At 67.4% G+C, this 56973-nt stretch carries 53 protein-coding genes (1 of these 53 only partly in view); 19 read left to right on the top strand and 34 right to left on the bottom strand.

The genetic code is table 11. The features are described 5' to 3' along the window. The 3 genes from GOPIP_RS01990 to GOPIP_RS01980 form a co-directional block, all read left to right on the top strand. Nucleotides 1-296, top strand: partial view of an aldehyde dehydrogenase family protein gene (locus GOPIP_RS01990; RefSeq protein WP_006367837.1) — the final stretch only. The gene continues 1201 nt to the left of window position 1, outside the view; 296 of the gene's 1497 nt are visible here — the last part of the coding sequence; the start codon falls outside the window, past its left edge; its stop codon occupies nucleotides 294-296. An 81-nt stretch (nucleotides 297-377) separates the two neighbouring features. Beyond that, a complete protein-coding gene (locus GOPIP_RS01985) occupies nucleotides 378-1496 on the top strand; it encodes an NDMA-dependent alcohol dehydrogenase (RefSeq protein WP_006367836.1) in 1119 nt (372 codons plus the stop codon). Between the two features lie 103 nt (nucleotides 1497-1599). Continuing rightward, the gene (locus tag GOPIP_RS01980) at nucleotides 1600-2391 is read left to right on the top strand and encodes a hypothetical protein (protein WP_006367835.1); all 792 of its coding nucleotides are present in this window, start codon (nucleotides 1600-1602) and stop codon (nucleotides 2389-2391) included. Between the two features lie 96 nt (nucleotides 2392-2487). Here the strand turns inward: GOPIP_RS01980 and GOPIP_RS01975 are convergent, their stop codons facing one another. Genes GOPIP_RS01975 through GOPIP_RS28970 form a run of 9 tightly spaced genes read right to left on the bottom strand, consistent with a single transcriptional unit; the run spans nucleotide 2488 to nucleotide 12779 of the window. Next, entirely contained in the window at nucleotides 2488-3138 is a 651-nt protein-coding gene (locus GOPIP_RS01975; protein ID WP_210739185.1) for a TetR/AcrR family transcriptional regulator, read from the bottom strand. Then, the gene (locus GOPIP_RS01970) at nucleotides 3108-3920 is read right to left on the bottom strand and encodes an enoyl-CoA hydratase family protein (protein WP_006367833.1); all 813 of its coding nucleotides are present in this window, start codon (nucleotides 3918-3920) and stop codon (nucleotides 3108-3110) included. Before GOPIP_RS01970 ends, GOPIP_RS01975 begins: the two co-directional genes overlap by 31 nt. Before the next feature lie 50 nt (nucleotides 3921-3970). Beyond that, nucleotides 3971-5128, bottom strand: coding sequence for an acyl-CoA dehydrogenase family protein (locus tag GOPIP_RS01965; protein ID WP_006367832.1), 1158 nt, complete (start codon nucleotides 5126-5128; stop codon nucleotides 3971-3973). Beyond that, complete coding sequence (locus tag GOPIP_RS01960; protein ID WP_006367831.1) at nucleotides 5125-7233, bottom strand: acetyl/propionyl/methylcrotonyl-CoA carboxylase subunit alpha; 2109 nt, start codon at nucleotides 7231-7233, stop codon at nucleotides 5125-5127. Before GOPIP_RS01960 ends, GOPIP_RS01965 begins: the two co-directional genes overlap by 4 nt. An 8-nt stretch (nucleotides 7234-7241) precedes the next feature. Beyond that, nucleotides 7242-8840: an acyl-CoA carboxylase subunit beta gene (locus tag GOPIP_RS01955; RefSeq protein ID WP_006367830.1), complete on the bottom strand. Its 1599-nt coding sequence runs from the start codon at nucleotides 8838-8840 to the stop codon at nucleotides 7242-7244. Between the two features lie 13 nt (nucleotides 8841-8853). Continuing rightward, the gene (locus GOPIP_RS01950; RefSeq protein WP_006367829.1) at nucleotides 8854-10014 is read right to left on the bottom strand and encodes an acyl-CoA dehydrogenase family protein; all 1161 of its coding nucleotides are present in this window, start codon (nucleotides 10012-10014) and stop codon (nucleotides 8854-8856) included. A 4-nt stretch (nucleotides 10015-10018) separates the two neighbouring features. Then, a complete protein-coding gene (locus GOPIP_RS01945; protein WP_006367828.1) occupies nucleotides 10019-11776 on the bottom strand; it encodes an acyclic terpene utilization AtuA family protein in 1758 nt (585 codons plus the stop codon). Next, nucleotides 11777-12589: a TIGR03084 family metal-binding protein gene (locus GOPIP_RS01940; RefSeq protein ID WP_006367827.1), complete on the bottom strand. Its 813-nt coding sequence runs from the start codon at nucleotides 12587-12589 to the stop codon at nucleotides 11777-11779. It lies immediately after the preceding gene. A gap of 31 nt (nucleotides 12590-12620) precedes the next feature. Beyond that, nucleotides 12621-12779 (bottom strand): hypothetical protein, encoded by a 159-nt coding sequence (locus GOPIP_RS28970; protein WP_168436267.1) that lies wholly within the window; start codon nucleotides 12777-12779, stop codon nucleotides 12621-12623. 52 nt (nucleotides 12780-12831) lie between these two features. Between GOPIP_RS28970 and GOPIP_RS01935 the strand changes: the two genes are divergently transcribed. The 6 genes from GOPIP_RS01935 to GOPIP_RS01910 all read left to right on the top strand — a co-directional run bounded on the left by GOPIP_RS01935 (nucleotide 12832) and on the right by GOPIP_RS01910 (nucleotide 19299). Beyond that, nucleotides 12832-13749, top strand: a complete 918-nt coding sequence (locus GOPIP_RS01935) for a PaaI family thioesterase (RefSeq protein WP_006367825.1) — start codon at nucleotides 12832-12834, stop codon at nucleotides 13747-13749. A 95-nt stretch (nucleotides 13750-13844) separates the two neighbouring features. After that, on the top strand, nucleotides 13845-14336 hold the full coding sequence (locus GOPIP_RS01930) for a hypothetical protein (protein ID WP_231386612.1): 492 nt from the start codon (nucleotides 13845-13847) through the stop codon (nucleotides 14334-14336). Nucleotides 14337-14469: 133 nt separating this feature from the next. Next, on the top strand, nucleotides 14470-16065 hold the full coding sequence (gene fadD1, locus GOPIP_RS01925; RefSeq protein WP_006367822.1) for a fatty-acid--CoA ligase FadD1: 1596 nt from the start codon (nucleotides 14470-14472) through the stop codon (nucleotides 16063-16065). Then, complete coding sequence (locus GOPIP_RS01920; RefSeq protein ID WP_006367820.1) at nucleotides 16062-17219, top strand: TIGR03857 family LLM class F420-dependent oxidoreductase; 1158 nt, start codon at nucleotides 16062-16064, stop codon at nucleotides 17217-17219. Before fadD1 ends, GOPIP_RS01920 begins: the two co-directional genes overlap by 4 nt. Beyond that, complete coding sequence (locus GOPIP_RS01915) at nucleotides 17216-18262, top strand: phosphotransferase (protein WP_006367818.1); 1047 nt, start codon at nucleotides 17216-17218, stop codon at nucleotides 18260-18262. The genes GOPIP_RS01920 and GOPIP_RS01915 overlap by 4 nt, the downstream gene beginning before the upstream one ends. Further along, complete coding sequence (locus GOPIP_RS01910; protein ID WP_006367817.1) at nucleotides 18259-19299, top strand: NAD-dependent epimerase/dehydratase family protein; 1041 nt, start codon at nucleotides 18259-18261, stop codon at nucleotides 19297-19299. Before GOPIP_RS01915 ends, GOPIP_RS01910 begins: the two co-directional genes overlap by 4 nt. Nucleotides 19300-19314: 15 nt before the next feature. Here GOPIP_RS01910 and GOPIP_RS01905 read toward each other — a convergent pair whose 3' ends face one another. Genes GOPIP_RS01905 through GOPIP_RS01865 form a run of 9 tightly spaced genes read right to left on the bottom strand, consistent with a single transcriptional unit; the run spans nucleotide 19315 to nucleotide 27531 of the window. Beyond that, nucleotides 19315-20538, bottom strand: coding sequence for an oxygenase MpaB family protein (locus GOPIP_RS01905; protein ID WP_006367815.1), 1224 nt, complete (start codon nucleotides 20536-20538; stop codon nucleotides 19315-19317). A 45-nt stretch (nucleotides 20539-20583) separates the two neighbouring features. Then, complete coding sequence (locus GOPIP_RS01900) at nucleotides 20584-21453, bottom strand: SDR family NAD(P)-dependent oxidoreductase (RefSeq protein ID WP_006367814.1); 870 nt, start codon at nucleotides 21451-21453, stop codon at nucleotides 20584-20586. Next, nucleotides 21453-22766 carry a hypothetical protein gene (locus GOPIP_RS01895; protein WP_006367811.1) on the bottom strand — a complete coding sequence of 438 codons (1314 nt, stop codon included), beginning with the start codon at nucleotides 22764-22766 and terminating at the stop codon, nucleotides 21453-21455. Before GOPIP_RS01895 ends, GOPIP_RS01900 begins: the two co-directional genes overlap by 1 nt. Before the next feature lie 9 nt (nucleotides 22767-22775). Then, entirely contained in the window at nucleotides 22776-23318 is a 543-nt protein-coding gene (locus GOPIP_RS01890; protein ID WP_006367808.1) for a nuclear transport factor 2 family protein, read from the bottom strand. Nucleotides 23319-23330: 12 nt separating this feature from the next. Next, nucleotides 23331-23531 carry a ferredoxin gene (locus GOPIP_RS01885; RefSeq protein WP_006367806.1) on the bottom strand — a complete coding sequence of 67 codons (201 nt, stop codon included), beginning with the start codon at nucleotides 23529-23531 and terminating at the stop codon, nucleotides 23331-23333. Further along, on the bottom strand, nucleotides 23531-24892 hold the full coding sequence (locus GOPIP_RS01880; protein WP_006367805.1) for a cytochrome P450: 1362 nt from the start codon (nucleotides 24890-24892) through the stop codon (nucleotides 23531-23533). The genes GOPIP_RS01885 and GOPIP_RS01880 overlap by 1 nt, the downstream gene beginning before the upstream one ends. Continuing rightward, a complete protein-coding gene (locus GOPIP_RS01875; RefSeq protein ID WP_006367804.1) occupies nucleotides 24889-25692 on the bottom strand; it encodes an SDR family oxidoreductase in 804 nt (267 codons plus the stop codon). Before GOPIP_RS01875 ends, GOPIP_RS01880 begins: the two co-directional genes overlap by 4 nt. Beyond that, nucleotides 25692-26927 (bottom strand): cytochrome P450, encoded by a 1236-nt coding sequence (locus tag GOPIP_RS01870; RefSeq protein ID WP_006367803.1) that lies wholly within the window; start codon nucleotides 26925-26927, stop codon nucleotides 25692-25694. Before GOPIP_RS01870 ends, GOPIP_RS01875 begins: the two co-directional genes overlap by 1 nt. A 16-nt stretch (nucleotides 26928-26943) precedes the next feature. After that, nucleotides 26944-27531 carry a TetR/AcrR family transcriptional regulator gene (locus GOPIP_RS01865; protein ID WP_006367802.1) on the bottom strand — a complete coding sequence of 196 codons (588 nt, stop codon included), beginning with the start codon at nucleotides 27529-27531 and terminating at the stop codon, nucleotides 26944-26946. Nucleotides 27532-27595: 64 nt separating this feature from the next. Between GOPIP_RS01865 and GOPIP_RS01860 the strand changes: the two genes are divergently transcribed. Genes GOPIP_RS01860 through GOPIP_RS01845 form a run of 4 tightly spaced genes read left to right on the top strand, consistent with a single transcriptional unit; the run spans nucleotide 27596 to nucleotide 31086 of the window. After that, nucleotides 27596-29062 (top strand): aldehyde dehydrogenase, encoded by a 1467-nt coding sequence (locus tag GOPIP_RS01860; RefSeq protein ID WP_006367801.1) that lies wholly within the window; start codon nucleotides 27596-27598, stop codon nucleotides 29060-29062. 31 nt (nucleotides 29063-29093) lie between these two features. Continuing rightward, a complete protein-coding gene (locus GOPIP_RS01855) occupies nucleotides 29094-29831 on the top strand; it encodes an SDR family oxidoreductase (protein WP_006367800.1) in 738 nt (245 codons plus the stop codon). After that, complete coding sequence (locus GOPIP_RS01850; RefSeq protein WP_006367799.1) at nucleotides 29828-30721, top strand: NAD(P)-dependent oxidoreductase; 894 nt, start codon at nucleotides 29828-29830, stop codon at nucleotides 30719-30721. Before GOPIP_RS01855 ends, GOPIP_RS01850 begins: the two co-directional genes overlap by 4 nt. Next, on the top strand, nucleotides 30718-31086 hold the full coding sequence (locus GOPIP_RS01845) for a carboxymuconolactone decarboxylase family protein (RefSeq protein WP_006367798.1): 369 nt from the start codon (nucleotides 30718-30720) through the stop codon (nucleotides 31084-31086). Before GOPIP_RS01850 ends, GOPIP_RS01845 begins: the two co-directional genes overlap by 4 nt. Nucleotides 31087-31514: 428 nt before the next feature. Here the strand turns inward: GOPIP_RS01845 and GOPIP_RS01840 are convergent, their stop codons facing one another. Then, nucleotides 31515-32789, bottom strand: coding sequence for an HNH endonuclease (locus GOPIP_RS01840; protein WP_006367797.1), 1275 nt, complete (start codon nucleotides 32787-32789; stop codon nucleotides 31515-31517). A 536-nt stretch (nucleotides 32790-33325) separates the two neighbouring features. Here GOPIP_RS01840 and GOPIP_RS01835 point away from each other — a divergent pair. The 3 genes from GOPIP_RS01835 to GOPIP_RS01825 all read left to right on the top strand — a co-directional run bounded on the left by GOPIP_RS01835 (nucleotide 33326) and on the right by GOPIP_RS01825 (nucleotide 36444). Further along, complete coding sequence (locus GOPIP_RS01835; protein ID WP_006367796.1) at nucleotides 33326-34696, top strand: alpha/beta hydrolase domain-containing protein; 1371 nt, start codon at nucleotides 33326-33328, stop codon at nucleotides 34694-34696. Between the two features lie 69 nt (nucleotides 34697-34765). Then, nucleotides 34766-35431: a PaaI family thioesterase gene (locus GOPIP_RS01830; RefSeq protein WP_006367795.1), complete on the top strand. Its 666-nt coding sequence runs from the start codon at nucleotides 34766-34768 to the stop codon at nucleotides 35429-35431. A gap of 86 nt (nucleotides 35432-35517) precedes the next feature. Next, nucleotides 35518-36444, top strand: coding sequence for an amidohydrolase family protein (locus tag GOPIP_RS01825; RefSeq protein ID WP_006367794.1), 927 nt, complete (start codon nucleotides 35518-35520; stop codon nucleotides 36442-36444). Nucleotides 36445-36512: 68 nt separating this feature from the next. On the opposite strand, the gene GOPIP_RS01820 is transcribed toward GOPIP_RS01825, so the two are convergent. Together GOPIP_RS01820 and GOPIP_RS01815 are read right to left on the bottom strand one after the other, a co-directional pair. After that, complete coding sequence (locus tag GOPIP_RS01820) at nucleotides 36513-36782, bottom strand: DUF2277 family protein (RefSeq protein ID WP_006367793.1); 270 nt, start codon at nucleotides 36780-36782, stop codon at nucleotides 36513-36515. A gap of 11 nt (nucleotides 36783-36793) precedes the next feature. Further along, nucleotides 36794-37762, bottom strand: a complete 969-nt coding sequence (locus tag GOPIP_RS01815) for an NADPH:quinone oxidoreductase family protein (RefSeq protein ID WP_006367792.1) — start codon at nucleotides 37760-37762, stop codon at nucleotides 36794-36796. 72 nt (nucleotides 37763-37834) lie between these two features. Between GOPIP_RS01815 and GOPIP_RS01810 the strand changes: the two genes are divergently transcribed. Beyond that, the gene (locus GOPIP_RS01810; RefSeq protein WP_006367791.1) at nucleotides 37835-38533 is read left to right on the top strand and encodes a class I SAM-dependent methyltransferase; all 699 of its coding nucleotides are present in this window, start codon (nucleotides 37835-37837) and stop codon (nucleotides 38531-38533) included. Between the two features lie 19 nt (nucleotides 38534-38552). Here the strand turns inward: GOPIP_RS01810 and GOPIP_RS01805 are convergent, their stop codons facing one another. The 3 genes from GOPIP_RS01805 to GOPIP_RS01795 are packed head-to-tail and all read right to left on the bottom strand — an operon-like array spanning nucleotide 38553 to nucleotide 41646. Beyond that, nucleotides 38553-39296 carry an SDR family NAD(P)-dependent oxidoreductase gene (locus tag GOPIP_RS01805; protein ID WP_006367790.1) on the bottom strand — a complete coding sequence of 248 codons (744 nt, stop codon included), beginning with the start codon at nucleotides 39294-39296 and terminating at the stop codon, nucleotides 38553-38555. 8 nt (nucleotides 39297-39304) lie between these two features. Then, the gene (locus GOPIP_RS01800) at nucleotides 39305-40276 is read right to left on the bottom strand and encodes an alpha/beta hydrolase (RefSeq protein ID WP_006367789.1); all 972 of its coding nucleotides are present in this window, start codon (nucleotides 40274-40276) and stop codon (nucleotides 39305-39307) included. Then, on the bottom strand, nucleotides 40273-41646 hold the full coding sequence (locus GOPIP_RS01795; protein WP_006367788.1) for a flavin-containing monooxygenase: 1374 nt from the start codon (nucleotides 41644-41646) through the stop codon (nucleotides 40273-40275). Before GOPIP_RS01795 ends, GOPIP_RS01800 begins: the two co-directional genes overlap by 4 nt. Nucleotides 41647-41756: 110 nt before the next feature. Here GOPIP_RS01795 and GOPIP_RS01790 point away from each other — a divergent pair, with 110 nt between their 5' ends. Beyond that, a complete protein-coding gene (locus GOPIP_RS01790; RefSeq protein ID WP_006367787.1) occupies nucleotides 41757-42353 on the top strand; it encodes a TetR/AcrR family transcriptional regulator in 597 nt (198 codons plus the stop codon). Between the two features lie 36 nt (nucleotides 42354-42389). Here the strand turns inward: GOPIP_RS01790 and GOPIP_RS01785 are convergent, their stop codons facing one another. The 6 genes from GOPIP_RS01785 to GOPIP_RS01760 all read right to left on the bottom strand — a co-directional run bounded on the left by GOPIP_RS01785 (nucleotide 42390) and on the right by GOPIP_RS01760 (nucleotide 52557). Then, nucleotides 42390-43244: an LLM class F420-dependent oxidoreductase gene (locus GOPIP_RS01785; protein ID WP_006367786.1), complete on the bottom strand. Its 855-nt coding sequence runs from the start codon at nucleotides 43242-43244 to the stop codon at nucleotides 42390-42392. Nucleotides 43245-43317: 73 nt separating this feature from the next. After that, nucleotides 43318-47367, bottom strand: a complete 4050-nt coding sequence (locus tag GOPIP_RS01780) for an NACHT and WD repeat domain-containing protein (RefSeq protein ID WP_006367785.1) — start codon at nucleotides 47365-47367, stop codon at nucleotides 43318-43320. 371 nt (nucleotides 47368-47738) lie between these two features. Beyond that, on the bottom strand, nucleotides 47739-48779 hold the full coding sequence (locus GOPIP_RS01775; protein WP_006367784.1) for a glycoside hydrolase family protein: 1041 nt from the start codon (nucleotides 48777-48779) through the stop codon (nucleotides 47739-47741). Further along, complete coding sequence (locus tag GOPIP_RS01770; protein WP_006367783.1) at nucleotides 48776-49489, bottom strand: class I SAM-dependent methyltransferase; 714 nt, start codon at nucleotides 49487-49489, stop codon at nucleotides 48776-48778. The genes GOPIP_RS01775 and GOPIP_RS01770 overlap by 4 nt, the downstream gene beginning before the upstream one ends. Then, nucleotides 49483-50790: a glycosyltransferase family 4 protein gene (locus GOPIP_RS01765; RefSeq protein ID WP_006367782.1), complete on the bottom strand. Its 1308-nt coding sequence runs from the start codon at nucleotides 50788-50790 to the stop codon at nucleotides 49483-49485. The genes GOPIP_RS01770 and GOPIP_RS01765 overlap by 7 nt, the downstream gene beginning before the upstream one ends. 72 nt (nucleotides 50791-50862) lie before the next feature. After that, nucleotides 50863-52557: an FAD-dependent oxidoreductase gene (locus tag GOPIP_RS01760; RefSeq protein WP_020170369.1), complete on the bottom strand. Its 1695-nt coding sequence runs from the start codon at nucleotides 52555-52557 to the stop codon at nucleotides 50863-50865. A 98-nt stretch (nucleotides 52558-52655) separates the two neighbouring features. Here GOPIP_RS01760 and GOPIP_RS01755 point away from each other — a divergent pair, with 98 nt between their 5' ends. Next, nucleotides 52656-53534: an acyl-[acyl-carrier-protein] thioesterase gene (locus GOPIP_RS01755; protein ID WP_006367780.1), complete on the top strand. Its 879-nt coding sequence runs from the start codon at nucleotides 52656-52658 to the stop codon at nucleotides 53532-53534. Here GOPIP_RS01755 and GOPIP_RS01750 read toward each other — a convergent pair. From GOPIP_RS01750 to GOPIP_RS01735, 4 genes are all read right to left on the bottom strand, one after another. Further along, nucleotides 53518-54090: a DUF3558 domain-containing protein gene (locus GOPIP_RS01750; RefSeq protein WP_020170368.1), complete on the bottom strand. Its 573-nt coding sequence runs from the start codon at nucleotides 54088-54090 to the stop codon at nucleotides 53518-53520. The genes GOPIP_RS01755 and GOPIP_RS01750 overlap by 17 nt on opposite strands. After that, the gene (locus tag GOPIP_RS01745; protein WP_006367778.1) at nucleotides 54087-54992 is read right to left on the bottom strand and encodes a DUF3558 family protein; all 906 of its coding nucleotides are present in this window, start codon (nucleotides 54990-54992) and stop codon (nucleotides 54087-54089) included. The genes GOPIP_RS01750 and GOPIP_RS01745 overlap by 4 nt, the downstream gene beginning before the upstream one ends. A gap of 56 nt (nucleotides 54993-55048) precedes the next feature. Then, entirely contained in the window at nucleotides 55049-55243 is a 195-nt protein-coding gene (locus GOPIP_RS01740) for a hypothetical protein (protein WP_006367777.1), read from the bottom strand. 105 nt (nucleotides 55244-55348) lie between these two features. Continuing rightward, complete coding sequence (locus GOPIP_RS01735) at nucleotides 55349-56917, bottom strand: hypothetical protein (RefSeq protein ID WP_006367776.1); 1569 nt, start codon at nucleotides 56915-56917, stop codon at nucleotides 55349-55351. Nucleotides 56918-56973 lie beyond the last annotated feature (56 nt).

Here is a 56973-nt window from a genome sequence, read left to right as displayed (position 1 = left end):
AGGAGATCTTCGGTCCCGTCGTCGCCGCCCTGCCCTTCGACGCCGACACCGGTGTCGCCGCGGCGGCAAACGATTCCATCTACGGCCTGGCCGCCGGAATCTGGACCCAGGACCTGTCCAAGGCCCACAAGACCGCCCGGGCGATCAAGGCCGGCTCGGTGTGGGTGAACCAGTACAACGGCTTCGACACCGCGATGCCCTTCGGCGGTTACAAGCAGTCCGGATGGGGCCGCGAGCTCGGCGGCTCGGCGATCGATCTGTACACCCAGACCAAGGCCGTCAACGTCGCCCTGTGAGAGTTCCACGCTGTGACAGTTCCGCTCTCTCCCAACACTTTTCTCCATGATCAATTCTCATCACTCACATAGGAGTAGTCGATGACCATCACCACCAAGGCCGCCGTCCTCACCGGCCCGGGCAAACCGTTCGAACTCGTCGAACTCGACCTCGAGGAGCCCCGCGAGGGTGAGGTACTCATCAAGTACACCGCTGCGGGACTGTGCCATTCCGACCTGCACCTCACCGACGGTGACCTGCCGCCGCGCTATCCCATCGTGGGCGGTCACGAGGGTTCGGGCATCATCGAGGCGGTCGGGCCCGGCGTCACCAAGGTCAAGGTCGGCGACCACGTGGTCTGCAGCTTCATCCCCAACTGCGGCACCTGCCGCTACTGTTCGACCGGCCGGCAGAACCTCTGCGACATGGGCGCCACCATCCTGGAGGGCTCCATGCCCGACGGATCGTTCCGATTCCATTCCGGCAAGGACGATTTCGGTGCGATGTGCATGCTTGGCACCTTCTCCGAGCGGGCCACCATCAGCCAGCACTCGGTGGTCAAGGTCGACGACTGGCTGCCGTTGGAGAAGGCGGTCCTCGTCGGCTGCGGCGTCCCATCGGGCTGGGGCACCTCGGTCTACGCGGGCGGGGTGCGCGCCGGCGACACCGTCGTCATCTACGGCATCGGCGGCCTGGGCATCAACGCCGTGCAGGGTGCGGTCTCGGCCGGCGCCAAGTATGTCGTCGTCGTCGATCCGGTTGCGCTGAAGCGGGATACGGCCATCAAGTTCGGGGCGACGCATGCCTTCGCCGACGCCGAGGAGGCCGCGGCCAAGGTCAATGAGCTGACCTGGGGCCAAGGCGCCGATCAGGCTCTGATCCTCGTCGGCACCGTCGACGAACAGGTCGTCTCGAGTGCGACCGCGGTCATCGGCAAGGGCGGCACGGTGGTCATCACCGGACTGGCCGACCCCACCAAGCTCACCGTGCACGTCTCCGGCACCGACCTCACGCTGAATCAGAAGACCATCAAGGGGTCGCTGTTCGGCTCGGCCAACCCGCAGTACGACATCGTCAAACTGCTGCGCCTCTACGACGCCGGGCAGCTCAAGCTCGACGAACTGATCACCACCACCTACACACTCGATCAGGTCAACGAGGGCTACCAGGATCTTCGCGACGGCAAGAACATTCGCGGAGTGATCATCCACGACAGCTGAGTGATTCGGCGTCCACCGACCCGACCCGGACGCACCACGCCCCCGCTGGTGCGTCCGGGTCGTTCCATGTCGGTGATCGCCGAGCCCTGGGTACGCTGATCGCGTGATCAGTCCGGGAACGCTCGCCGCGGTGCGCACCGAACTCGGCAGAATCCGGACCAATCCGACCGACACGCTGCTGATGCTCGCCTTCAACTCGGCGATGGTGTTGGTCCTGTGGTTCGCGCTCCCGCGAACCTGGTTCTTCACCTTCACCGGCCCCGAGGGCCTTCCGTACGCACTCGCCGGCTGGATGTACGCCGACGTGTGCGCCACCAACGTGCTCGCCCCCGACCGCGAGCGGGTGTTGTCGAGTCTCGACGACCCGCGTGCGTTCGCCGAACTGTTGCGCTCCAAGGCCTTGGGGCTGTGGCTTCTGGTCGGACCGGCGTGCGCGACGCTCGCGATCATCATCTCGCTCGTGTGGAATCGCAGTTGGCAGTTCACCACCGAGGTGGTCCTCGCCGTCGCCGTCGTTCCCCTTGGGGCCCTGGCGATGACGAGCCTGGTGGGCATCATGTTCCCCTACCATCTGCGGTCCCTGCGCTGGCGGTGGGAACACCGCCGACAGTTCAAGCAGGTCATCCTGCGGTGGCTCGTCCTGTTGGTCCTGCCCTACACGCTCTATCCGGTCGCCTTCGGGTTGATCGTCGCGCTGCCGGTGACGATCTGGCGTCTGTCCCGGCGCCTCGGATGGGACCGCGACCTGTCCACCATCGACTTCCTCGTCTGTGTCACGATGGCCGTGATCATCACCGCGCTGATGTGGACGCTGGCGCATCGCTTCGCGGTCGGCTGGGTTCGCCGCCACCGCGAGCGGGTGCGCGAGTACCTGCTCGACGTCGAGCGGGGTTGAGCCCGGTCGACGATTTCCAGCACCCGGTCGACGGAATCGGGCGCCCGCTCGGCGCAATTCAGTTCGGGGTGCGCAGTTCAGTTCGGGGTGCGCAGTTCAGTTCGGGGTCTGCAGGGCCGCCGAGACCATCTCGGTCCATGCGGCGACGACCTGCGCACGTCGTGCGGAGTCGTCGGAGAGGGTGTCGGCCAGACCGAGGCCGCGGGCGAGGTCGAGGGTGACCTGCGCGATCCGGTGCACCCGCGGATCGGTGCCGTCGGGATCGAGCATCGAGGTGGTCATGCGGTGCGCCGCGTGGGCGAACTTGTCCTCCATCGGCAGGATCAGTCGACGCAGTGCCGGATCGGACGCGGCAGCGGCCCACACCTGCAGGGCCGCCTTGAACACTGTGCCGGTGTACAGCTCGACGGCCCGGTCGATCGCGGCGGATACCCTCGCGTTACCCTCCGGCAGTTCGGCTTTGGCCGCAGACGCCGATTCGGTCATGTCCTCGAAGATCTGCTCGAGTGCGGCGGTGATCAACGCCTCCCGCGTCGGGAAGTGGTGTTGCGCCGCGCCTCGGGACACCCCGGCGCGCTCGGCGACGGCCGCCACCGTGGCCGCCGACCACCCGTCACGGGCCAACGCGTCGATGGTCGCGTCGAGCAACCGTTCCCGGGTCAGCCTCGAGCGCTCCTGCTGCGGTTCGCGCGGACCGGCCGCCCGTGCCCCCGCGGTCACGGCGCCCGGCCGTCGGTGAGATCCCATGGGGGACGCCGTTTCGACAGAAACGCCGTCATGCCCTCCCGCGCCTCGTCGCTGCCGAACAACGCCGCCGACTCGGCTGCCCGCCGCTGCGCGTCGCGGTCGAAGACCGCCAGGATCGGCGCCGTGGTGAGTTCCTTCGACGCGGCCAGCCCCTGCGGCGAGGCCCTGCGGATGCCCCTCAGTACCTCCCCGAGTGTGGCGTCGAGGTCGTCGGCACCGTTGTGCGCCTGCGTGATCAGCCCGATGCGTTCGGCGACGGTGGCGTCGAACGTCTCCCCGGTGAGGTAGTAGCGGCCCGAGGAACGTGCGGTCATCTTCGGCAGCAGCACCACCGAGATCACCGACGGCGCCAGCCCCAGCCGGGCTTCGGTGAGCGCGAAACTGCACGCGGGACCGGCGAACACCATGTCGCAGGCGCCGATCAGCCCGAGCCCGCCGGCCCGCACGTGCCCGTCGATGCGGGCGATGACCGGCTTGCGCAGTTCCAGGATCGTGCGGAGCACCCCGAGCATCGCCTCGGTACCGGCCGCCGATGCCTCCTCCACACTCGCACCGCGCGCCAGCGCCTCACCGAGATCGGCTCCGGCACAGAACGTGTTGCCGGTATGGGTGAGCACCACCGCACGCACATCGGGATCACCTCCGGCGTGTGCGAGCCCGTCGAGAAGCTCGCCGACGAGCGCGGTGCCCAGGGCGTTACGATTCGCCGGCGAGTCCAGGGTGAGAGTGGCGATGCCGTCCTCGATCACGAGGTGCACGACTTCGGTTTGCTGATCGGTCACGTCGGGGCTTTCGTCGGCGGTGTCGGTCGGTTCGGTTCGGGTGTGTCGGGTCAGTACGACTTGGGCAGGCCCAGGCTGGTCTGGGACACGAAGTTCAGGATCATCTCACGACTGACCGGGGCGATCCGGGCGATCCGGGCCAGCGAGAGCATCGGCGCCAGGCCGTATTCGGTGGTCAAGCCGTTCCCGCCGAGCGAGTGCACGGCATGATCGACGATTTTCACACACGCCTCGGCCGCGGCGTATTTGGCCATGTTCGCCGGTTCGGCCGCACCCCAGTCGTCGCCCGCGTCGTAGAGCGTGGCGGCCTTCTGCATCATCAGCTTGGCCATCTCCAGCTCGATCTTGCCCTGCGCCAACGGATGTGCGATTGCCTGATGCGCGCCGATGGGGGTCTTCCACACGGTGCGGTCGGTGACGTACTCGACCGCCTTGCCGAGCGCGAAACGTCCCATCCCGATGGCCGATGCCGCGCCCATGATCCGTTCCGGGTTCAGTCCGGCGAACAACTGGCTCAGGGCGGCGTCCTCGGAGCCGACGAGTGCGTCCGACGGCAACCGGACGTCGTCGAGGTAGAGCAGGAACTGCTTCTCCGGGTTCTGCAGTTCCATGTCGATCTGCTTGTACTCGAAGTTGGGTGTGTCGGTCGGCACGATGAACAGCGACGGCTTGAGGTTGCCGGTCTTGGCGTCGGTGGTGCGCCCGACGATGAGGACCGCCTGCGCCTGGTCGACGCCGGAGATGTAGATCTTGCGTCCGTTGAGGATCCAGTCGGAGCCATCGCGACGCGCGGTGGTGGTGATGTGGTGCGAGTTGGATCCGGCGTCGGGTTCGGTGATTCCGAACGCCATGGTGATCGAACCGTCCGCCAGACCCGGCAGCCACCGCTGCTTCTGCTCGTCGGTGCCGAACCGGGCGATGACGTTGCCGCAGATGGCCGGTGACACGACCAGCATCAGCAGGCCGGTACCCGCGGCGGCGATCTCCTCCATCACGATCGACAGCTCGTACATCCCGGCACCGCCACCGCCGTACTCCTCGGGCAGGTTCACCCCGATGAATCCGAGTTCGCCCGCCTCACGCCACAACTCGTCGGTCTTGCGGCCCTCGCGGGCGCATTCCCGGAAGTATTCCTGGCCGTACTTGCCGGCCAGACCGGCGACCGCTGCGCGTAGTTCGGCCCGCTCGGGGCTTTCGATGAAACTCATGGCGTGTTCCCCTCGGTGGATTCGATCGGTGTGACGGAGGTGTCGGTGCTGGTGTCTTCTGGGCCGGTGTCATCGGGGCCCGTCTCCTCGCCGATGACGGCGAGGACGTCGCCGACCGCGAGCTGGCGGCCGGGTTCGACGGCCAGCGTGGTGACGACGCCGTCGGCGGGTGCGGAGATGGTGTGCTCCATCTTCATCGCCTCCAACCAGATCAGCGGTTGTCCGGCGGTGACCCGATCCCCTTCGGCGACAGCCACTCTGATCACCGCACCCGGCATCGGCGCCAACAGTGAGCCCGGACGTTGCACCGCCGTGGGATCGATGAAGCGCGGCGCGCGGCGCAGATGCACCGACCATCCGGGTCCGTCGACGAAGACCTCGTCCTGATCCGCTCCGGTCCGATCGGCCCCGTCGCGGTACCGGGCCACGCGCAGTTCGCGTCGTAGTCCGGTGCGGTCGGCGAGCACAACGGCTTCGGGTGTGGCCGTGAGCACCGACAGCTCCGGTGTATCCGGCAGCTCGATACCGTTGCGGCCGTGGCGGTATCGGACCCGGACCTCGGTGTCGTCGGCGCGCAGGTAGGTCTTGGTCTGATACCCCGAGGCCATGTTGCGCCACCCACTGGGCAGACTCGCCTGCACCCGGGCGCCAGCGCGGTTGGCTGAGGCATCGGCCAGTGCGGCCGCGATCCCCGCCATGGCCACCTCGTCGGCGCCGGCCGACGGTGCTGCCAGCGTGTCGAGACCGACGGTGTCCAGATAGGCGGTGTCGGTGAGCCCGGACAGGAAGGTGGCATCGCGCAGGATGTTGACCAGCAGGTCGCGGTTGGTGATCGGACCGTGGATCGTGGCGTCGGCCAGTGCTCCGGCCAGCATCGCCGCCGCCCGCCCCCGGGTGGGCGCCCACGCGATGACCTTCGCCAGCATCGGATCGTAGAAGGTGGAGATCTCCGAGCCGCCGGCGATCGACGAGTCGACACGCACACCGGGCCGCAGCAACGGCCCGAAAGTGCTTGCGGCACGGATATCGAAAGCGTGTACCCGCCCGGACTGCGGCTGCCACCCGGCGGCGGGGTCCTCGGCGTAGAGACGCACCTCGATCGCCGCACCGGTGGCGCGTGGCGCCTGGACGTCGAGGTGATCGCCCATCGCGATCCGCAGCTGCCACTCGACGAGATCGGTGCCCGTGGTCAGTTCGGTCACCGGATGTTCCACCTGCAGGCGGGTGTTGGTCTCCAGGAAGTAGAAGCGACCGGACTCGTCGGCGAGGAACTCGACGGTTCCGGCGCCGGTGTAACCGATCGCCTCGACCGCGGTTCGGGCTGCGGCATAGAGCTTCTCACGCATCGCCTCGCCCACCCGCTCGACGAGCGGGGCCGGCGCCTCCTCGACCACTTTCTGATGGCGGCGCTGGATCGAGCATTCCCGCTCTCCGACCGCCCACACCGCACCGTGGGTGTCGGCGAGCACCTGCACCTCGATGTGGTGTCCGCGTTCGACATACGGTTCGCAGAACACCGTCGGATCACCGAACGCCGATTGGGCTTCGCGTCGGGCGCCCTCCACCTGCTCGGTGAGTTCGGCGAGATCGCGGACGATCCGCATGCCACGGCCACCGCCACCCGCGGACGCCTTGATCAGCAGCGGCAGGTCGGACTCGGCGACCGCGGCCGGATCGATGTCGCCGAGGACGGGCACACCGGCGTCGGCCATCAGTTTCTTGGCGTTGACCTTGGAGCCCATCGCCGAGATCGCCGCGGGCGGCGGTCCGATCCAGATCAGGCCCGCGTCGAGCACGGCCTGAGCGAAGTCGGCGTTCTCCGACAGGAATCCGTATCCCGGGTGGATCGCGTCGGCGCCCGCGGCGCGGGCGGCGGCAATGATCTGCCCGCCCTGCAGATACGTGTGGGCCGAGGTCGATCCGGGCAACCGAACCGCGACGTCGGCGGCACGGACGTGCGGTGAGCCGGCGTCGGGGTCGGAGTACACCGCGACGGTACCGATACCCATCGCCCGGCAGGTGGTGAAGACGCGGCAGGCGATCTCGCCGCGGTTGGCGACGAGCACGCGCGAGATGGTGCCGGTCATGTCGTGCTGTACGGTCATGAAAGTCCTCACATCCGGAAGACGCCGAAGTTCGACGTCCCCTCGACGGGTGCACTGTGGATCGCCGAGAGGCTCAGCCCGAGGATCGTGCGGGTGTCACGCGGGTCGATCACCCCGTCGTCGTAGAGCATTCCGGACAGGAACGCCGGCACCGACTCCGCCTCGATCTGCGCCTCGATCATCTGCCGCATCGCCGCATCGGCGGCCTCGTCGACCACACCGCCGCGCGCCTCCGTGGCCGCGCGGGACACGATGGAGATGACCCCCGCCAGTTGCGCTGCGCCCATGACGGCGGATTTCGCACTGGGCCAGGCGAACAGGAACCGCGGATCGTAGGCCCGTCCGCACATCCCGTAGTGCCCGGCACCGTAACTGGCACCCATCAGTACCGACAGGTGCGGGACCTTGGAGTTCGACACCGCGTTGATCATCATCGAACCGTGCTTGATGATGCCGCCGCGTTCGTACTCCTTGCCGACCATGTAGCCGGTGGTGTTGTGCAGGAACAGAAGCGGCGTGTCGGAGCGGTTGGCGAGCTGGATGAACTGGGCCGCCTTCTGCGATTCCTGGCTGAACAACACGCCTTGCGCATTGGCCAGGATGCCGACCGGGTAGCCGTGGATGCGCGCCCACCCGGTGCACAGCGAGTTGCCGTATTCGGGTTTGAACTCGTCGAAGTCGCTGTCGTCGACGATGCGTGCGATCACCTCGCGCGGATCGAACGGGATCTTCAGGTCGCCCGGCACGATGCCCAGCAATTCGTCGGCGTCGTAGCGTGGTTCGCGGATCTCGGCAACCGGCGAGGGACCGGATTTGCGCCAGTTCAGGCGGGCGACGATGCGTCGTCCGATGCGCAGCGCGTCCTGCTCGTCGGCGGCGTAGTAGTCGGCCAGGCCCGACTGTCGTGCGTGCAATTGTGCGCCGCCGAGGGATTCGTCGTCGCTGTCCTCACCGGTGGCCATCTTCACCAGCGGCGGGCCGCCGAGGAACACCTTCGACGCGTTCTCGATCATCACCACGTGGTCACTCATCCCCGGCACGTAGGCACCACCGGCGGTGGAGTTGCCGAAGACGATGGCCACCGTGGGGATTCCGGCCGCCGAGAGCCTGGTCAGGTCGCGGAACATCCGCCCGCCCGGGATGAAGACCTCTTTCTGGGTCGGCAGATCGGCACCGCCGGACTCCACCAGGGAGATCACCGGCAGCCGATTGGCCAGGGCGATATCGTTGGTGCGCAGTATCTTCCGCAGTGTCCACGGATTGGAGGTACCGCCCTTGACGGTGGGATCGTTGGCCACGATCATGCATTCGACACCCTCGACGACCCCGATGCCGGTCACCACCGAGGCACCGACGGTGAAGTCCGAACCGTACGCCGCGAGCGGGCACAGTTCGAGGAATGCCGAATCCTCGTCGACGAGCATCTCGATGCGTTCGCGGGCGATCATCTTGCCGCGCTTGCGGTGTCGTGCGACGTATTTCTCACCGCCGCCGGCGAGCGCCTTGTCGAGTTCGGCCTGCAGGTCGTCGAGTTTGCCGAGCAGACCCTCCCGATTGGCCTGATATGCCTCGCCCGCCGTGTCGAGCGTGGAACGGATCGCCGTCATCGGATGCTTCCCCTCACTGCTGATAACCCAGTCGTTTGGCCGCGAGGCCGGTCAGGATCTCGGTGGTGCCACCGCCGATCCCGATGATCCGCATGTCGCGGTACTGCCGCTCCACCTCGGTGCCGGTCATGTAACCGAGTCCGCCGAAGAGCTGAACCGCCTTGTCGGCCACCCACTGACCGGTCTCCACCGCGGTGTTCTTGGCGAAGCACACCTCGGCGATGAGGTCGTCGCCGGAGGCGATCTTGCGTTCGACGACGGCCCGGGTGTAGGTGCGGGCCACGTCGATCCGCCGGGCCATCTCGGTCAGCGTGTCCTGCACCGACTGTCGCGCGATGATCGGTTTGCCGAAGGTCTCGCGCTGCCGCGCCCAGTCCAGGGTGAGATCCAGGCAACGTTGCGCACTGGCGTAGGCCTGAACCGCCAGCGACGACCGTTCGGTGACGAAGGCCGCGGCGATCTGGGCGAATCCCGAGTTCTCCGGCCCGACCAGGTTCTCCACCGGCACCCGTACGTCGACGAAGGACAGTTCGGCGGTGTCCGAGCAGCGCCAGCCCATCTTGTCGAGTTTGCGGGTGACGGTGAATCCCGGTGTGCCCTTGTCGATCACCAGCAGCGACACGCCGGAGGCGCCGGGGCCGCCGGTGCGGACGGCGGTGACCACGAAGTCGGCGCGCACCGCGGAGGTGATGTAGGTCTTGGCACCGTTGACCACATAGTGATCGCCGTCGCGCTCGGCGCGGGTGGTCAGATGCCCGACGTCGCTGCCGCCGCCGGGTTCGGTGATCGCGAGGCTGCCGATCATCTCACCGGCCAGGGTGGGGCGCACCCATCGGTCGATCTGGGCGGGGTCTCCGGCGGCGATCAGGTGCGGCAGGGCGATGCCGTGGGTGAACAGCGACGCGAACACACCACCTGCGGCACCCGCGTAATGCAGTTCCTCGCCGAGGATCGAGGCGTCGACGAGATCGCCGCCACTGCCACCGACCTCCTCGGGTATGCCCAGCCCGAACAGACCGAGTTTCGCTGCCTCCCGGTGGATCTCGCGCGGGATCTCACCGGTCTTCTCCCACTCGTCCTGGGCGGGCAGGACATGACGGGTCACGAAGCCGCGCACGGTTTCCCGCAACGCGCGTCGTTCGTCGCTGTCCCAGAGGTCACTGGTGATCGGCATGTGTTCAGTCCTGACCGGTTGTCGTTGGGCTGGTGGCATTCTCGAGGAATCTCAGTGGGATCGGCACCGGCCGCGAGCGCAGCCACTCCCCCATCCCCTTGGCCTGCGGATCGAAGCGCACGTTGTCGGCGACCCCGCGCCCGAGCACGCCCTCGATGACGAAGTTGACCGCCAGCAGGTTGGGCAGCCGATACCGGTGCACGGTGAGGTCGGCAACCTCGGGGAGCAAGGTCGTCAGCAGATCGGTGTCGAGTGTGGCGTCGAGCCACTCGAAATGTTCCGGATCACGCACCCACACACCGATGTTCGCGCTGCCACCCTTATCGCCGCTGCGCGCGCCCGCCAGGGTGCCCAGTGGCATCATCCCGGTGGGCTCGGGGTCGGGTGCGGCGCCGCCGGGTGCACGGTTGACCGGCTCGTCGGCCTCGACCGTCGTGCGCAGCGGACTGGGCTCGATGCGCTCGACCACTCCGTCGGGCAACGCAACCCGATGTTCGACGGCCGCTGCGTCGACATATCCGGGTTCGAACACGCCGTAGGGCGAGCCGTGTCCGGGTGGTGCGGTCATGCTGAATCCGGGGTAGCTGGCCAACGCGAGTTCGACTGCGGCCGAGGAGAACGCGCGGCCCACCGTGGCGGCGTCGGGGTCGCGGGCGACACAACGCAGCAGCGCCGAGGCCTGCTCCTCGGTGGTGGCGTCGTCGCGGTCGAGTCGCGAGAGCTCCCAGGTGATCTGTTCGGGCTCGGTGGGCAGGGCCGCGAGGAATTGACTCTTGAACAACTCCGCCTTGGCCTCGATGTCGAGGCCGGTGAGGATCATGGTGATCTCGTTGCGCACACCCGCAAGGTGATTGAGCGAGACCTTGGTGGTGTTCGGCGGCGCCTCACCACGCACTCCGGTGATCGCGACCCGATCGTCCCCCTGCTGGGTGAGGGCGATGGTGTCGAGTCGGGTGGTGACGTCCGGGCCGAGATAACGCGGGCCGCCGACCTCGTAAAGCAGTTGTGCGGTCACCGTTCCGACGGTCACCGCACCTCCGGTACCGGCATGTTTGGTGATCACCGAAGAACCGTCGGCGCCGATCTCGGCGATCGGGAAGCCCAGATGCCCGGCGCTCGGGGAGTCGGTGAGGCCGAGTTCGGTGAAGAACGCGTAGTTGCCGCCGGTGGCCTGGGCGCCGCATTCGATGACGTGTCCGGCCACGACCGCGCCGGCGAGTGCATCGAGGTCGCCATATCCCCAGTCGAAGGCACTCGCGGCCGGACCGACGGTGAGCGAGGCGTCGGTGACGCGGCCGGTGACGACGATGTCGGCGCCGGCGTCGAGTGCGGTCTTGATCCCGAAGGCACCGAGGTAGGCGTTGGCGGTCAACGGTTTTCCCAGACCCAGTTCGGCGGCCCGGTCGAGGAGGTCGTCGCCGTCGACGAAGGCCACGCCGACGTTCACGCCCACCTTCTCGGCGAGTTCTCGCAGGGCGACGGCGAGTCCGTGCGGATTGAGGCCACCCGCGTTGGACACGATGCGCACACCCTTGTCGACGGCGAGGCCGAGGCACTCCTCCATCTGACGCAGAAATGTCTTGGCGTAGCCGGTTTTCGGGTCCTTGATGCGATCGCGGCCGAGGATGAGCATGGTGAGCTCGGCGAGGTAATCGCCGGTGAGGTAGTCGAGTTCACCGCCCTCGAGCATCTCCCGCATCGCCGAGAAACGGTCGCCGTAGAACCCCGACGCATTACCGATACGGACCGGATTCGGAGTCATCTATCGACCTTCCGTCGAGGGTGCGGGAATGTTCGAAGGCTCGCGCCCGGCGCCGGGCGGTCCGGCGAAACACTGTGCGATCGTGGACCATTCACGGGCATTGTCCCCGACGATCTCCAGATCGAGGTCGGCCGGGGCACGACGCTGGGTGACCAGTTCACAGAAATCGACAGCCGGGCCGCGCACCACATCGGTGGCGTCGGCGGGTCCCCACGTCCACAGGTCCCCCGACGGCGCGGTGATCTCGAAGCGGAACGGCGTGGCCGGCGGCGTCCTTCCGTTGACGGCGTAGGCGAAGTCACGGGTGCGTACGCCGATGTGCACGACCGCCTTGATGCGGTCGGTGGGCGGAAGCGTCACGCCGAGCGCGTCGGCGACGTCGAGGCCGTGGGCCCACGTCTCCATCAGCCGTGCGGTGGCCATCGAGGTCGCCGACATGGGCGGCCCGAACCACGGGATCTTCGTCCCCTCGGGCACCGCGAGCAGCGCACGGCCCAGCGACTCGCGCGCCGTCCGCCACTGCGTGAGCAGGTCGGCGGGAGACATCTGTGCACCCTTCTCCGCGGCCGCGTCGACGAAACCGGCCGGATCCTTCATCGCCTCGCGGGTGATCTCGGCAAAAGCCTCCGGATCGGTGGCGGCGACCGCGGCCACCTCATCGGTCCACCCCAGATGCGCGATCTGGTGGGCGATGGTCCACCCGGGCGCGGGCGTGGGGGTCGCCCACCCGTCCGCGTCGAGGTCGGCGACCAGGTCATCGAGTTCCGCCGAGGCGGCGGCGAGGTCGGCGACGACCTCCTGCACGAGCGACATGCGACCAGCGTCACACGCGACCATCAAAAAATCAAGCGCGCATGATTGTTTTCTCCGCGACGGCGCTCCTCTCCTCGCCGACAGCGCTCGCCAGATCCGCGACAGCGCCCTTCTCCTCGCCGACAGCGCTCGCCAGATCTTCGACAGCGCCTTCCTCGTCGCCTCGCCGCCGGTTCGCGACCTGCGTCACACCCGGTGAACGCCGCACGGACGTCACCGAGATCGGGTGATAGGACTGAGCAATGACCGATATGTCACCCAGCTCCACGACGGTTCGCGACCCACTGTCGGTGTTCCATGTCGGCGGCCTGACGGTGTCCGGCACCCAGGCGAGCGCGCAACAACAACTCTGCGCACAATTCGCCGACCACCGGGGCCGAATCGACCTCCCGGCGTTCGGCGTCCTCTTCGACCACATCGGTGGCATCCCCTTCCACCTCGCGGGCACGCGGTCGGGCGCACTGAGCATGCAGGCACGGCTGACCATGTCGGCGCTGGGACACGTCGACGTCGACGACCGGCTCACCTGCGACGCGCAGATCGCCATGCACGACGACCACACCGGCGTCACCCCGGTACAGATCCGGACCGAGGCCGGCCAATTGTGCTGCATCGGGACGGCGCGGAACATGCGCGTCGGTCGTGCCACCACCGACGGCACCACCGAGACTCCGGTGTTCGACGTCCCGAATTGTGCTGATACCCAAGGTATTCTGCTTCCCGAGGCGCTACCGCCCACGCTTGACGGGCGCGACGTGGTTGCCCAGATCTCGGCGCGGGTCCGCGACGCCGGCCCGCTGACCACCCTGCTCAACGGCGGCGTCGATCTCGTCGGTGACGACGGTGCCATTCGATTCACGGCGACCACCGAGCCATGGATGGGCAATGTCTTCGGCACGATGCACGGCGGCGTCATCGCCACCATCGTCGGCCAGGCCTTCTCGTTCGCCGGCCAGGCGCTGGCCCCGGCCGGTGCCGATTACCGGGTCGCCGACATGTCGGTCGGGTTCTTCCGGTCGCCCGCGGTGCACGGCGGTGACGTCATCGTCGAGGTGACCCCGGTCAAGACGGGCCGGCGTGTGGCGGCTCTTGCCGCGCGCATGACCGCACACGACGGATTGCTGCTGTGCGAGGGCGTCGCCGACATCCACTTCCGCTGATCCGCTGCGCACGACGGGGCGTTCGCGCCGTTGTCGCCGGCTGATCGCACTGATATCGTTTGGTACGAAAGGGGCTGATGTTACCAATGTTGCAGATGAAGTTCACTCACCGACGCGCCGCACTCGGCGCGTGCCTGACCCTCGGAGCATGCGCGATCGCTCCACTGGCTGCGGGCACCGCTGCGGCGGCTCCGCAGACCACCCCGCAGGACGTCCGCACCCTCGACGCGTCGCAGCAGACGCCGACCATCGGCGTCAGCCGCTCGGGCGCGATGCCGACGGGCGGATTCGTCGCACCGCTCGCAGCAGCGGCAACCGGCGCGGACTCGACCGTCGTCTGGCTCGAGCCCATGCCCAAGGACGCGTGCGCAACCTCGCTCAGCGATGCGAAAGTCGCGGTGAGCTGGAAGAACACCTCGGCTCACACCAGCGACGATGCCACCTTCCCGGCGTGCTCGGCCGGTAAGCCCGCACTCAGTCCGGAGCTGAAGACCGGTCCGGGAACCCTGGAGTTCACGGTGACCGTGCTCGGCAAGGGTGGCGACACCTTCACCCTCTCCCCCGGCACCGCGACGATCCAGCGCTGACACCTCACCCGACGGCGCTCTCGGCACACCCGAGGGCGCCGTCGGCGGGTTGAGGCCCAACCCGTCGGACGTCCCAGTAGACAATTCTGGAAATCTGTAAACACCGGGCTGGAACACGTTCTAGATTTGGGGCATGGCCGAGACCGTGACCCAGCTGCTCCTCGAACGCGCCGACGACGACAACGTCGCCATCATCGACGACGACACGCGCCGTACGTGGCGCGACCACATCGCCGACGCCCGCCGAATGGCCTCGGCGGTACTCTCCCTCGCCGACCCGCAGCGGCCGATGCACGTCGGCACACTGCTCGGAAACACCCCGACCATGTTGACCGCGCTGGCCGCCGGGGCCCTCGGCGGCTACGTCACCGCGGGCATCAACAACACCCGCCGCGGCGAGGCACTTGCCGGCGACATCGCCCGCGCCGACTGCCAGATCTTGCTGACCGACGCCGAACATCGCGATCTCCTCACCGGGCTCGACTTGCCCGGAGTCACCGTCATCGACACCTCCACCGCGGAATGGTCGCACCGCGTCGACGCGGCCGGCGAGCTGGTTGCCTACTCGACGCCGGGCGCGATGGACCCGTTCATGCTCATCTTCACCTCCGGCACGAGCGGAAACCCCAAGCCGGTTCGGCTGGCGCACATGCTGATTCCCTTCGCCGGCCCTCCCCTGGTCGACAAGTTCGGCATCACCTCCGATGACATCTGCTATCTGTCGATGCCGCTGTTCCACTCGGCCGCGCTGCTCGGCGGGTACAGCGTCGCCGCCACCGCGGGCGCAGCGATCGTCCCGGCCCGGTTCTCCGCGTCGACCTTTCTCGACGACGTCCGCCGCCACGGCGTGACGTTCATGAATTACGTGGGCAAACCGCTCGCCTACATCCTCGCCACCCCCGAACAACCCGACGACGCCGACAATCCGCTGCGCGCGGCCTTCGGCAATGAGGCCACCGATCAGGACATCGCCGACTTCGCCCGGCGTTTCGATTGCAGCGTGTGGGACGGTTACGGGTCGAGTGAGCTCGCCATCATCGTCACCCGTGAACCCGGCACCCCACCCGGCTCCATCGGCAAGGGCTTTCCCGGTGTGGCCGTGTACGATCCGGCCACCACCACCGAATGCGCACGCGCACGCTTCGACGCGGGCGGCGCGCTGATCAACGCCGACGAGGCCATCGGTGAACTCGTGAACACCTCGGGCGCAGGCATGTTCACCGGGTACTACAACGACGAGGCCACCACCGGCGAACGGCTCCGCGACGGCATGTACTGGTCGGGTGACCTCGCTTACAAGGATGACAACGACTGGATCTATCTGGCCGGCCGCACCGGCGACTGGATGCGCGTCGACGGGGAGAACATGACCGCCGGACCCATCGAGCGTGTCCTGCAACGTATTCCGGGGATCAGTCAGGTCGCCGTCTACGGGGTCCCCGACGACCGGGTCGGCGACGCGGTGATGGCGGCGATCGTGCTCGACGACGACACGTCCATCGATCCCGACGACTTCGCCGCCGCGCTCGCCGCCCAACCCGATCTCTCCCCCAAGGCCTGGCCCCGATATGTGCGGATCGCGAAGACGCTGCCGACGACGGCCACCAACAAGATCGTCAAACGGCAACTGAAGTCCGAGGGTGTGGTCCCCGGCGACGGAACGCTCTGGGTGCGCCCGGCCCGCGCACACACCTACCACGTGTCGACCGCGACCCCGGCACCGGCATGACCGGTGCGGTTCCGGTCACCCCAGGCCCTGTCACCCCAGACACCGACACCCCAGACACCGGCACCGACCGTCCGCAGCTGACCGAGCTCGGCTACTACGCGCTGTCCCGGCATCCGGTGCGTCCGGCCGAACTCGTCGACGAGGCGGCGCATGCCGAACGTCTGGGCCTGGGAACCGCATTCGTCTCCGAACGCTTCAACGTCAAGGACGCCGCGGTGTTGAGCGGGGCGCTCGCGGCGGCGACCACCCGCCTCGGTTTGGCCACCGCGGCGACCAATCACACCACCCGCCACCCGATCGTCACCGCCACCATGGCCGCCACGCTCGACGAGTTGTCGTCGGGGCGGTTCGCGCTCGGGCTGGGACGAGGGATCACACCGCAGTGGCAGATCCTCGGCCTGCCGACGATCACCGGTGCCGGTATCGAGGACGCGGTCGGCGTGCTGCGCCGACTGTGGTCGGGTGAGATGATCGTCGGACACGACGGACCGTCCGGCTCGTATCCCCTGTTGTCCCTGGGCATCACGCTCGATCCGCCGCCGCCGGTGCTGTTGGTGACCATGTCGCCGAAGACGCTCGACCTCGCCGGGCGGATCGCCGACGGCGTTGTCCTGCACACCTTTCTCACCGCCGACGCCACCCGCGCCGCGGTCACCCGCGTGCGCACCGCCGCCGAGGCATCCGGCCGCGACCCGGACTCGGTGCGCATCTGGTCGGTACTGGCCACCGTCCCCGACGACCTCGACGCCGACGACCGGTCACGCCGCCTCCACGGGCGTCTCGCCACCTATCTGCAGGGCTACCCGGAGGTGCTCATCGGCGCGAACGATTGGGACACCGTGGATCTGGATCGCATCCGGGCCACCGCCGCATTCACCGACGCTCGCGGGCCGATCGACGCGAGCGCCACCGAGGCGCAACTCGACGAACTTGCCGGCGCAATCCCGGACTCGTGGGTGGCCGACTGTGCGGTCGGCTCGCCACGGGCCTGCGCAACCGCGGTTGCCGACCAGTTCGACCTCGGCGTCGACTCGGTGATCCTGCATGGCGTGGCCCCCACCGAGATCGACGACATCGTCGGCGCGTATCGCACGCTGGACCGCCGTCCGCGACACCCGTTGCCCACCAATCCCGGCCGAGGACACCATTCATGACCGTCACCGACATCCCCACCGCCGTCGAGCACCTCACGCCGGCACTTCTCACCGAATTGCTGGCCGACTCCGGTCACCACGCGGTGGTCCGTACCGTCGAGGCCACGCCGGTCGGCACCGGCCAGATGGCCGACTCCTTGCGCCTCCGAATGACATTCGACGGCCCGACCGAGCTGCCGTCGACCATGATCGCCAAACTGGCGACCGGGGATCCGGGCCAACGCGAGTTCGCCTCGGGTGCGTTCCGCAACGAGGTCACGTTCTATCGAGAACTGGCCACGGAGTTCGCCGTTCCCGTCCCCGCCTGCTACGCCGCGGCCCTGTCGGAGAGCTGCAGCGAGTTCGTGGTGCTGCTCGAGGACATGGGTGCGGCGCATCAGGGCGACCAGATCGCCGGCTGCACCGCCGGGCAGGCACAGGCGGTGGCCCTCGCGGCTGCGGGCCTGCACGCTCCACGCTGGAACGATCCCGCTCTGCTGCAACGCTTTCCCCTGCCCACGTCCGACGACCGGGAGCTGATGGACTCGGTCCTCGCGCCGATGACCGAACAATTCCGCGACCGATTCCACCCGGGCGCGGCGGAGAACGAGTTGCTGGACTGGCTGGTCGGTCATGCCGGCGCCTGGCTGGTCGCACCGACCTCGCACACCGCACTCATCCACGGTGACCTACGGATCGACAACGTGCTGTTCGGGCCGGACGGCGCGGTCACCGTCGTCGACTGGCAGACCATCACCACCGGATCGGCGTTGCGCGACATCGCCTTCCTGCTCGTCACGAGCCTCGACGTGGCGGATCGCCGCGCGCACGAACGTGACATCGTCGCCGCCTACCACCGACGTCTCGTCGAACTCGGGGTGCGCGACTACACCGCCGAGACGTGCTGGGCGGACTATCTCGGCAATCTCATCCAGGCACCGCTGATCGTCGTGTTCGGAGCCGGTGCCGCCCGCCCGACCGCCCGCGGTGACGCCATGTTCGCCGCCATGGCGCATCGCGCCGCCGTCGCGCTCGCCGATCTCGCGCCGGAGATGCCCCGGTGACACCGGCCCTCACCACGGTGTTCGGCGCCACCGGTTTCCTCGGTGCGCGGGTGGTCGGTCGCCTCCTGGCTCAGGCAAGCAGCAGCCGGACCGGCGCCGAGCCTGGCGCAGCGGTGCGGGTGATGGTGCGGCCGGGCTCGGACACCTCGATGCTCGACGACCTCGACGTCGAGACCGTCGTCGGCGAACTCGACGACGCCGACGCGGTGTCGCGGGCGATGTCGGGTGCCGCTCGGGTGATCTACTCCGTCGTCGACACCCGCGCGTGGATTCGTGATCGGAAACCGCTGTGGCGCACCAATGTCGAGATCCTGCGCGGGGTCCTCGACGTCGCCGCCCGCCACGATCTGGAACGGTTCGTCTACACCTCGAGTATGTGCACCATCGGTCGGGTGCGGGGTCGGCCGGCGTCGGAGAGCGATGCGTTCAACTGGGCCTCGACCGCGAATGCCTATGTGCTGTCGCGGGTTGCGGGCGAGCGCACGGCGCTCGACGCCGCCGGGCGTGGCGTGCCGGTGGTCGCGATGTGCGTCTCCAACACCTACGGCCCCGGCGACGTCAAACCCACCCCGCACGGCGCCTTCGTGGCCGGAGCCGCCTTGGGCAAGTTGCCGTTCGGGCTGCGCGGGATGTGCGCGGAAACGGTCGGCGTCGACGACGCCGCCGAGGCACTGATCCGGGCCTCCCGCGGCGGCCGGATCGGCGAACGCTACATCGTCAGCGCCGACTACCTCGACCTCGGGGAGATCATCCGGATCGCCGCCGACGAGGCGGGCGTCGCGCCCCCGCGACCGACGTTGCCCCGCCCGGCGATGTACGCGCTCGGAGCCGGCGGCGATCTCCGATCGCGGATCACCGGGACACCACAACGACTGTCGGTGGACACGGTGCGATTGATGCATTGCATGTCGCCCATGGATCACCGGCGGGCGAGCGACGAATACGATTGGCATCCGGGCTCTGTCGAGGACTCGGTGCGGGCCGCGGCCCGCTATTGGGTACAGCGTCGAGCCGCCCGACGCGCGGTCACACGCTGACCGGTCGGAACCACCTCACACGGGCAGTGCACCGATGTCGGCATCGGCGGAGCCGAAGTGCCGGTAGGTCGCGAGTTCACGGGCCCGGCGTCCGCGCCATTCGAGGTAGCGGTCGGCCACCGGGGTCCGGCCGAGGACCCGATGGCCGACGGTGTTGCGCACCCACGCCGCACCGAATGCCCACGGAAGGCGTTGCGGCAGTCCGAGATCCCGCATGCCACGGGGCCCGAGGAATCCTTCGAGCATGCTCAGCAACCGTTCCCGCGTATAGCGCGCGGCGAGATCGGGAGTGTGCCGGTAGTGCAGTTCGGATTGCGCGTCGACCAACGCCCTGGACAACTCACCTCCGGCGTCGGTGACCCCGGTCTGGCACAACAGGATCGCATAGCTGAGTTGATGCTGATCACGTTCGTGGTCGAACAACCAGTCCTCGTCGACGCCGACGAGCCAGCCCACGTACTTCCACAGGTGCATGATCGCGCGGGACTGTTCGGCGTCGACGGGCACACCGAGGGATCGCACGCCCATCATGAGCGCGCCACTGAAGAGGTTGAGGGTGGAGGCGAGATCGGTCTGGTTGATCGGCAGCCCCCACTGCGTGGCATCCCAGCGCCCGTTCTTCTCGAAGGCCTCGTTGACCAACGCGTGCATCAGCCGGACGTGCACGGTGAGTTTCCACCCGTCGCCGTCGCGGGCCATGCCGCCGGGTGCGCCCACCGCGATCGCCCACGTCTGGGTCTCGCCGAGCCGGCGTGTCGCGGTACTGCGGGACAGCCCGCCGGTCTCGGCGAGCAGGTCAACCGGCCCGCCGAAGCGGTAACCGCCGATCAGGGACAGGGCGAGCAGGACGTCGTTGGCGTTGCGTCCGAACCGCCGGAAGACCTGTGCGCCATACTCGACGAGTTCCGGATCGACCCACGACGGCGTGGCCTCGACGCGGGCGAAGAACTCGCGCAACGCGGTGGGGGCGTCGGCGGGGACACCGTCCTGCAGGGCCCGGTGGACCGCGCGCATCGAGACGCGATCAGGATGCTCCCGCGGCAGGCGCATCGCCGCGACCAGCGCCGCCGCCGGTTCGTCGCGCATCATCAGCCGCCGGCCGAGCAGCGACATCTCCTCGGCCGTCGGCTCACGCAGGCGCCAATACGCGCGCAACGGCCGCCCGATCCGCCGGCCACGGTCGGGTGACGCCCGGAATCGGCGGGGTGGTTGGAGATCCTGCGGCACCACAGCGGTCATGAGACGAAACTAGCAATGAGTCTCACCGGGATCAACCACACTCGGTCAGGTCAGCAGGTCGGCGAGCTCACTCATGTCGTAGGGCGCGGTGGCGCCGTGATCCCGATAGGCGACGAAGGTGGGTTGGTGCGGATCGTATCGTCCGATGAAACCACCTGCGGCGCTGAAGATCTGACCGGTGATCTCCGACGCGGCCACACTGGCGAGGAAGGTGTAGAGCGGTGCGACGTACTCGGGTGGAGCCGGATCGAGCGCGGCATCTCGGGTGAACTCGTCGAGAATGCCCCGCTCATGCAGGCTTTCGATGTGCCGCACGTACTCCGGCCCCGACGACAACCGCGACTTGGCTCCCGGCATCACGACGTTGACGCGCACACCGAGATCGCGCAGATCACCGGCCGCGGCGAGCGCGAGTGCGTTCACCCCACCCTTCGCGGCGGGATATCCACTGCCACCGAAGGTTCCGAGCGACGCGGCCGAGCCGGTCAGCACGATCGATCCCGACTGCTGCTCGGCGAACACCCGTCCGGCGATCGAGGTGACGTGGAACGCGCTCATCAGGTGAGCGTCGATCTGTTCCCGGAACTGGTCCTCGGTGATCGTCAGGACCGTCGACCCCGGCGGCTCGGCGATCCCGGCACAGTTGATGGCGATGTCGAGTGCACCGAACCCGGACAGCGCGGCGTCGGCCATCTTCTCCACGACGCCGGCGTGTCCGGCCGGCCCACACACCCCGACCGCCTGCCCACCACCGCCGACGATCTCCTCGACGGTCGCGGCCACGGCCTCGTCGTCGCGTCCGTTGATCACCAGCGAGACCCCACGCCCGGCGAGTGCGTACGCCACCGAGAGGCCGATACCCCGGGTGGCACCCGCGAGCATCGCCACCCGGCCGGCCAGATCGAGTTCGACCATCACACCCCGCTGGTGATCGGAGTGATCGGCAGCGCGGTGACCGGGACCGAGCGGCCGCGGTCGGTGAAGCCGAAGTCGGCGCCGGAACTGAACCGGGTGATCGCCACCTCGCCGCTCTCGGGCTGTTCGACGTCGCCGAGCGCGAACCGCACACTGAGCCCGCTGCCGGTGGACGTGCTCCCGGTACGTGCGCACTCGGTGACCACCCACCTCGGGTCCACGGCCACACCGATCGCGCGCAGCGGTTCGATGCGGTCGTGGGTCAGCAGGGTGATCCATCCGCCGTCGGTCCGTGCGTCGGACTCGCCGGGGATCGTCACCACGACCTCGTCCCCCACGACATCGACCTCGATGCCGGTGTAGCGGCGGGGTCCGAGCACCGGCACCAACGCGATCACCTGCGCGAGCGCTGCGGCGTCGGTTCCCAGCCGCAGCGCCCGCCGCAACCGATCCGCCGACAACCCCGCGATGCCGGTGAACTGTTTGCCGAAGATCTCGCGCGCCTGCTCGTCGGAGTCGGCGTGGCGACGCACGCTCGTCCAGAAACCCAATGCGAGCAATTGGTGTTGGAGGGCAACCTCTTCGGCGATTCGCGCCAACGCGGAGTGCGACCACTCCCGGAACTGCAGGTCCGCGACGAGCGGTCCGCGATAGTCGACGAACCCGTCGTCGGCGTCCGGATCGATCGCCACCAGCTCGATCTGCGCGGCACGTGTGGTGAACATCGTCTCGGCGTCGGCCGGCAGTGGGAGTTCGTCACGGTCGGGTTCGATCGTCACCGTCCACGCGCAGTGCGGGTGCCGGTCGGCCGGACGACGCGGCGGCCGATGGATCGGCCGGATGCGGGCCCGCCGATTGGTGGCGATCGCGGTCGCGTCGAATGTCGGGTCCTCGATGTCGTGGCACATCGCGGTGACGTACTCGTCGCCGAGCGGCTCGACATCCATCAGCGCGCCACAGTGATTCAGCACGAACGCGCCGTGGTGGTGGTCGGTGACCTCGTAGCGGAAGTCCATGAACTGCGGGGGCGCCCCGATGTCGAGTTGCAGGCATTTGAACATGTCCTCGACGCCGTCACCGTCGATACCCAACGCGCTCCGCATCCGGTGGGTGTAGACCGGACTCGCGGCCATCCATTCCTCGATGGCCACCTGTGCCATCGTGTCCCGGCCGAAGGCGCTGATGAGGTGAGCCATCCCGCTGCGATCGATGAGTTGCCCCGACAACAGCAGCTCCGGGATGAGGTCGGCGAGCTGGTCGCCGGACAGATCGGAGTAGGTGCGGGCCGGGATCTCTTGGGCTGTATCGGTCATGGGCTCAGGTCACCAGAAGGGCACCGGCGCCTTGCCGAACGGATACCAGCCCGGCTGATCGCCGGTGGCCTTCTCGATCCGTTTGAGCATGCCGTCGCTCATCGCATTGTTCTTCAGCATCTCGATGAACAGGGCGGAGACGTTGCCGTAGTCGAAGAAGTCACGCTGCCAGGAGAACTGGAAGTTACCGGCATACTTGAACCAGCTCCCCTGGATGCCTTCGAGCGCATAGTGGGAACCGTCGTCGCGGGTGCCGGAATAGATCTGCTTCCACAGTCCGATCATCGAGCCCGTCTGATCGTCGATCACCCATTCCTGATACGGGTAGGTCCAGCCCTCGAGGCCTTCCATCTCCTGTCCGAGCGCGATCTCACGGATCTCGTCGCGCCCGACGGCCATGAAATCCTTGTCGGGGCCGTAGTTCCAGCCGTAGGTGGCGTCTTCGGTGTAGAACTCCGCCAACGGTTTCCAGTCGCCGGCTGCCTCGGCGTCGATGTTGGCCTGCAGCCAACGCTGCTTCATCTCGTCCAGTTCGGCACGATCGAAGGGCATGAAAGGTCCTCGTCATTCGTTGTCGTCGTCGATGATTTTCAATGCTTGGGTCGGGCAGTACTGCACGGCGGCGAGTACTTGCTCGCGCAGGCTCTCGTCGGGCTCCTTGTCGAGGATCTCGGCGTGATCGCGGTGCGCAACGAAGACCTCCGGGGCCTCCATCTCACACATCCCGTGGCCCTGGCACAGGTCGAGATCGATCTCGATGCGCATCACGACTCCGTATCCCGGACCCGTTTGCGGTAGCGCACCCGGCACGGTTGCGCAAGCTGCACCACCATCTTCGAGTGGTCGTTGTGATAGCTGTCGGCGGGCTGGGCCATCTCGAACTCGTAGTTCTGGAACAGCACCGAGAAGATCGCCTTGAGTTGCATGATCGCGAATTGCGCTCCCACACAACGGTGTCGGCCGGCGCCGAAGGGAATCCAGGTCCAGCGGTTGACCAAGTCCTCCTGGCGTGGCTTGAGGTAGCGATCCGGGTCGAAGGTGTCGGGATCGGGAAAGTCGTCGGCCAGCCGATTGGACACCGCAGGCGAGACCGCGATCGTCTGACCGGCCTTCACCTCGAATTCCTCGATGTGGAAATCGTTCTGCACCAATCGCATCAGGATGATCAGCGGCGGATGCAGACGCAGCGCCTCCTTCAGCGCGTTCTCCAGCAACGGCATCTGCCGGGTGTGGGCGAAGGTGTACTCGGGGCGCTCGCCGGGTGGTGTGTCGCCGTAGATCTCGTCGAGTTCGTCGTAGACGCGACGCAGGTATTCGGGATTGCGCAGCAGCTCGATGAGGGTCCACGCGGCCGTGCCCTGGGTGGTGTGGTGGCCGGCGAACATCATCGAGATGAACATGCCGGTGATGGTGTCGGCGTCGAAGCCGACCTGGATCAGGACGTCCATCAGGTCCCGATCCTCTTTGTCCGCCACCGGGTTCGCAACGCGCTCTCCCATCACGCCCTGGATGTACTCGACGAGTTCGGCGCGCGCGGCATCGCGGCGTCGGAAGCTCTCGATGTCGGCGTGGGCATCGACGTAGGCGATGGGGTCGGTGCCCTTCTCCAGGTCGTGGAACAGTTCGGAGACGTGCTTGTCGAGTTGCTCGCGGAACTTGCGGCCGATCAGGCACGCCGAGGAGGTGTAGAGGGTCAGCTCGCCGAAGAACTCGAGTAGATCGATCTCACCCTCATCGCCCCATCCGGCGATGATGCGCTCGGCCTCGTTGGGAATCGTCACCGCATGTTGCTTCATGTGCGCGCCCTTGAGCGCCGAGTTGTGAATCGCCTTGGAGCGCTCCTCGGGACTCGCGTCGAACACCACCCCTTCACCGAAAACCGGTGTCATGAACGGGTATGCGGCCGCCTGGTCGAGATCCTCCTCCGGTGCGCGGAAGAACTCCTCGTTGGCCGCGGCACCGGAGACGAGCACCACCTCACGGTCGGCGAGCTGGAACTGCCCGACATCACCGCACTCCTCGCGAACCCGCCAGAACAGGCCGATCGGGTCGGTGGCGAGCTCGTCGAGATGACCGTGTTCACCGTCGCCGCCGGACACGCGTTTCGGGGTCGTGAGGGTGGTCATTGGTCGGATCCTTTCGGGGGGAGTTTGCTCTTGGGGATGGCGCCTTCGGCCTCCACCTCGACCGCACGCATGTGTGCGCCGCGCGGCATCGCGACCATGGCCGCGACCGCCTGCGCAATGTGTTCCGGGGCAAGGAAATTGCCGTGCCGCGCCAATCCGTGCGTGATCCAGTCGTTGAGCATGTTCTCGGTGGTCTTCTGGTCGAGATTCATGCCCATGCCGGTGAGGGTCTGGCCCGGCCGCACCACCCCGGCGCGCACGCCGGTGCCCTCGAGTTCGAGTTGGATGGTCGCGACGAGACCGTCGATGCCGGACTTGGCGGCCACATACGCCGACGACCACGGCCGTGGGTGCAGTGCCACATCGGATCCGATGAACACGAAGTCCCCGCGCGTCCGCTCGATCATGCCGCCGATGACCGCGCGGTAGAGGCGGTAGGCGCCGGTGAGGTGGATGTTGATCTGATCGGCGAACTCGACAGGCGAGATCTCGTACGACAAACCGACGGCGAGGTCGCCGGCGCCGGCGACGACGATCTCGAGGTCACCGATCGCGGCCTGCGACTTGGCGACACACTCGAGGACCGACGCCTCGTCGGTGACGTCGAGGGGCACCGCGACGGCCTCCCCGCCTGCGGTGGTGATCTTGTCGGCGAGCTCTTGGAGACGGTCGACACGGCGCGCGGCCAAGGCCACCGGATGTCCCTGTGCCGCCAGCCATTCGGCGGTGGCTGCGCCGATACCGGAGGATGCGCCGGCCACCAGGACCGGGCGTCGGGCAGGGTGCGGGAGGAAGGCCATCAGCGCACCGTCACTCGTACCGGGAGTTCGGCGAAGCCGCGGACGTTCACCGAGTGCACACGCACCGCGTTCTCGATGTCGATGTCGACCGATCGGATCGACCGGGCCACCTCGGTCAGCCCGATGTTGGCCTCCAACCTCGCCAGGTGGGCGCCGAGGCAGAAATGGGTGCCCATGCCAAAGCTCATCAGCGCCTGACCGCAGTCCCGGCCGATCCGGTAGCGGTCGGGGTCGTCGAAGACGTCCTCGTCGCGATTGGCCGAACCGACCAGCAGCAACACCCGTTGACCGGCGGCGATGGTGTGCTCGCCGTAGTCGACGTCGGCGGCGACCCGGCGCAGCACCATCTGCGTCGAGTTGTCGTAGCGCAGCGTCTCCTCGGTCCAGTCGGGTACCAGGTCGGGGTCGGCGATGACACGCGCCATCTCGTCGGGATTGCGCCAGGCCCAATACAGGGCATTGGCAAGCAGTTTGGTGGTCGTCTCGTTGCCGGCCACCACCATCAGCACCATGAATCCGACGATCTCGTCGTCGGACAGCGCCGTCTTGTCCCCCGACTCGTCGTCGATCTCGGCGGTGAGCAGTGCCGAGACGAGGTCGTCGCCGAGGTTGGTGCGGCGTTCGGCGATCAACGCCGAATAGTATTTGTGCAGTTCGATATACGCGTACACGGCCGCTTCGGGGACGTCGAGCACCCCCTCCTCGCGATGCAGCAGCAGATCCGACTGCTTGCGCAGGAACGCCCGGTCACTCTCGGGGACGCCGAGCAACTCCGACACGACGTCCATCGGGAGCAGCCCGGCGAAGTCGGCGACGTAGTCGAATTCGCCCTTGTCGAGGCACCGGCTCCAGTGTTCGTGGGTCAGGGCGGTGATCCGGCCGGAGAGGTCGTTGACGCGGCGCGGGGTGAAGCCCTTGCTCACCAGTTTGCGGATGCGCATGTGTTTGGGGTCGTCGAGTGCCAGAAACGACATCGACTTGTGTGCGTCCGGACCGTACGACGCCGGGTCCATCGACACACCCCAGGCGTTGGACAGGTTCACCGAGTCACGAAACGCACTGCGCACGTCGGCGTGCCGGGCCAGCGCCCAGAAATCCAACTCGGAGTTGTAATACACCGGCGCCTCGCGGCGCAGGCGAGCATAGGTGGGATACGGATCCTCATGAAAGCCATAGGCGTACGGATCGAACGGAATGTGCTCCTGCATCCCGGCCACGGCAACGGCGTCGGTCATCGGGTGTGCTCCATCATCACGATTGCTTCTCCATCAGCAGGTGGGCGGCGGCGACCAGACGTTCGGAGGTCTGCTCGTAGCTGAGGTGGCCCATCCCGGCGTGCACGAGCCCGCCGGCGTACAACATCTCCAGCGCGTCGACGACCGGCCCCGGGTTCTCCGGGTCCACCTCGAGCGCCTGGGCCAGACGTTGGCGGATGAATCCGCCGATGCGCAGACGCAGGTGTTCGACGTCGGGGTCGGTGCCCAACAGTGCGACGGTGACCGCGCCGCCGAGTTGGCCCTCGCCGGCGACCACCAGGGAGACATCGCGCAGCACGGCGGCCACCCGGTCGGCCGGGTCGAGCGCCGGATCGGGGTCGGGCACGCCGTCGGCAAGTCGGCGCCAGAACACCTCGGCCACAAGGTGACTCTTCGACGAGAAGTACGTGTAGGCGGTGGCGGGCGCGACACCGGCCCGCTTGGCGACCACCCGAACCGTCAACCCGTCGAAGCCCTCGTCGTTGAGCACGTCCACCGCGGCGTCGGTCAGCCGGGCAACGGTTTCGGCCTGCTGGGCGGAGAGTCGCCGTCGGGTCGATTCCTGGGATACGGGGCTGGACATGTGACCGACGCTACACTAGGTTTGAACTTGAGTCCAGACACCTGTCCAGATGGAGTTCCAGTTCATGTCACTCAGACCCGTATCCGCCTCGGATCTACTCATCGACGGCAAGCTGATCCCCGGCGGGGGTGGCACTTTCGATGTCATCAACCCAGCCACCGAGGCCGCGATCGGCAAGGCGGCCAACGCCGACGCCGCCGACATGGATGCCGCGATCGCCGCCGCCCGACGCGCCTTCGACGAAACACCGTGGTCCCGCGACCACTCATTTCGCGCGCGTTGCCTCCGGCAGCTGCGCGACGCCCTGCTCGCGCACGTCGACGAGCTGCGTGATATCACCGTCGCCGAAGTCGGTTGCCCGGTGTTCCTGACGCACGGGCCGCAGCTGGAAGGACCGATCAACGACCTCGGCTACTTTGCAGACCTCGCCGAGAATTATTCGTGGACCACCGATCTCGGCGAGGCCAAGCCGATGGGTCTGAAGAACCATCGCGAGGTGCGCAGCGAGGCGGCCGGCGTCGTCGGCGCGATCACGCCGTGGAACTTCCCCCACCAGATCAACTTCGCCAAGATCGGGCCGGCACTTGCCGCCGGATGCACGGTCGTCCTCAAGCCCGCTCCTGACACCCCCTGGTGTGCGGCACTCGTCGGCAAGGTGATCGCCGAGGAAACCGACTTCCCGCCCGGCGTCGTCAACATCGTCACCTCCAGCGATCACGCTGTGGGCGCCCAACTCGGCAGCGACCCGCGCGTCGACGTCGTGTCCTTCACCGGGTCCACCGCCACCGGTAAGAAGGTGATGGCCGCTGCCGCGGAATCGCTCACCAAGGTCTTCCTCGAACTCGGCGGGAAGTCGGCGTTCATCGTCCTCGACGACGCCGATCTCGCGGCCGCGTGCTCGATGGCCGCGTTCGCCGTGGTCACCCACGCCGGGCAGGGATGCGCCATCACCACGAGACTGCTCGTCCCGCGCGAACGACTCGATGAAGCGATCTCCGCCACCCGCGACAGCCTCGCCGGACTCGCCGCGGGCGACCCGACCGACCCCGGAACCATCTGCGGGCCCTTGATCTCTGCTCGACAACGTCAGCGTGTGGAGTCCTACATCGAACTCGCACGTGCGGAGGGTGGCACCATCGAGATCGGCGGCGGACGACCCACCGACAAGCCCACCGGATTCTTCGTCGAACCCACGTTGATCTCCGGGGTTGATAATTCGTCCCGGGTCGCGCAGGAGGAGATCTTCGGGCCGGTGTTGGTGATCCTCCCCCACGACGGCGACGACGACGCCATCCGCATCGCCAACGATTCTCCGTACGGACTCTCCGGAGCGGTGTGGGGTACCGACGAGGATCGGATCAACAAGGTCGTCAACGGCATTCGCACCGGAACCATGTCCGTCAACGGCGGCATCTGGTACTCCGCCGACGTGCCCTTCGGCGGCTACAAGGCGTCGGGTATCGGCCGCGAGATGGGCGTCGCCGGCTTCGAGGAGTATCTGCAGACCAAGGCCGTCGCCCGACCCGCCTGACCTCATCATTCAACGAAAAGAGCAGCAGCACATGACTTCTTCACGATTCACCGACAAGACCGTCATCGTCACCGGCGCCGCCGGAGGCATCGGCGAGGCCTACGCACGAGCACTGGCCGGCGAGGGCGCCAATGTGGTCGTCGCCGATCTCAACGACGAGGCCGGCGAGAAGGTCGCCGCCGACATCGGTGGACGCTACGTCCACACCGACGTCTCCGACCCCGACTCGGCGGCCGCACTCGCGCAGGCCACCGTGGACACGTACGGCCGGATCGACGGTCTGGTCAACAACGCAGCGATCTACGGCGGGATGAAGCTGGACTTCTTGATCACCGTCCCATGGGACTACTACAAGAAGTTCATGAGCGTGAATCTCGACGGCGCGCTCAACGTCACCCGCGCGGTGTACTCCCACATGACCGATGGTGGTGCGATCGTGAATCAATCCTCCACCGCGGCATGGTTGTACAGCGGCTTCTACGGCCTCGCGAAGGTGGGGGTCAACGGGCTCACCCAACAGTTGGCCACCGAGCTCGGCGGTCAGAACATCCGGGTCAACGCCATTGCGCCCGGCCCCATCGACACCGAGGCGACGCGCAGCACCACACCGAAGGAGATGGTCGACGACATCGTGAACCGCCTGCCCCTCAAGCGCTTCGGTACACCCGAGGATCTGGTGGGCATGTGCCTGTTCCTGTTGTCCGACGAGGCCGGCTGGATCACCGGCCAGATCTTCAATGTCGACGGCGGGCAGGTGATCCGGTCGTGAGCACCGACGCTGCCGGCTCTCTGCGGCTCGGGTATGTCGGGCTGGGAAACATCGGTGGCCCGATGGCCGGCAGCCTCGCCAAGTGGGCCGGCGGGATGACGGTGTTCGACTTGTCCGAGGACGCCGTCGCCAAGCTCGTCGATCAGGGGGCCGATCGCGCGGAATCGCTGTCAGACCTGGCTTCTCGCACCGACGTCATCGGGGTCTGCGTGCTCGACGACGAGCAGGTCCGCACAGTCGTCAGCGGCGACGGCGGATTGTTGAGCACCGCGGCTCCGGGAACGATCATCACCGTGCACTCGACGATCGCTCCGGAGACGGCAGTCGATCTCGCTGCCGCTGCCGCCGAGCGCGGCGTGACAGTGCTCGACGCCCCGATCTCCGGTGGCGCGGCCGGCGCCGCCGAAGGCCGTTTGGCGATCATGGTCGGCGGCCCGCGCGACGCCTACGAGAGAATCAAGGAACCGTTCGCGCTCACCTCCGACATGGTGGTCCACGCCGGTCCGGACGTCGGTGCGGGCACGAAGATGAAACTGGCGCGAAACCTGCTCCACTTCATCTCGTTCACCGCAACCACCGAGGCCGCCCGCCTTGCCGAGGCAGCCGGTATCGACCTGGTGAAATTGGGAAAAGTGGTCCGCCACACCGATGCCATCACCGGCGGCGCCGGCGCAATCATGCTGCGCGACAACACCGCCGAGATCGCACCGGATGATTTCTGGTATGGCATCTTCACATCGGTTCGAACCCTGGGCGAGAAAGATCTCACGCTGGCATTGGGTCTTGCCGATCACTTGGGCGTCGATCTTCCGCTCGGTCGGTTGGCACGCCGCGACCTCGCCGAGGCGCTCGGCGTCCCCCACCACGACCACGAAGGAGAGCTCTCATGACGTCCGAGCAGCGCCAGAAGTCACTCGACATGATGTCGAAGGTCTACGGCTGGGAGATGTCCGACGGGCCCGGCGACTACTTCGCCCACACCGCTGATCAGGTGTTCGGCGAAGTCTGGTCCCGCGAGGGGCTTTCCATCCGCGACCGCCGACTCCTACTCCTCGGTGCCCTTGCGCAGTCCGGCCAGATCGACGTCGCCGAGATCCAGGCGTCCTCGGCGCTGGCCAATGGCGAACTGACACCGGAACAGCTGGAGGAGATCTCCCTGTTCCTCTGCTACTACGTCGGCTGGCCCCTGGGCACCAAGATGCACTTCATGTTCGGCAAGGTGATCGACAACCATCGCAAGTCCCAGAAGGAATAACCGACCATCGAAGGACGCTGACGCGCTCCCGCCCGACGGTGTTCCCACCCCGATGGACGAGGCCTCGAGACCCGTTGCAACGATCGGCATCCGGTCCTCCGTGATCCGGTTCCAGCTCTGCCGCAGGCAGTCTCGAGGCTCGCCGAACGCGGCTCACACCTCGACCATCGGGGGGTGACGACTCGCCACGGAAGGATACTGACGCCTTCCCGCCCGATGATCGGGTACTCGGACCCTCCCCACCCGGTGGTCGAGGTGTCCGGCGCCCCCGGCGCCGGGCCTCGAGACCCGTTGCACCGATGGGTATCCGGTCCACGGGCACGCGATCACCTCGACCATCGGGTGGGGTATTTCTCTATGGAGTTCTCAAACAACAGATGCGGTCCCGGCGATGCCGGTGCAAGGAATCAGGTTGGGGGCAGCGTGGGTCAGGCTGCTACGTCGTCGAGTCGCATGGTCCGTCGGTGATACGACGGCACCGGTCGTCGTTGCGGATCGATGCTGGCGGGTGGGATCAGCCAGGGGTGTCGGTCGAATCCCATGATGATGTCCCAGCCGTGGTGGTGCACATCGTCATGACAGCTGCTGCACAGCAGGCAACCGTTATCGAGGTCGGTGGGACCACCATCGGCCCAGTGATGCACATGGTGTGCTTGGCAGCGTCCGGCGTGTGCACCGCATTTGATGCACCCGCGGTCACGGACGAGTAGTGCTTTGCGTTGTCCTGGGGTGAACAGCCGTTCTTTGAGTCCGACGTCGAGGGGTACGCCGTCGGGGTTGAGAATGATTCTGGTGATCGTGGTGTCACACGACAACAACTTGGCGGTGGCTTCGGTGATCGGACCCATGTTCTGCAAATCGCCGCCGAGCGCGGGGTTGTCCGCCGACCACGTCCACAACAACCCGTTGGTGGGTTTGGCCGAGAATGTGGTGTCCGCCAATCCCTGTGCCGCGAGTTCGACGATCGTTTCAAACGCCGCGGCGCAGATCTGTTCGGGTGTCCGCGGATCCGGGGATCCGTCGGGCTGGGGCTTGGGCGCCGACAAGGTTTCCATCAGAGTTCTGGTTTTCTCGCCGGCGATGATGTCGAGGTTCGCCGAGATCTCCAGCCGTCCGTCGTCGGTGATGCGGTCGGTGTAGGAGTTGATTCTCTTGTCTTCGGCGGCAGGTAAACCGCCAGGAGTCTCCGCGGCCAGTTCGTTGCCCAACTGTCGTGCGTAGAGGTTGATCTCGGCGGGGGTGAAGCCGGCGAAGTAGTGCGACAGGAGTTTCCGCAGGTATTCACAACGTTGCACGGTGTCGAGGGGTTCGGGGCATCGGGTGTCGATGTGCGCCAACCCGCGCACGATGGCGTCGGTGTGTTCGGACGAGATGGACCCGTCCGCTGCATGCGCCAACAACAGGTCGACATCGGTGGTGGCAGCCATCCGCACGTATCGCGAAGCGACGGCCGGTGCGAAACCCATGCTGATCAACAACTCCCGAAGTCGGGTGGTCTTGTGGTCGGCCACGCCCAGCCGGTCCATCTCGCCGGTGAGGGTGGTGGCGTGGTGATCAACCAGGTTGCGCAACAGAAGGACTTGCTTCATCGCGCCGAAGGCCTGTGGCCCGGTCATGTCCGGATTCCATTGCAGGTCGCTGAGTTGGGTGACAATCCCGGCGAAAACCGCCTCGGCATCAAGAGCTTCGGTGGTGTCGATCATGGGCCCCTCCCCGGTGGCTGATCGGTGTGATGACTCCACCATACTCGAACATATGAATTATGGCAAGGGTATTCGACAGTTCGGTGGAGGGAAAGGTGCTTGTGGACAACGGGTTTCGTTGGTGGGCTGGCGGCAGTTTTCTGTCGGTGGGGTGTGGTAGGGGTGCGGGTTTCGCTGTGGTTGGTGGATGTGGTTGGGAGGCTGGTTGTCTCGCCGGGTCTCGAGGCTCGCCGCACGCGGCTCGCACCTCGACCATCGGGAGGAAAGGTCTTCGATTGTCGGGGGGGTGCGACCATCGGGCGGGAAGGCCCGGCGCCTGGGGCGTCGGGGGAAGGCCCGGTGCCTGGGGCATCGGGCGGGAAGGCCCGGTGCCTGGGGCATCGGGCGGGAAGGCCCGGTGCCTGGGGCGTCGGGGGAAGGTTCCGGCTATCGGGCAGGGCGAGTTGCTCGACCATCAGGGGAAGACGTCTCGAGGACGTCGACGTCAAACATCAGGAAGACCACGTCGAACGGGGGACGAGGGTTAAGGTCGAAAGATGTCGTCACGAGTGACCTTCATCGAACTGACCGGCGGAAAAGGTCACAACATCCTCAGCGCCAGCCCCGGTCCGAACCTGACAGCCCACCGATATGACGAGCGCGAATATGCTGCTGTCGGACGAGCCCGCCGATTCGAGAGCACCTCGTCCGGAGACATTGCCGAAGCCGACTCCGCCGAGTTCACCACCCGAATCCTGGTGCGGCGCCCCGAGAATGACTCCGATTTCAACGGATACGTCGTCGTCGAGTGGTTCAACGTGTCCAGCGGAACCGACGCCGCACCCGAGTACACGTACCTCGCGCCGGAGATCGTCCGATCGGGGTGTGCCTGGGTGGGGGTTTCGGCGCAGTACACCGGCATCGAGGGCGGTGCCGGATCTGTCGGAATGGACGACGGTGACACGCCCACGCGTCTCGCCGACAAGGACACCGATCGATACGGGTCACTGCGCCACCCGGGTGACGGCTACAGCTACGACATCTTCGGCGCCATCGGTGGCGCACTCGCCGCGAACCATACCGAAGGCCATCCGCTGGCCGGGCTCACCGTGCGCCGACTACTGGCCGCGGGCGAATCCCAATCGGCCATGGCACTGACTACCTACGCGAATCATTTCGTCGACCTGCACAACGTCTTTCACGGGATTCTGATTCACAGCCGATCGCTCGGAGCGCTACCGCTCGGCGAGGCCGGCGGTCCCGCCGACATCACCGAGGCCTATCGCGGGTTGCCCGTGCGAATATCCACCGATCTGACCGTTCCGGTCTTCGTCGTGCAAACCGAGACCGACGTTCTCACCAACTTTCAGTATGTGCAAGCCCGACAACCGGATTCGTCACTGCTGCGCGTATGGGAGATGGCCGGGACGTCGCATGCCGATTTCGCTCAGATCGGCGAGTACGAATCGATGCTCGGTTGTCCGGCGCCGGTGAACCGCGGTCAGCAGCGCTTTGTGCTGCGTTCGGCGTTGCACCATTTGCGGTCGTGGGTCGACGAGGAGTCGGAGCCCCCGGTCGCGGACCCGCTGCTGGTCGTCGACGCCGGGGACGGCCACCGGTTCGAACTCGACCAGGTGGGCAATGCGCGCGACGGCGTGCGCACTCCGTGCGTGGACGTACCGACCCAGATCCTCAGTGGCGTGGTCGAGGACGACGTGCCCCGCATTTGTGTGCTGTTCGGCGTCACGACGCCCCTGCCGCCGACGGTCATCGCCGATCTCTACCCTGACCAGGACACCTACCTCAAGCGTTACACCGAGGCGGCCGACACAGCGATCGAGGCCGGCTTTGTCCGCCCGGATGATCGCGCCGAAGTGATCGCCGATGCCCGCATCGATCTGGTGGCCGACGCCGACGCCTTCCGCTAGATTAGAACACGTTCTAGTCTGGTTTCGGTCCGCGGTTCACCAGGGCCGGCACGACCCGGGAGTCGCCGCATGCAGTTCACCCTCGAGGACATCTCCGACGACGAGATCGCCCGTCGCCGCGCGATCTATGAACCGCTGACGGACTCCGTGCGCCAGCTCATCGATGCGGTGATTCGCACCGAGGTCCCCGACGACGTGGTGGCCGCGGCGCGCGAGCGGATCGACGCCATCGTCGACACCCTGCGCGCCGAGCAGATCGACGGTCCGTACGGCGTTCGCTACACGCCGGATTTCGTCGGAATGCCGTGGGGCAATTCGGTTGTCGGCGTGCGCAACGCCATCGCGCCTCCGTTGCGGACCCGCCACGACGGGCACGAGGTGTCCGCCGAGTTCACCCTCGGTGCCGCCTATGAGGGACCCGGTGGTCATGTGCACGGCGGAGTGGCCGCGATGATCCTCGATCAGGTACTCGGCGAGGCCGCCAGCGTCGACAACGTGCCGTGTTACACCGGGACGATCTCGCTGCGCTATTTGCGCCCGACGCCACTGGGACCGCTGACCGCACGCGCGTCGATCGTCGGTCGCGACGGCCGCAAGAAGACCGTCCGGGGCACCCTCGCCGACACCGACGGGGTCACCGTCGAGGCCGAGGGCGTGTTCATCGTTCCCCGCGACTGGACCGGGCGCATGCCGCGCGCGTCCAAGGACCACTCCCCCGCTCACACGCAGGACTGACATTGCGAACCGCGGTCATCTCGATGGGGAACGCACGGTGATCGACTCTCCGTGACCCGTAACGTCACGCGCGGTACCGTCGATGCATGAACAGCGTCGTTCCCGAGCAAGATCCGTCCGCGCCGACACCGTTCAGCGAGGCTGAGGCACAACGGGTCCGCTCGATCTGGGGCACGTTGGGACTGCCGGGTTTGATCGACGTCCACACCCACTTCATGCCGCGGTCGGTGATGGACAAGGTGTGGGCGTATTTCGACTCAGCCGGGCCGCTCGTCGGACGCGAATGGCCGATCACCTACCGAGCCGACGAGGACGTCCGGGTGGCTGCGTTGCAGGCTTTCGGTATTCGCGCGTATTCGTCACTCGTGTATCCACACAAGCCGAACATGGCTGAGTGGCTCAACGGATGGGCCGCCGACTTCGCCGCCCACCACCCCGACTGTCTTCACACCGCAACCTTCTACCCCGAGGAGCCGGCGACCGCCTACGTCTCGAAGGCCATCGCCGCGGGCACCCGGGTCTTCAAGTGCCACATCCAGGTCGGCGCCTTTTCACCACTGGATCCGCTGCTCGACGGTGTGTGGTCGCAGATCGCCGACGCGCAGGTCCCGGTGATCATCCACTGCGGCTCCGGGCCGGCACCGGGCACCTACACCGGGCCCGATCCCATCGCCCGGCTCCTCAAGCGATTCCCGTCGTTGCCGCTCATCGTCGCCCACATGGGCACACCGGAATACGAGCAATTCCTCGGCCTCGCCGAACGATTCGAGAATGTGCGACTCGACACCACGATGTCGTTTACCGACTTCTCCGAGGCCGACGCGCCGTACCCACCCGAGCTACGACCCCGGCTGGCCGACCTGGGACCAAAGATCCTGTTCGGCAGCGACTTCCCGAACATCCCCTACACCTACACCCACGCCCTCGACGCGATCGTGCGGCTGGATCTGGGCGACGACTGGGTACGCGGGGTCCTCTATCGGAATGCGGCGGAGTTGTTCGGCGTGCAGTAGCAGCCGGCTATTTCCCCAGATCGATGGCCGGGATGCAGAAGCGCCATATGAGCATGCCCGCCGCAGCCCTACCCCCGCGCCGCGATCCGCGCCCGGACCTCCGGACGCCGCAGCGGCGGTACGGTTTTCGGCGGCTGGCGACGCTCCGGGAGCTCACCGAGCAGGGTGCGCGTGGCGGCGGTCACCGCGATGACCGCCGCCTCGAACACCTCGGCGTTGGCTGCCGACGGATGACGGATGCCGCTCACCTTGCGAACGTATTGGCGTGCGGCTGCCTCGATTTCTTCCTCGGTCGCCGCGGGTTCGAGTCCGCGCAGTTCGGTGATGTTGCGGCACATGAGGTGACCTCTCAATCGGCGATGTGGACGACGGCTTTCCCCAGGATCCGCCCCTCGGCGAGATCGGTCAATGCGGTCGGTAGCTGATCAAGGGTGTAGGTGGTGTTGACCTGCGGACTCAGCCCCGCGGCGATCATCTCGGTCAGCTCGTCGTGCAACAGTTCCGGCACACCGGGGTGGGTGCGCACGTACTCACCCCAGGCAGCGCCGACGACGGCGATGTTGCGGAACAGCACGCGGTTCAGCTTGACGGTCGGGATGCCGCCGGCCGCGAAGCCGATGACCACGTACCGACCGTCGGGGGCGACCTGGCGCAGCGCCTCGTCGAACACCTCGCCGCCGGACGGGTCGATCATCACGTCGACACCCTCGGGCGCGATCTTCTTCAGTTCGGCTCCCCAGCCCTCTTCGAGCTGGATGACCTCGTCGGCGCCTGCGCTGCGCAGCAATTCCTCGGCACCCTTGCGGTGCACGATCGCGATGACCTTGGCGCCCATCGCCTTGGCCACCATGATCGACGCGGTCCCGACGCCACCCGCAGCGCCGAGCACCCCGACGACCTCACCGGGCGCGGTCTGTGCGCGCAACTTCAGCGCGAACAGCGCGGTCTGATAGTTGATGCCGAGCGCGGCGCCCTGATCGAAGGTCAGCCCCTCGGGCAGGGGCAGCAGCTGCTCGGGCGAGGCGGTCAGCTGTTCGGCGAAGCCGCCGACGATGGACGCGACGAGAACCTTGTCGCCCACCTTCACCGAGGACCCCTCGGGAGCCTGGCGCACCACGCCTGCGACCTCGGTGCCGGGCGTGAACGGCGTCGGCATGCGGAGCTGGTACTTTCCCTGACTCATCAGCAGGTCGGGGAAACAGATCCCGCACGACTTGATGTCGACGAGGACCTGGCCCTCGGCGGGCGTCGGATCGGGGACGTCGGTCAGTTCGAGGGCGGACGGTCCGGACTCTGCGGTGAGCACCTGAGCTTTCATGGTTGTCCACCCTACGCCGGGGAGAACAATCGCTCGGTCGGTAACCGCAGAGATGCCCTAGGATCGGTTTTCATGACCGCCTCGCCGGCATCGCAGCCGCTCTCCGCTCCCTCACCCGAACGTCGTCAGGTCGCCGACGACGCGCCGGGCTTCATGCCGCTCGACGAGGCGCAAACCCTGTTCGAGATCGCCGGTGAGTATCTGACACAACCGGATTCGACAAAGGTCGGCGTGGAGATCGGCACCTATTGCGGCAAGTCGACGGTATTCCTCGGCTCGGCGGCCGAGGCGGCAGGGGCGGTGATCGTCACCGTCGATCACCACCGCGGCTCCGAGGAACACCAGCCCGGCTGGGAGTACCACGACGAGTCTCTCGTCGATCCGCATTCGGGCACGCTGGACACCTCGGCCCGCTTTCGGCGCACAATGTTCGACGCCGGCCTCGAGCAGACCGTGATCGGAATGCTCGCACCGTCGACCGTCGCGGCCCGGGCCTGGGGCAAACCCGCCGACTTCGTGTTCATCGACGGCGGCCATTCGATGGAGGCCGCGCAGAACGACCTCGACGGGTGGGCACCGTGGGTGCGCATCGGTGGCGCGCTGCTGATCCACGACGTGTTCCCCGATCCCGCCGACGGCGGCCGTCCCCCCTACGAGATCTACTGCCAGGCCTTGGAGACCGGACAGTTCACCGAGGTCCGCGCGGAGGGTTCGTTGCGCGTCCTGCGACGCGACTCCGGCGAGGTCGGGGCCCCGTTGCCGCGGGGTTGACCCTCGCCGAACACCGGACCTACCCGCCTGCGAGTGCCCGCACCTTACCCAACACGTCCGGATAGCGCTGCAGGTGCGCGCCGCCGTTGAGATCGATTGCGGCACCGGTCATCCACCCCGACGCCGGGGAGGTGAGGAACGCAATCGTCGCGGCGATGTCCTCGGGAGTACCCGCCCGACCCAACGGCGTGTTCTCCAGGTACTCCTCGGTCAGCCCGGGGACGAAGGCGATACCGGCGGTCAGCGGGGTGTCGACGAGTCCGGGCGAGACGGCGTTGACGCGAACCCCTCGTTCGGCGAGTTCGAGAGCGGCCACCTCGACGAGCATCAGCACCCCGGCCTTCGCCGCACAGTACGACCCCATCCCGGCACCGGGTTGCCGGCCGTTCAGCGAGGCCACGCAAACGATCGAACCACCCTGGGCGACATGGCGTCCCGCATACTTGAGCACGAGGAAGGTGCCGGTCAGGCAGACATCGACGGTCGTCTGCCACGCCGACAACTCCAGTTCGGTGAGCGCTCCGGGCATCGACAGCCCTGCGCAGTTGACGACGATCGTGAGGTCGTCGAGTCCGTCGAATCCTGCAGCGACAGAAGCCTCGTCGGTGACATCGAGGTGCACCGCGGTCGCGGTACCGCCCAGTTCGGCGGCAGTTGCGGACGCGGCATCGGCATTGACGTCGGCGACGACGACGCGATGGCCGTCCTCGTGCAGCCTTCGCGCGGTGGCCTTTCCGATACCCGACGCGCCGCCGATCACCATTGCCGTGCTCACCCGGTCACCGCCGAGGTGGCGAGATGGCGTGTGAGAAAAAAGATCTGATGGGACACGACCGGCTCGAACCACGAATCCTGAACCTCGGCGAAGATCCCGAAGTGGTCACACGGGTAATGCCGGACCTCGGCGCGTGCGGCGAAACCGGCCTTGGCCGCCGCGTGGGGCGGCGCTCCCCGATCGAGGTCGGCGATCTGCATGAGGACCGGCGCGGCCACATCGGGCGCGGCCTTGTCGGCGCGAAATGAGCCGAGCTCCAAGCCGATCGACGCGTCGACCTCGTTGCGCCAGCTGGGGCCGGCGATCGCGAGGTAACTCTCCAGGTAACCGTCGCTGGTCAGCGCGGCCTTGTCACCGGGCTTGCCGACGACCGGCATCATCACCGGGTCGCGCCCGAGTCTGGCGCCCAACGCACTTCCGATGCCGACGGCCGTGGATCGCAACATCGAGACCGCACCCACCTGCGGGTAATGGTGAACACCGGCCGCAAGCCCGCTGACCATCGGCACCGCCGAGATGACGGCGGCCACGTCGTCGCGCCCCGTCCGCGCACGTTCGGCTGCCACGATCAACACGTGCCCGCCGGATTGCGACAGCCCCCACAGGACGATCCGGGAGGCGTCCACACCGGGCTGACGGCCGGCGGCGTCGATGGCGGCATGGTAGTCGGCGGCCTGACCGGACATCGAGACCCGTTGGCGCGGTTCACCATCGGAGAGTCCGAAGTTCCGGTAGTCGAACGCGAACACCGCCAGACCGGCGTCGGCCAGGCGTCGCGCGAACGGCTCGAGCCCGGAATCCTTGGTGCCGCAGAATCCGTGGGCCATCACCACCACCGGCACTCCTGCTTCGGTGGCGAATGCGGTGCCGGTCGGTGCGAAGAACCAGGCGTCGCAACCGGTTCCGTCAGAATCGAATCGTACGGACTCGAAATGCACGGTGCGACGGTCGGTGTCGGCGGTGGTCATCGTGCCTCCTGCAGCGGCGCGGCGTCGACGCCCGCCCAGCGGACGGGCCCCTGCTCGGCGGCACGCGCACGCCCGGCGGGCAGTTCTTTGGTACGGATGCTGTGTTCGTAGAGATAGTGGTCGAGTTGCTGTGTGTGCCTTGCCGTGTGCAGCATGTGCCCGGTGAAGTATTGCTGGTCGGAGGCGATGGTCTCACGCATCTGCGGCACCGACGGCGGGCGGTACTGCCCGACCGCATAGGCACCGATCACCCGGGCCTGACATTCCACGAACGGAAACAGCGTCGGCGTGGACTGGGCGAAGCCGGCGAACACGACGTCGTCGATGCCCGGATAGAAGATCCGTTTGTACAGGTCGATGTGGTTGTCGGGGGCGCTGATCACATCGGGGTCGAAGAACGGGAAGGTGATGTTGTATCCGGTGGCGTAGATGATCACGTCGAAATCGGCACTCGTGCCGTCGACGAAGTGCACGGTGTGGCCGTCGAGTCGCTCGATGTTGCCCTTGGCGGTGACGTCACCGGAGCCGAGCCGCAGCGGCAGCTCGACCGACTGCGTCGGATGTGCTTCGAAGAACTTGTGATTCGGGGTCGGTAGGCCGTAATCCTCGGGGCGCCCGGCGGTCATCGGCTGCATGATCTGGGTGAACTTGCGCTGCCACGAGAACGGAATGTAAGGCGAGGTGTGGTAGTACTTGTCGGCCGGTTTGCCCGCGAAGTACTTGGGGACGATCCAGGCACTCGACCGGGTCGAGATGGTGACCGTGGTGTCGAGCGCCTTGGACGACAGCTCGACGGCGATGTCGGCGGCACTGTTGCCCAAGCCCACCACCAGGATTCGTTTGCCGGCGAAGTCCAGCGGGGTACGCGGGTCGATATAGGAATGGGAGTGGATCTCGTCACCGGCGAATTCGCCCGGGAAATTCGGCCACCGCGGATCCCAGTGATGCCCGTTGGCCACGACCAGCAGGTCGACGCGGCGCGTCTCGCCGCGCTGCGTCGACAACTCCCACCCGCCGCCGTCGAGTCGGCGGGCGTGGGTCACCCCATTGCCGAACTCGATGTTCTCGCGCAGCCCGAAGGCGTCGGTGTAGTCGTCGAGGTACTGCTTGATCTGGGTGTGGTGCGGGAAATCCGGGTATTCCGACGGCATCGGGAAATCCCGGAACGACAGCTGATGTTTGGACGTGTCGATGTGCAGCGACCGATAGGCGCTCGAGTGCCCATTGGGATTGCCGAACGCCCAGTTCCCGCCGACCCGATCGGAACTCTCGAAACAGGTGTACGGGACGCCGTAGTCGGTGAGCATCTTTCCCGATGTCAGGCCACTGATTCCGGCGCCGATGATGGCGGTACGCGGGAGATCACGCATGGGAGCCCCTTTGGATAGTTGACAGATCTCTGAATCTGTCTACCGCACGAAGGGGCTCGGAGTAAACACTTTCGCGAAACTGTCCAGCCCGGTTGTTAGAGTTGGTGACCATGACACCCGCCCCGGCCACGAGCGTCGCCGACCGCCTGCTCGATGCGGCCGAGAAGTTGCTCGCCGACAAGGGCATTCGGGCCACGACAATGCAGCAGGTCGCCGACGTCGCCGGGGTGTCGCGGGCCTGGCTCTACCGACACTTCCCCGACAAGCAGTCGATGGTCGGGGCGACGATCGTGCGGCTCACCGATTCGTTCTGGAGCGACGCGCGCGTCGAACTCGAAACACTGGGCGACTTCACCGAGCAACTCGTGGCAGGCGTCCGGATCGGCCGCGGCGCCTACGACGACCCCGGGACGTTACTGCTGCGGCTGCGCACGGAAGAGCCGGAGGAATTCGCCGCGTGCGCGGGCGTGGGCGTCAGCGCCCTCGTCCCCGACCTCGCACTGTTCTGGAGACCATTCGTCGACGCCGCGATCGAGAACGGAGAAGTGCACCCCGACCACGACGCCGTCGAGGTATCGGAGTGGGTGGCCCGGATTCTCATCAGCCTCGGCACCGTTCCCGGCACCACCGTCGACGCCGACGACCCGACCTCGGTGCGACGACAGGTGGAGCGCTTCGTCATTCCGGGGCTCGCGGCCGCGCCGTAGCCGGCGCGCTCAAAGGCGCTGTCGGCGTGGGAGGGGTTACACCACCGCAGGGGCGAGACCGAGCTTGCCGGCTAGTTTGGCGAGATACCCTCGGGCGCGTTCCACCGAGTCGTCAGGGAGGCCGTACAGGACCTGGGTGACCCCGATCTGGCGCCATTTCTCCAGCTTCTCGGCGACCGGCTTGAAGTCGAGGACGACGACCTGCGGTACGCCGTCACGGCCGGCGTCGGACCAGATCCGGTGCAGCAGGCCCACCGAGCCCTCGATGTCTTCTTCGCCCGGCGTGGTGATCCAGCCGTCGGCGCTGCGGGCGATCCATCGGAAGTTCTTCTCGTTGCCCGCGGCGCCGACGAGCGTGGGGATGTGCGCCTGCGGCTTGGGCCATGCCCAGCTGGGCCCGAAATCGACGAAGTCACCGTGGTATTCGGCCTCCTCGTCGGTCCAGAGCGCGCGCATGGCCTCGAGATACTCGCGCAACATCGTCCGCCGCAGCTTCGGCGGCACCTTGTGATCGGCCAATTCGTCGAGGTTCCAACCGAATCCGACACCGAGCGTCAGCCGTCCGCCGGACAGGTGATCGAGGGTGGCCAGGGTCTTGGCGAGAGTGATCGGATCGGACTGCACGGGTAGCGCGACCGCCGTGGCGAGCCGAATCCGCTCGGTGACCGCAGCGGCCGCGGCCAGCGTCGTCCAGGGGTCGAGGGTGCGCATGTAGCGATCGTCGGGCAGCGAGGAATCACCGGTCCGTGGATGGGCCGTATCGCGGCGGGTCGGGATGTGCCCGTGCTCGGGGACGAAATACGACGCGAACCCGGCCTCTTCGATGAGCGGGGCCAGGACCTGCGGCGTCAGGCCGCGGTCGCTGGTGAACTGAACGATCCCGAAATCCATGCCCTCACCTTAGACACAGGCCTGGACACCTGTCTAGAACAAGTTCTCGTTTTGTCCGGGTTCTCGTCATGCCTCAGCCGGGGCAGATGTCGGGGTACCCGACGCCCTCGGCGAATTCGTCCCACGTGCCGCGATCGATGTGATTGTCGGCCGCGCAGACGCGGCTCGCGACGGCTCCGGCATCGATCGTCCACCACTGCAGATCGGAACGGCCACCGGCATAGATGACGTCATTGGGAGCGATCATCGGCTCGCGGACGTACGCGGACTCGGCGGTGATCGACTCGTCGCGTGCAATCGGTTTCGGCGCATCGGGTTTCGAGATGTCCCAGAGCTGCACGCTCAGGTCGGCGCCGACCACCAGGGTTGTGCCGTCGGCCGAGACCGACAGCGACGTCACCCGAACCCCGGCCGGAACACGCACGCGCGCAGCCGTTTCGGAACCGACCGCGGTCACCGAGATGGTCTGGTCGTCGGCGCCGCCGTAGATGAACCGTCCGTCGGGGCTGAACACCGCCGCATTGACCGCACTCGTGTGCGAGGTCATCTGTTGTGCCAGATGAGGATTCTGTGGGTCGTCGATGTCCCACCGGGTGATGCGATGTGCGGCATCGGCGACGACGAGATCACCACCGTCGGGGCCGAATTGGACGTCCTCGATGAAGCCGTCCGCCGTGGCGAACGGCTGTCCGAGCATCCGTGGCGCATGCGGGTCGGCGACGTCCCACAGCTGGATCGAGTTGTCGCTGCTGCCGGTGACCAGCAGATCCCTCGTCGGATCGAAGGCCAGCGGGAAGGTGTGCCGGGTCTGCACCGGAAGCGTCACCAGACGACGCGGCGCCCGGCGATCGGAGATGTCGTAGAGATCCACCTCACCACCGCCGGTGAACGCGCTGGCGAGGATGGTGCCCGTCCGGTTGAACGCGGTTACGTACCCACCACTGGGTCGCGGTTGCGCGGAGATGCGGGACAGCTCCGTCGGCGCCCGCCCGCGCGGCAGGTTCCACAACGCGATCGTCTGGTCGGCGGCGCTGGTGGCCAAGGTCGTTCCGTCCGGGCTCACCGAGGTCTGGGTGATGGGCAACGAGTGCGCGGGCTGGGGTGAGGCCGGGATGTCCCAGGCCTGGATCGTCCCGGCGCCTCCGGCGGTGAGGATCACCTGTGGCGCGATCTCGCGGGCGGTGAAGAACGCGCCACCGGAGGTTCGCATCGGCACACCTAGTTCGGTGAGCAGATCGGCCGACGCCGATGTCCCGTCGGTGCCGACGTCCCAGCGGCGCGCGAACCCGTCGAGACCGGCCGAGATCAACGACCGACCATCCGCGGAGAATCCGACCGACCAGATCGCCGCGCCGTGCGCCCGAACGCGGCCCAACGCGATCGGCGAGCGAGGATCGGCGATGTTCCACACCGCGACCGTCCCGTCGTCCCGGCCGGCCGCCAGCAGCGTGCCGTCGGGTGAGATCGCCACCGAATGCCACCCGCTGTCGATACCGTCCCGCAGATCCGAGAGATGCACCGGCGCAGCCGGATCGGCGATGTCGGAGAGGCTGATGGTGCCGTCGTCGGAACCGGCGACGAGCACCGGTCGGGTCGGCGACAGCGCAACCGTGCGGACCGGACCGGTGTGATCACGGATCGCCGACACCGCGCGATACCCGCCGGGTGCGGTGGTGTCCCACAAGGTGACGACCCCGTTGTCATGGGTGGTCGCGAGCACCCGGCCGGTGCGGTCGTAGCGCAGGATGTACGACGTCCCGGTACCGTACGGCGACTGCAACGTCTGGGTCCGCACGGGGTGGGTGACGTCGGCGATGTCCCACACGGCGATCTTGCCCTCGCCGTCGGCCGAGGCCAGGGTCGGCGAGCCGGGCCGCAAATCGACCGAGGTGACGAAGGAGCCGTACCCGCGCAGGGCCGGACCGGCCGCCACGATGTCGCGCGGGTTGTCGGCCCGCCACAGGCGCACCGAGCGGTCGTAACTGGCCGTCGCCAGCAATCTGCCTCCCGCACCGGTGCCACCGGCGCCGCCGGAGGTCAGGCCGAGGTCGTACACCGACCCCTGATGGCCCTGTCGCGCCGAGATCGGCAGCGGCAGCTGTTGGGTCTGCAGCACCCGCATCCGCGCCAGCGGGTTGTCGGGGTGGATGCGCCACGCGCCCACCGCGAGTTGGGCGGCGAGGCCCGGATCGGTCTGGGCCAGCCGCCCCGCCGACGACAGCAGCGCCGAGAACCGCGCGTTGTCGCTCTCGCGGGCCAGCGCAACGTTGGAGAAGATGGCCACCCCCGCGGCGACCACCGAGATCACCGCGAGCAGCGAGACCGCAGCGATCGCCCATCGCCGCCGGCGGCGTTGGGTGTCGATGTGGTGGCGGCCGGCGTCGAGGAAGTCGCGAGCCACCGAGCCGAGCACCGGGTCGTCGGCCACCTGCGCGGCCCACGCGTAGCGCGTCGAGTTGTAGAGCAACGACGTGTCGCGGCCCTGACGGTCCCACTCGGTGGCATCGGAGGTGACGCGCTCGAGAACCGGAGCGCTGTCACGGGTGCGTTCGATCAGTTCGCTCAGCCGCGGCCAGGCACTGAGCACGACGTCGTGGATGATCTGGACCTGCTGGTCGGAGACGGTGACCAGGCGTGACTCCGACAGCGCCTCGATCACCGCGACCGTACCCGCGCGATCGTCACCGAGGGCGACGAGGTCGGCGAACCGACGCGGCCGGCGCGCGGTCACCCCGTCGGAGATGTGGATCAGCGACAGCAGCAGCCGCTGTGCGGTGACGCGGTGGGCCGGTGTCAGGGCCAGCCACATGGCCTCGGCGGATTCGGCGATGGCCGAGGAGACCCCACCCGCCGCGTGATAGCCGCTGACCGTGAGCGTGGCGCCCGCGCGGGTCGCCCACATCACCGACAGCACGTGGGCCACCAGCGGGAGCTGCCCGGCGCGGTCCTCGACCGGGCCGCGCCGCCCGGTCAGGCCGCGCAGATCGGACAGGATGGTCGGGGCGAGGCCCTTGTCGACGCGGATTCCCGACACCCGTGCGGGCGCGGCGATGACCTCTTCGAGTTCGGTGTCGGTCATCGGCGGCACCACGATCGACCGGTGTTGCCACGCCGAGGCGACCGGCTCGAGCGTGGACGCCATCTCGTACATGTCGGCGCGGGCCCCGACCACGACCACGGTTCCCGGCTCCGATGCGAGCCCGCCCAACGCCTCCATCAGCTGCTGCACGCGCGGGGCGCGACGCGACTGCCCGACGAGCACCTGCTCGAGCTGGTCGACCACCTGCACGGTCAGTGTCGGCGCGGCGGCGTGATCATCGAGTCCGGTGTCGGGGTCGGCGCCGGGTTGATCGGTACCGGACTTGTCGGTGCTGGATTCCTCGATACCGGATTCCTCGGTGCCAGGTTGTTCGACGTCGGATTGTTCGACGTCGGGTTGTTCGGCGGGCTCGTCGCCTCCCGCGCCCTCGGCACCCTGCCCATCGGCGTCGTCGAGCAGCGCGACGGCCGGTCGCGCACGCACTTCCCAGCGGTTCTCCGGACGTTCGGCGAGCCGGGCGAGTCCCGCGCGTAGCAACGACGACTTGCCCGCCCCCGAGACGCCGGTGACGAGCACCATCGCCGGCGAGAGCTCACGGTCGCGGTCGGCGGCACCGATGAGTGCCGCGAGTTCGTCGAGGACCCGGTCGCGGCCGAAGAAGACGTCGCGGTCGTCGGCGGTCATCACCCCGAGGCCGGGGTACGGGCAGGCGAGCGTCGGGATCGGCTCGGCGGTGCGACGCTTCGACGGACCCGCGTCACGGGTGCTGGTGCCATTGGCCGCCGACCACCAGCGTCGCCAGTCACTCAGCGACGGTGTGTCGGCACCCCGCGACTGCGCTTGCAGGATGAGCCACGCGAGGAGGGGTTCGAGAGTCTCGAACCGGGCCGGGAGGTGACGTCCGCGACGCCAGTCCGAGAGGCGCTGCACCGACACCTCACCACGCCCGGGGGCGATGCGGGCAGCGCCCGCGATGGTCGCGGCCAGTGTCGGCGATCCGGCCGCGGTGAACAACGCGTGCAGTTGGGAACCGAAGCGTCCGGGGCCGTCGACCGCGGATGCGTCCGACAGACGCGTCGTCATTGGTGCTTCCCCCTCCCCCGGTCTCGGGTTCCCTGCGAATCTACGAACCAGGCAGCCCGACGACAAATCAGAGTTTGGTCACATCCGCCCATCCGGTTCCGGTTTTCCGGTCCGGAAAACTCGTGCGATGACTTTACCAGCGGTTTTCGGCGAAAATCCGGTCCACCGGTGGCATGGACCCAGCGCGGTCGATTTGACTGAGGTCACTCCCCGGTCGGTGTCACGACCACCGGGTCGAGTGTCGGGGGATGCGCTCTCGTCGCCGACGTGGGGCGGCGGCGAGAGCGCATTCGAGAGAAGGCGGCAGTCCGCTCAGGGCGGACCCCTCCGGCCAAACGCCTCTGGGCCAACCCCCTCGTGGGCGAACCGCCTCAGCGACGAGCGGCCATCCAGCTGCCGACGTCGCGGAAGATCCCGTTGGCCGCCGACGCCCGGCTGACCGCGTCGGCGGCGAGGACCACGGCCGCCGAGGTCCAGCAGCTCTTCTCCACCGGCCAGCGTTTCCCGTCGGCGAAGACCAGGCCGGTCCAGTACGAGCCGTCGGGATCGCGCAGGTGCTGGATCGAGGCGATCAGTTCGACGGCGTCGGCGGTGTCACCGAGTGCGTCGAGGGCCAGAGCCAGCTCCGAGGTCTCGGCCCCGGTCACCCACGGCCGGTGGTCGACGCAGCGCACACCCTTGCCGGGCACCACGAACTCGTCCCACCGCCGAGCGATGAGTTCTTGGCCGGCTCGTCCACGCAGCGCACCACCGAGCACCGGGTAGTACCAATCCATCGAATGCTCCGACGGGTCCTCGAAGACCTCGATCCGCTCGCGGAATGCCTCCCCGAGCGCCTCGAACGCACGCACCCACTCGTCGTCGGGCTGGTCGATCTCCGCGGCGATCCGGATCGCGCAGTCGAGGGCGTGGTGGATGCTCGCGTTGCCGGTGACGAGGGCTTCGTCGAACATCGCGTGCGTGCGGTGGTCACCGCCCCACCGGAAGGCGCCGTCGGGCCGCTGGAAGCGACAGACGAGGTCGATCGCCGACCACACCGTCGGCCACATCCGATCGAGGAACGCGGTGTCGCCGGTGATCATGTAGTGATGCCAGACGCCGACTGCGATGTAGGCGCAGAAGTTGGAATCGATACCGTGGTCGGTCACCGTCCCGCGCACCGTCCGGATCGGCCACGACCCGTCGGGCCGTTGATGACGCCGTGACCAGTCGTAGGCCGCCTCGGCCTCGGCCAGGAAGCCGGTGACGCTCAACGCCATCGCCGACTCGATGTGATCCCAGGGGTCGGTCTGTCCGCCGGGGAACCACGGCAGTGCACCGGAGTCCTCCTGCATGCCGACGATGGCCGCCCCGGTCGCGGTGACCTGCTCGGCCGTCAGCACACCGGCGATCGCCGGTGTGGCCCGACTCATTCCGGCTTGCGCAGATACAGGGCGACCGACTTGCCGATGACCGGGTTCAACACCTGCTCGCCGACCCGCGTCAGCCACGGCTTGGTCATCATGTCCCACACCAACAGTTGGTGGTAGCCCTTGACCAGCAGGTTGTCATTGTTCTCGACGCCGACCGCGCACTTGAGCCACCAGTACGGCGCGTGCAGGGCGTGGGCGTGGTCGGTGCCGGTGACCTCGAGGCCTGCGGCCTCGAGCTTGCCGGCCAGTTCGGAGGCCTTGTAGATGCGAACGTGACCGCCCTCGACCTCGTGGTACGCGTCCGACAGCGCCCAGCACACCTTTTCCGGCCAGTACCGCGGCACGGTCACCGCCGCGACGCCACCGGGCCGCAGCACCCGCACCATCTCGGCGATGGCGCCTTCGTCGGTCGGGATGTGCTCGAGGATCTCCGACATCAACACCACGTCGAAGCTGTTGTCGGCGTAGGGAAGTCGGAGCGCGTCGCCGACCTCGGCGCGGGCCTTGGCCTCGGCGGGTACGTGCCCCTCGGCCATCATCGCGTCGAACATCTCGGCCACATCGGCCATGTCGGACTCGGACTGATCGAAGGCGATCACGTCGGCGCCGCGTCGGAACATCTCGAACGAATGCCTGCCCTGCCCGGCCCCGATGTCGATCGCCTTGGTCTGCGGACCCACACCCAGCCGGTCGAAATCAACTGTCAGCACGCACTCGTCTCCTCTGTGTTCACCCGGTCCAGCCCTGTTCTGTCGAGCCCTGATCTCTCGAGCCCCGTTCTGTCAAGCACCGTCTGATAGTGCTCTGCGGTCTTCGCGGCCACCGCCGCCCAGCTGTAGCGTTCCTCGACGCGGGCGCGCCCCGCGGCGCCCATCGCGGCGCGGAGGTCGGCGTCGTCGAGCAGCCGCCCGATCTCCTGGGCCAGCTTGCCCGAATCCCGGGGCGGCACCAGGCGGGCCGCGCTGCCGTCGGTGCCGACGACCTCCGGGATGGCGCCGGCACGGGTGGCCACCAGCGGGGTGCCGCAGCTCATGGCCTCGACCGCGGGCAGCGAGAAGCCCTCGTAGAGCGAGGGCACACAAGCGACCTCGGCCGAGGCGAGCAACTGCGCCATCTCCTCGTCGGTCAGCCCGGAGACGACCTCGACCCGGTCGCCGATCGCGAGGTCCTCGATGAGCTTCGCCGATGGCCCCTCGGGGTCGAGTTTCGACACCAGCGTCAGCGTCACGTCACGTTCGGCGGCGAGTTTGGCGATGGCCTCGAGCAGATACGACACTCCCTTGAGCGGGGCGTCGGCGCTCGCGATGGACACCACGCGGCCCGGGATTCGCTGCCCGGCCGGCCGGAAGACATCGGTGTCGACGCCGAGCGGGATGGTGGTGATGCGACCCGACGGGATGTCGAAGGCCTTGCGGATGTCGACCTCGCTGCTGCGCGAGACGGTCAACAGCTCCGGGATGCGCCGCGACACCCGCCCCTGCATGCGCAGGAAGGAATGCCAGCGCCACGCGGTGATCTTGCGCCACCCCTTGGCGGCCTTGACCGCGAGCGTGCGGTCGCGGGTGATGGGGTGATGGATCGTGGCGATCAGCGGGAATCCGGCCTTCTGGATCTGCAGCAGGCCGTAGCCGAGGCACTGGTTGTCGTGCACGATGTCGAAGTCGTCGCGGCGGTCGGCGAGCAGCCGGGCCACCCGGAGGCTGAAGGTCAGTGGCTCACCGAAACTGGCCGTCCACATCGCCCCCACCTCGAGTGCGTCGATCCAGTCCCGGTACTCCCCGGGCCGCGGCGTGCGAAACGGGTCGGGTTCGTCGTACAGGCCGAGGCTGGGCACCTCGGTCAGACGCACACCGGCGTCGAGCGCGGCCTGGTCGAGGTCGGGATACGGCTGGCCGGAGAAGATCTCGACCTCATGTCCGAGTAACGCGAGTTCGCGGCTCAGATGCCGGACGTAAACCCCTTGTCCCCCGCAATGCGGTTTGCTCCGGTAGGAGAGCAGTGCGACGCGCACGTCGTGTACCCCGTTCTTCTCGTGTGACCCGATTGCCGGCGAGGCACCCACCGGTCGGCGGGCACCAGGACCTCAGGCCGGTTCGGCCTCGGCGGCTTTTTCCAATTCACGGATATCGACAAGCTTCACACGTCGGCGGCCCGCGGTCTTGCCGGCACCGCGTTCGGCCAGGTCGATGCGTTTCCACCCGGCCAGGTCGATGCGATGCGCTCCGCGGTCGGCGACCAGGTCGGCGACGTCGTCCCGCGACGCCGTCGGCTCGGGCAGGGTGCCGGCAACGAAGTCGGCGATGACCGACTCGGCCGTCTCCTGACCGCACAGGCGGTTGCGGCCGATCCCTCCCGTCGCCCCGCGCTTGATCCACCCGGCGACGTAGAGGCCGGGGATCACCTCGCCGTCGACGCCCGCGGTCACCCGGCCCGCGGTGTTGGGGACGACGCCGTGGCCCTCGTCGAAGGGCAGGTCGGTGATCGGTACGCCGCGGTACCCGATCGCCCGCAGCACCAGTCCGGCGTCGATGTCGAAGTGGTCCTCGGTGGGGGTGATGGCCACGCTGGCACCGGTGGCGTCGGCGTACACGTTGCGCACGCAGGTCACCGACTGCACGCCGCCGGTTGCCTCGTCACCGGAACCGTTGATCGACAGCGGTGACGCCATGAACCGGAAGACGATGCGACGGTTGCCCGCGGTTGTCGGACGCTCGGAGAACTCGCGGGCCAGCCGGATCTTGGTGGCGATCGTCGAATCGAGCGTCCCGTCGTCGAGCGCCTCCTGCGTGGCCGAGTCGAGGACCAGCTCCTCGGGATCGACGATGACGTCGACCCCGTCGACGTCGCCGAGCGCGAGGAATTCGCTGTTGGTGTAGGCGGCCTGGGCGACGCCACGCCGTCCGAGCAACACCACCTCGGTGATCTGCGAGTCCCGTAGGGCCGCGAGCGCGTGGTCGGCGATGTCGGTGCGGGCCAGGTCGTCGGGGTCGGTGACGAGGATGCGCGCGACGTCGAGCGCCACGTTGCCGTTGCCGACGACCACCGCGCGCTGCGCCGAGAGGTCCACGGACAGATCCGCGTAGTCGGGGTGACCGTTGTACCAGGCGACGAACTCGGTGGCGGGCAAGGAGTTCGGCAGGTCCTCGCCGTCGATGCCCAGACGCCGATCGGTCGGTGCACCGACGGCGTAGATGACCGCGTGGTAGCGCTGGGCGAGTTCGTCGTGGCTGATGTGTTTGCCGACCTCGACGTCGAGGTGATAGGTGAAGTTCTTCTTGGCCGCGGTCGAGGCGAAGCCCGATTCGACGCCCTTGGTGGCGGCGTGGTCGGGGGCCACCCCCGCGCGCACCAGGCCGTAGGGCGTGGGCAGCCGGTCGAACATGTCGACCGCGATCTGGGGTCGACGGACGAGGTCCTCGGCGGCGTAGAACGCGGCGGGCCCGGCGCCGACGATCGCGACGTGCAGCGGTCCGTCCGGGAGTTGCGGCGCCTTCTTCGGCGGCACGAGACCGCCCTCGACGTCGTGGTCGTTGTAGTAGTCGGCGTTGATCTGCAGGTAGGGCTCGTCCTTCTCCTCGAGCTGATCGTCGGGAATGATGGCCTCGACGGGGCACTCGTCAATGCAGGCGCCGCAGTCGATGCAGGTCTCCGGATCGATGAACAGCATCTCGGCGGTGAAGAACTCGGGCTCGTCCGGCGTCGGGTGGATGCAGTTCACCGGACACACGGCCACGCACGAAGCGTCGTTGCAACACGGTCGAGTGATCACATGCGCCATCTGGGGTTTCCCTGCTTCTCTCCATCTAGAACGTGTTCTAGTTTAGCGGTTCACTGTATCTTAACTCTGACACAGCGGACGAGACACGAGGACTTCGAGTGAGCACAGCCGCCCGGCCCGACGCATCCGGACAGGTCCCAGGCGATCCCGCCACGACGACCCCACTCCCCGATCGTAAGACCGGAGCGCGGTACTTCGAGGCCGGGTATCGGGTCCGCACCGGCGACGTGGACCAACAGATGCGGGTACGGCTCGACGCCGTCGCGCGGTACCTACAGGACGTCGCCAACGACAACATCGAGGCCACCGACTTCGGCGACACCGATCCGTTCTGGATCGTGCGTCGCACCATCATCGATGTCATCGTCCCGTTCTCCTGGCCCGCGTCGATCACCGCGCAGCGCTGGTGCGGTGCCCTGTCCACCCGGTGGACCAACATGCGGGTGCGTCTGACCGCCGACCACGAGACGAATCGCTTCAATCCCGATCCCCGCCCGGCCGGTCTCATCGAGACCGAGGCGTTCTGGATCAACGTCAACGATCTCGGGATGCCGTCACGACTGTCGGACAATGCCTTCGAGATGCTCTCGTCGATGACCGACGAACACCGCCTGCGGTGGAAGTCGATGAATCCCGAGACCGCGCCCGCCGCGGAGATGCTCGATGTGCCCGACCGTCCACATGTGTTGCGCAGCACGGATTTCGATCCGTTCAAGCACCTCAACAACGCCGCCTACCTCGAGGCGATCGAGGACGAGCTCGGCGAGCACCCCGATCTCATCGACGGTCCGCACCGGGTGGTCATCGAATATCTGCGCCCGATCGTGCCGGGCACGCCGATCACACTGCGCCGCATACGCGAACCCAACCAGCTACTGGTGTGGATGATGGTGCCCGCAGACGACGACAGCCCGGACGAATTACGGGTCGCAGCAACGGTGTCGGTGACGCGCGCAGCGTTCACTGACCGCCGCTGAGCACCAGTTCCATCAGTTTCGTCGGCGCGGCGCACGGGTCCGCAGCGGCCGAGCCGCCCACCGGCTCGACCCAGAACGAGTAGATTCCCCGACTCGGCGCCCGCGTGGTCACCCCGCAGACCGCGGGGCGGCGCGGATCGGTCGAGGTGAAGGCGGCCTGACTGGCGACCTTGACGTTGTTGGTGGTGTAGCCGAGCTTCTTCGCGGTGTCCTTCTCGACGTTGACGGTGCCCCATTCGAACCAGTTGAAGGTCACATACGCCGCCACCGGGCCGTCGACGTACCACCGGCAGTTCGCCCCGAAGAAGATGGCCTCGGCGCCCGTACCGCCGACCGCCTTGGCGATTTGGTCGGTGCGCAGGATCTGGCATTCGAGGGTGAGCTGATCGTATTGATCGGTGTCGACATTGCCGGACTGGTCTCCGCCCTGGGAGTTGGCCTGCTGCACCGACAACGGCGTTCCGTCCACCGATCGGGAGCATCCGGCGGCGACGACGGCCACCACCGTCACGATCAGCAAGACCAGCACGGCGCGAAGTCGGTTGCGGCGCCTCATTTCGCACGCTCGATCGACATCGTCGACAGTTGACGTGCGGCGGTGCAGATCGCGTCGGGGTCGGTCGGGGTGGTGCCGGCGACGCCGGTTCCGGAACTGACCGACCATTCGAAGAAGTCCGCGCCGAACTGGATTCCGATCTCACAGATGCCCGGGTCGGAGGCGATGAAACCCTTGTGCCCGTTGATGTCGATGTCCTTGGTCGATTCCCGGGAGAGTTGCTCGGTGGCCCGCTCACGGCCGATGGGCGAGCCCCGGTACCAGTTGAACGAGGCCACCGCGCCGGTGCGACTGGGGCCCGAACTCCATTCGCACACAGACGGATTGTCGACGACGAGGGACAGGCCGCCGAAGTTGGTGATCTTGCCGACCTCGTCGGTGGTGACGCCCCCACACTCCCCGAAGTACGGTCCACCGCCGGCCGGCCCCGGGGCCTGCGGGGTGTTGCGGGTCGGCGCGGAGGAGTCGTCGGAGTCCGACGAACACGCACCCAGGAGGACGAGGAGCACCGCGAGTACCGCGGTCAGCCCGAGAAAGCCTGCGCCACCGCGGAATTTGTCGAGATCACGCCGCTCTCGTTTGGTGGGACGACCCGCTCCGCGATCCCGTCGCGGTTGGCTGGCCAGGATCTCGCGCGGCGGCGGTGGCGGGCTGTGGTCGATGTAGCACTCGGCCGCCGCCGGCGCCGACACCCGCTTGCTGATCAGCTTGGTGACCTCGACGATGCGTTCACGCCCGGCCAGGCGCACCTGCACGCGGTCGCCGACGGTGACCTGCTGGGCGGGTTTGGCGGTGACATCGTTGACGCGCACATGACCGCCGCGGCAGGCGGCACCGGCTGCCGATCGGGTCTTGGTGAGGCGTACTGCCCAGATCCAGCTGTCGACGCGGGTGGACGCCACGATCAGAGCTCCCGTCGGGGACGGCGCACGATCTCCCCCAGTGACATCGACCGCGCCTACTTCTGCCGGGTCAGCAGGTAGTAGCCACCGCCGATCGCGGCGACGGCGAAGACGATGGCCAGCCATTCGACGCCAAATACCCACAGCAACACGAAGATCGCGATGGCGGGAGACACGGCGACCAGGCTCATCACCGGATGCTGCCGCACCACCTGACCGACGGCTTTGCTCTTGTTCGGATCAATGGCCATCACGTCGGAGTCTCCTTGTCGGCGAGTTGCCCCATCCACTGTAACGAACCGGGTGTGGTGCACCGGCGAAGTGCGCGGTGGTGCTCGCACCGACGTGGAAAACCGTCAGCCGGCCGGGCTGGCCGCCGGGACGCCACCGGAGCTCTGGGTGCCGCCGGAGTCGGTACCGGTGTCCGTGCCCGCCGATGAGGTCGGGGCCGCCGACGGCGCGCTGGTTCGCGTCCCCGACGAGGTGCTCGACTGTGACGACCGGCTGGTGCTCGACGACGAACTCACGGTGGTGCTCGTCGTGCTGCTCGACGTCGCCGTGCTCGGTGTGGTGCTCGACGTCGTGGTGCTCGAGCTCGAGGAGGTGGCGCCGGTCTCGGCGTCGGTGGCGGCGCTCCGCGCGGCCCGTGAGGTGGTGGTCTTCGTCGCGGCCAACGTCCGGGCCGACGTCGTCGTCAGCGCAGGCGTGCTGCTCACATACGGTCCGAGCGGCGCCAGCCCGAACGGGAAGGTGATCTGCGGGATCGTGATGACCGGGATGATCTGGGAGGTGTCGAGATCACCGGTCACGATCTGCGGCAACGCAAGCATGTTCGGGCGGGTTGCGCCGTTGATGGTCGCGGTCGGGTAGATCGTGATCGTCGAGCCCAGCCAGTTCACGGTGATCGGCGCCGACAGCCCGTAATCACTCGTGAGCGCCAGCAGCGAATTGCCGCCGAGGGACAGGCGGGTGAAGTCCTTGCTGAGGGTGAATCCCTGGCCTGCGACGAATTTTCCGAGTGCGGTGGTCAACACCTGCGCGGGATTGAACACGACTGCGGTGGGATCGGTCAATGCGAACTGCACCTGCGGAATACTCTGCAGCTGATCGAGTTTGAAGTCGAAGGTACCCAGGACGTTGGCACACGCACCAACATTCTCGGCATATGCCGCAGTCAGTACGCCATAGCAGCTGACGTTCTTGATCGGCGGGATCGAGGTACCCGTCGGGATTGTGAAGATCTCGATCGGGATGGTACTCGTGGTCCACGCATTGGCCATACCGATGATCGCGAATGCATATGCCGTCCGGCCGTCGCTCGCACCCGCTGTCGCGAGGCTCAGCGGGAGATACGAGATGGCCGTGGCCTTGCCACCACCCGACGCAAGGGCGAACTGGAAGCCATCACCGATGACCTTCGCGGAGCCCTCGGGAAGGGCAGCATCGGGGACCGGAACGGTGACGCCGAGGATCTTGCCGTTGATAGCGAGACCGGACACAGCGTTGAATACCTGCTGCGCAGGCGTGTAGACGGCGTCCGGCACAAGATCAATCGACGTCGGCAACACAACCGCCACGCCGGTGCCAGTGGAACCACTACAGTCAGCGCCACCGTTGATCGGGCCGCCGTCGGACTCCGAGGAGCAGAGGTCGAAGCGCCACTGCTTCGCGAGCACCTGTGTGACACCGTTGTTCGCGAGCGCAGCTATGACGTCACCGATGGCTCCTGTCGGACTCGGAATCGACGTAGGCAGCGATGCCGCCCGCGCCTGCCCCTCCCCCATGCTCACGCCGAGTCCGATGGCCAGCACCGACAGCAGCGCAACCACCGCAACCCCGAAGCGCCGGTGGCGTGGTGGCCGCGGGCTCGGCGGGGAAATACGTTCTGGGCGCGCGGTTTCGCGGCGGGTCAGCACATCGGCCATGGTGTCCAACTCCTGGTTCCTGAAGAGAAGCTGAGACAGTAAACCACGGCTAACCC

The organism is Gordonia polyisoprenivorans NBRC 16320 = JCM 10675, assembly GCF_000241325.1.
GTDB lineage: Bacteria > Actinomycetota > Actinomycetes > Mycobacteriales > Mycobacteriaceae > Gordonia > Gordonia polyisoprenivorans.
This window is presented reverse-complemented; position numbering and strand designations above follow the sequence as displayed.

Bases quoted from the DNA above. Each gene is read 5' to 3' on its own strand.
- GOPIP_RS01985 (WP_006367836.1), top strand. From the start codon at position 378: ATGACCATCACCACCAAGGCCGCCGTCCTCACCGGCCCGGGCAAACCG.
- GOPIP_RS01975 (WP_210739185.1), bottom strand. From the start codon at position 3,138: ATGGGATCTCACCGACGGCCGGGCGCCGTGACCGCGGGGGCACGGGCG.
- GOPIP_RS01965 (WP_006367832.1), bottom strand. From the start codon at position 5,128: ATGAGTTTCATCGAAAGCCCCGAGCGGGCCGAACTACGCGCAGCGGTC.
- GOPIP_RS01960 (WP_006367831.1), bottom strand. From the start codon at position 7,233: ATGACCGTACAGCACGACATGACCGGCACCATCTCGCGCGTGCTCGTC.
- GOPIP_RS01955 (WP_006367830.1), bottom strand. From the start codon at position 8,840: ATGACGGCGATCCGTTCCACGCTCGACACGGCGGGCGAGGCATATCAG.
- GOPIP_RS01950 (WP_006367829.1), bottom strand. From the start codon at position 10,014: ATGCCGATCACCAGTGACCTCTGGGACAGCGACGAACGACGCGCGTTG.
- GOPIP_RS01945 (WP_006367828.1), bottom strand. From the start codon at position 11,776: ATGACTCCGAATCCGGTCCGTATCGGTAATGCGTCGGGGTTCTACGGC.
- GOPIP_RS01940 (WP_006367827.1), bottom strand. From the start codon at position 12,589: ATGTCGCTCGTGCAGGAGGTCGTCGCCGACCTCGCCGCCGCCTCGGCG.
- GOPIP_RS01935 (WP_006367825.1), top strand. From the start codon at position 12,832: ATGACCGATATGTCACCCAGCTCCACGACGGTTCGCGACCCACTGTCG.
- GOPIP_RS01930 (WP_231386612.1), top strand. From the start codon at position 13,845: ATGAAGTTCACTCACCGACGCGCCGCACTCGGCGCGTGCCTGACCCTC.
- fadD1 (WP_006367822.1), top strand. From the start codon at position 14,470: ATGGCCGAGACCGTGACCCAGCTGCTCCTCGAACGCGCCGACGACGAC.
- GOPIP_RS01920 (WP_006367820.1), top strand. From the start codon at position 16,062: ATGACCGGTGCGGTTCCGGTCACCCCAGGCCCTGTCACCCCAGACACC.
- GOPIP_RS01915 (WP_006367818.1), top strand. From the start codon at position 17,216: ATGACCGTCACCGACATCCCCACCGCCGTCGAGCACCTCACGCCGGCA.
- GOPIP_RS01905 (WP_006367815.1), bottom strand. From the start codon at position 20,538: ATGACCGCTGTGGTGCCGCAGGATCTCCAACCACCCCGCCGATTCCGG.
- GOPIP_RS01900 (WP_006367814.1), bottom strand. From the start codon at position 21,453: ATGGTCGAACTCGATCTGGCCGGCCGGGTGGCGATGCTCGCGGGTGCC.
- GOPIP_RS01895 (WP_006367811.1), bottom strand. From the start codon at position 22,766: ATGACCGATACAGCCCAAGAGATCCCGGCCCGCACCTACTCCGATCTG.
- GOPIP_RS01890 (WP_006367808.1), bottom strand. From the start codon at position 23,318: ATGCCCTTCGATCGTGCCGAACTGGACGAGATGAAGCAGCGTTGGCTG.
- GOPIP_RS01885 (WP_006367806.1), bottom strand. From the start codon at position 23,531: ATGCGCATCGAGATCGATCTCGACCTGTGCCAGGGCCACGGGATGTGT.
- GOPIP_RS01880 (WP_006367805.1), bottom strand. From the start codon at position 24,892: ATGACCACCCTCACGACCCCGAAACGCGTGTCCGGCGGCGACGGTGAA.
- GOPIP_RS01875 (WP_006367804.1), bottom strand. From the start codon at position 25,692: ATGGCCTTCCTCCCGCACCCTGCCCGACGCCCGGTCCTGGTGGCCGGC.
- GOPIP_RS01870 (WP_006367803.1), bottom strand. From the start codon at position 26,927: ATGACCGACGCCGTTGCCGTGGCCGGGATGCAGGAGCACATTCCGTTC.
- GOPIP_RS01865 (WP_006367802.1), bottom strand. From the start codon at position 27,531: ATGTCCAGCCCCGTATCCCAGGAATCGACCCGACGGCGACTCTCCGCC.
- GOPIP_RS01860 (WP_006367801.1), top strand. From the start codon at position 27,596: ATGTCACTCAGACCCGTATCCGCCTCGGATCTACTCATCGACGGCAAG.
- GOPIP_RS01855 (WP_006367800.1), top strand. From the start codon at position 29,094: ATGACTTCTTCACGATTCACCGACAAGACCGTCATCGTCACCGGCGCC.
- GOPIP_RS01845 (WP_006367798.1), top strand. From the start codon at position 30,718: ATGACGTCCGAGCAGCGCCAGAAGTCACTCGACATGATGTCGAAGGTC.
- GOPIP_RS01840 (WP_006367797.1), bottom strand. From the start codon at position 32,789: ATGATCGACACCACCGAAGCTCTTGATGCCGAGGCGGTTTTCGCCGGG.
- GOPIP_RS01835 (WP_006367796.1), top strand. From the start codon at position 33,326: ATGTCGTCACGAGTGACCTTCATCGAACTGACCGGCGGAAAAGGTCAC.
- GOPIP_RS01830 (WP_006367795.1), top strand. From the start codon at position 34,766: ATGCAGTTCACCCTCGAGGACATCTCCGACGACGAGATCGCCCGTCGC.
- GOPIP_RS01825 (WP_006367794.1), top strand. From the start codon at position 35,518: ATGAACAGCGTCGTTCCCGAGCAAGATCCGTCCGCGCCGACACCGTTC.
- GOPIP_RS01820 (WP_006367793.1), bottom strand. From the start codon at position 36,782: ATGTGCCGCAACATCACCGAACTGCGCGGACTCGAACCCGCGGCGACC.
- GOPIP_RS01815 (WP_006367792.1), bottom strand. From the start codon at position 37,762: ATGAAAGCTCAGGTGCTCACCGCAGAGTCCGGACCGTCCGCCCTCGAA.
- GOPIP_RS01810 (WP_006367791.1), top strand. From the start codon at position 37,835: ATGACCGCCTCGCCGGCATCGCAGCCGCTCTCCGCTCCCTCACCCGAA.
- GOPIP_RS01805 (WP_006367790.1), bottom strand. From the start codon at position 39,296: ATGGTGATCGGCGGCGCGTCGGGTATCGGAAAGGCCACCGCGCGAAGG.
- GOPIP_RS01800 (WP_006367789.1), bottom strand. From the start codon at position 40,276: ATGACCACCGCCGACACCGACCGTCGCACCGTGCATTTCGAGTCCGTA.
- GOPIP_RS01795 (WP_006367788.1), bottom strand. From the start codon at position 41,646: ATGCGTGATCTCCCGCGTACCGCCATCATCGGCGCCGGAATCAGTGGC.
- GOPIP_RS01790 (WP_006367787.1), top strand. From the start codon at position 41,757: ATGACACCCGCCCCGGCCACGAGCGTCGCCGACCGCCTGCTCGATGCG.
- GOPIP_RS01785 (WP_006367786.1), bottom strand. From the start codon at position 43,244: ATGGATTTCGGGATCGTTCAGTTCACCAGCGACCGCGGCCTGACGCCG.
- GOPIP_RS01780 (WP_006367785.1), bottom strand. From the start codon at position 47,367: ATGACGACGCGTCTGTCGGACGCATCCGCGGTCGACGGCCCCGGACGC.
- GOPIP_RS01775 (WP_006367784.1), bottom strand. From the start codon at position 48,779: ATGAGTCGGGCCACACCGGCGATCGCCGGTGTGCTGACGGCCGAGCAG.
- GOPIP_RS01760 (WP_020170369.1), bottom strand. From the start codon at position 52,557: ATGGCGCATGTGATCACTCGACCGTGTTGCAACGACGCTTCGTGCGTG.
- GOPIP_RS01750 (WP_020170368.1), bottom strand. From the start codon at position 54,090: ATGAGGCGCCGCAACCGACTTCGCGCCGTGCTGGTCTTGCTGATCGTG.
- GOPIP_RS01740 (WP_006367777.1), bottom strand. From the start codon at position 55,243: ATGGCCATTGATCCGAACAAGAGCAAAGCCGTCGGTCAGGTGGTGCGG.
- GOPIP_RS01735 (WP_006367776.1), bottom strand. From the start codon at position 56,917: ATGGCCGATGTGCTGACCCGCCGCGAAACCGCGCGCCCAGAACGTATT.